The organism is Listeria immobilis (assembly GCF_014322845.1).
GTDB classification, from domain to species: domain Bacteria; phylum Bacillota; class Bacilli; order Lactobacillales; family Listeriaceae; genus Listeria; species Listeria immobilis.
The window spans coordinates 1-57,671 of the sequence record NZ_JAASUA010000005.1 but is presented as its reverse complement, the minus strand read 5'-3'; the positions used below and the strand labels follow the sequence as shown (position 1 = coordinate 57,671).

58 protein-coding genes, 1 rRNA gene, 1 pseudogene and 1 other annotated feature (1 of these 61 running past the window's edge) are annotated in these 57,671 nt (G+C 37.7%); of the genes and pseudogenes, 53 read left to right on the top strand and 7 right to left on the bottom strand.

Going from position 1 to position 57,671, the window contains the following annotated elements; translation table 11 throughout:
* The 10 genes and pseudogenes from pyrR to pyrE all read left to right on the top strand — a co-directional run.
* Positions 1-365 carry the 3' portion of a bifunctional pyr operon transcriptional regulator/uracil phosphoribosyltransferase PyrR gene (gene pyrR / locus HCJ45_RS08005; RefSeq protein ID WP_003720158.1) on the top strand. The gene continues 187 nt to the left of window position 1, outside the view, so only the last 365 of its 552 coding nucleotides appear in the window; its start codon lies beyond the left edge, outside the window; its stop codon occupies positions 363-365.
* A gap of 127 nt (positions 366-492) precedes the next feature.
* Positions 493-1,779 carry a solute carrier family 23 protein gene (locus HCJ45_RS08000; protein WP_038407555.1) on the top strand — a complete coding sequence of 429 codons (1,287 nt, stop codon included), beginning with the start codon at positions 493-495 and terminating at the stop codon, positions 1,777-1,779.
* Positions 1,780-1,862: 83 nt separating this feature from the next.
* Complete coding sequence (locus HCJ45_RS07995; RefSeq protein ID WP_187124456.1) at positions 1,863-2,774, top strand: aspartate carbamoyltransferase catalytic subunit; 912 nt, start codon at positions 1,863-1,865, stop codon at positions 2,772-2,774.
* Positions 2,762-4,042 (top strand): dihydroorotase, encoded by a 1,281-nt coding sequence (locus HCJ45_RS07990; RefSeq protein WP_187124455.1) that lies wholly within the window; start codon positions 2,762-2,764, stop codon positions 4,040-4,042. The genes HCJ45_RS07995 and HCJ45_RS07990 overlap by 13 nt, the downstream gene beginning before the upstream one ends.
* The gene (locus HCJ45_RS07985; RefSeq protein WP_038407554.1) at positions 4,039-5,130 is read left to right on the top strand and encodes a carbamoyl phosphate synthase small subunit; all 1,092 of its coding nucleotides are present in this window, start codon (positions 4,039-4,041) and stop codon (positions 5,128-5,130) included. Before HCJ45_RS07990 ends, HCJ45_RS07985 begins: the two co-directional genes overlap by 4 nt.
* Positions 5,123-8,335, top strand: a complete 3,213-nt coding sequence (gene carB, locus HCJ45_RS07980) for a carbamoyl-phosphate synthase large subunit (protein WP_187124454.1) — start codon at positions 5,123-5,125, stop codon at positions 8,333-8,335. The genes HCJ45_RS07985 and carB overlap by 8 nt, the downstream gene beginning before the upstream one ends.
* A 20-nt stretch (positions 8,336-8,355) precedes the next feature.
* Positions 8,356-9,123 (top strand): annotated as a pseudogene (locus tag HCJ45_RS07975) (dihydroorotate dehydrogenase electron transfer subunit); the annotation flags it as partial.
* Complete coding sequence (locus HCJ45_RS07970) at positions 9,120-10,034, top strand: dihydroorotate dehydrogenase (protein ID WP_185345107.1); 915 nt, start codon at positions 9,120-9,122, stop codon at positions 10,032-10,034. The pseudogene HCJ45_RS07975 and the gene HCJ45_RS07970, both read left to right, overlap by 4 nt.
* Positions 10,031-10,732 (top strand): orotidine-5'-phosphate decarboxylase, encoded by a 702-nt coding sequence (pyrF, locus tag HCJ45_RS07965; protein WP_187124453.1) that lies wholly within the window; start codon positions 10,031-10,033, stop codon positions 10,730-10,732. The genes HCJ45_RS07970 and pyrF overlap by 4 nt, the downstream gene beginning before the upstream one ends.
* On the top strand, positions 10,729-11,358 hold the full coding sequence (gene pyrE, locus HCJ45_RS07960; protein ID WP_185345103.1) for an orotate phosphoribosyltransferase: 630 nt from the start codon (positions 10,729-10,731) through the stop codon (positions 11,356-11,358). The genes pyrF and pyrE overlap by 4 nt, the downstream gene beginning before the upstream one ends.
* A 41-nt stretch (positions 11,359-11,399) precedes the next feature.
* Here pyrE and HCJ45_RS07955 read toward each other — a convergent pair whose 3' ends face one another.
* Complete coding sequence (locus tag HCJ45_RS07955; protein ID WP_187124452.1) at positions 11,400-11,999, bottom strand: short chain dehydrogenase; 600 nt, start codon at positions 11,997-11,999, stop codon at positions 11,400-11,402.
* A gap of 261 nt (positions 12,000-12,260) precedes the next feature.
* Positions 12,261-13,973: an Rqc2 family fibronectin-binding protein FbpA gene (gene fbpA, locus HCJ45_RS07950; RefSeq protein WP_187124451.1), complete on the bottom strand. Its 1,713-nt coding sequence runs from the start codon at positions 13,971-13,973 to the stop codon at positions 12,261-12,263.
* A gap of 156 nt (positions 13,974-14,129) precedes the next feature.
* Here fbpA and HCJ45_RS07945 point away from each other — a divergent pair, with 156 nt between their 5' ends.
* From HCJ45_RS07945 to HCJ45_RS07890, 12 genes are all read left to right on the top strand, one after another.
* Positions 14,130-15,005: a YicC/YloC family endoribonuclease gene (locus tag HCJ45_RS07945; RefSeq protein WP_187124450.1), complete on the top strand. Its 876-nt coding sequence runs from the start codon at positions 14,130-14,132 to the stop codon at positions 15,003-15,005.
* A gap of 18 nt (positions 15,006-15,023) precedes the next feature.
* Positions 15,024-15,641, top strand: coding sequence for a guanylate kinase (gene gmk / locus HCJ45_RS07940; protein ID WP_012985969.1), 618 nt, complete (start codon positions 15,024-15,026; stop codon positions 15,639-15,641).
* Positions 15,641-15,844, top strand: coding sequence for a DNA-directed RNA polymerase subunit omega (rpoZ, locus tag HCJ45_RS07935; protein WP_185345452.1), 204 nt, complete (start codon positions 15,641-15,643; stop codon positions 15,842-15,844). The genes gmk and rpoZ overlap by 1 nt, the downstream gene beginning before the upstream one ends.
* A gap of 145 nt (positions 15,845-15,989) precedes the next feature.
* Entirely contained in the window at positions 15,990-17,189 is a 1,200-nt protein-coding gene (gene coaBC, locus HCJ45_RS07930) for a bifunctional phosphopantothenoylcysteine decarboxylase/phosphopantothenate--cysteine ligase CoaBC (RefSeq protein WP_187124449.1), read from the top strand.
* Positions 17,190-17,193: 4 nt separating this feature from the next.
* The gene (gene priA / locus HCJ45_RS07925) at positions 17,194-19,587 is read left to right on the top strand and encodes a primosomal protein N' (RefSeq protein WP_187124448.1); all 2,394 of its coding nucleotides are present in this window, start codon (positions 17,194-17,196) and stop codon (positions 19,585-19,587) included.
* Positions 19,588-19,601: 14 nt separating this feature from the next.
* Positions 19,602-20,540 carry a methionyl-tRNA formyltransferase gene (gene fmt, locus HCJ45_RS07920; RefSeq protein ID WP_187124447.1) on the top strand — a complete coding sequence of 313 codons (939 nt, stop codon included), beginning with the start codon at positions 19,602-19,604 and terminating at the stop codon, positions 20,538-20,540.
* On the top strand, positions 20,541-21,881 hold the full coding sequence (rsmB, locus tag HCJ45_RS07915) for a 16S rRNA (cytosine(967)-C(5))-methyltransferase RsmB (protein WP_187124446.1): 1,341 nt from the start codon (positions 20,541-20,543) through the stop codon (positions 21,879-21,881).
* Between the two features lie 14 nt (positions 21,882-21,895).
* On the top strand, positions 21,896-22,654 hold the full coding sequence (locus HCJ45_RS07910; protein WP_187124445.1) for a Stp1/IreP family PP2C-type Ser/Thr phosphatase: 759 nt from the start codon (positions 21,896-21,898) through the stop codon (positions 22,652-22,654).
* The gene (gene pknB, locus HCJ45_RS07905; RefSeq protein WP_187124444.1) at positions 22,651-24,618 is read left to right on the top strand and encodes a Stk1 family PASTA domain-containing Ser/Thr kinase; all 1,968 of its coding nucleotides are present in this window, start codon (positions 22,651-22,653) and stop codon (positions 24,616-24,618) included. The genes HCJ45_RS07910 and pknB overlap by 4 nt, the downstream gene beginning before the upstream one ends.
* Before the next feature lie 19 nt (positions 24,619-24,637).
* Positions 24,638-25,513 (top strand): ribosome small subunit-dependent GTPase A, encoded by an 876-nt coding sequence (rsgA, locus tag HCJ45_RS07900; protein ID WP_185345081.1) that lies wholly within the window; start codon positions 24,638-24,640, stop codon positions 25,511-25,513.
* 2 nt (positions 25,514-25,515) lie between these two features.
* Positions 25,516-26,172, top strand: a complete 657-nt coding sequence (rpe, locus tag HCJ45_RS07895) for a ribulose-phosphate 3-epimerase (RefSeq protein WP_187124443.1) — start codon at positions 25,516-25,518, stop codon at positions 26,170-26,172.
* A 65-nt stretch (positions 26,173-26,237) separates the two neighbouring features.
* Complete coding sequence (locus HCJ45_RS07890; RefSeq protein WP_187124442.1) at positions 26,238-26,882, top strand: thiamine diphosphokinase; 645 nt, start codon at positions 26,238-26,240, stop codon at positions 26,880-26,882.
* An 87-nt stretch (positions 26,883-26,969) separates the two neighbouring features.
* Here HCJ45_RS07890 and rpmB read toward each other — a convergent pair whose 3' ends face one another.
* Positions 26,970-27,158: a 50S ribosomal protein L28 gene (rpmB, locus tag HCJ45_RS07885; protein WP_003720131.1), complete on the bottom strand. Its 189-nt coding sequence runs from the start codon at positions 27,156-27,158 to the stop codon at positions 26,970-26,972.
* A gap of 295 nt (positions 27,159-27,453) precedes the next feature.
* On the opposite strand from rpmB, the gene HCJ45_RS07880 reads away from it, so the two are divergent.
* The 23 genes from HCJ45_RS07880 to HCJ45_RS07770 all read left to right on the top strand — a co-directional run bounded on the left by HCJ45_RS07880 (position 27,454) and on the right by HCJ45_RS07770 (position 49,205).
* A complete protein-coding gene (locus HCJ45_RS07880; protein ID WP_185345076.1) occupies positions 27,454-27,819 on the top strand; it encodes an Asp23/Gls24 family envelope stress response protein in 366 nt (121 codons plus the stop codon).
* A gap of 14 nt (positions 27,820-27,833) precedes the next feature.
* The gene (locus HCJ45_RS07875) at positions 27,834-29,492 is read left to right on the top strand and encodes a DAK2 domain-containing protein (protein ID WP_187124441.1); all 1,659 of its coding nucleotides are present in this window, start codon (positions 27,834-27,836) and stop codon (positions 29,490-29,492) included.
* 40 nt (positions 29,493-29,532) lie between these two features.
* Positions 29,533-30,195 (top strand): L-serine ammonia-lyase, iron-sulfur-dependent subunit beta, encoded by a 663-nt coding sequence (sdaAB, locus tag HCJ45_RS07870; RefSeq protein WP_187124440.1) that lies wholly within the window; start codon positions 29,533-29,535, stop codon positions 30,193-30,195.
* A 149-nt stretch (positions 30,196-30,344) separates the two neighbouring features.
* Positions 30,345-31,235: an L-serine ammonia-lyase, iron-sulfur-dependent, subunit alpha gene (sdaAA, locus tag HCJ45_RS07865; RefSeq protein ID WP_187124545.1), complete on the top strand. Its 891-nt coding sequence runs from the start codon at positions 30,345-30,347 to the stop codon at positions 31,233-31,235.
* Complete coding sequence (gene recG / locus HCJ45_RS07860; RefSeq protein ID WP_187124439.1) at positions 31,228-33,276, top strand: ATP-dependent DNA helicase RecG; 2,049 nt, start codon at positions 31,228-31,230, stop codon at positions 33,274-33,276. Before sdaAA ends, recG begins: the two co-directional genes overlap by 8 nt.
* 179 nt (positions 33,277-33,455) lie before the next feature.
* Entirely contained in the window at positions 33,456-34,025 is a 570-nt protein-coding gene (gene fapR / locus HCJ45_RS07855) for a transcription factor FapR (protein ID WP_187124438.1), read from the top strand.
* A gap of 19 nt (positions 34,026-34,044) precedes the next feature.
* The gene (gene plsX / locus HCJ45_RS07850; RefSeq protein WP_185380757.1) at positions 34,045-35,058 is read left to right on the top strand and encodes a phosphate acyltransferase PlsX; all 1,014 of its coding nucleotides are present in this window, start codon (positions 34,045-34,047) and stop codon (positions 35,056-35,058) included.
* The gene (gene fabD, locus HCJ45_RS07845; RefSeq protein WP_187124437.1) at positions 35,051-35,992 is read left to right on the top strand and encodes an ACP S-malonyltransferase; all 942 of its coding nucleotides are present in this window, start codon (positions 35,051-35,053) and stop codon (positions 35,990-35,992) included. Before plsX ends, fabD begins: the two co-directional genes overlap by 8 nt.
* Positions 35,993-35,995: 3 nt before the next feature.
* Positions 35,996-36,739 carry a 3-oxoacyl-[acyl-carrier-protein] reductase gene (fabG, locus tag HCJ45_RS07840; protein WP_185345062.1) on the top strand — a complete coding sequence of 248 codons (744 nt, stop codon included), beginning with the start codon at positions 35,996-35,998 and terminating at the stop codon, positions 36,737-36,739.
* Between the two features lie 106 nt (positions 36,740-36,845).
* Positions 36,846-37,079 carry an acyl carrier protein gene (locus HCJ45_RS07835; protein ID WP_012985953.1) on the top strand — a complete coding sequence of 78 codons (234 nt, stop codon included), beginning with the start codon at positions 36,846-36,848 and terminating at the stop codon, positions 37,077-37,079.
* 192 nt (positions 37,080-37,271) lie between these two features.
* Positions 37,272-37,961, top strand: coding sequence for a ribonuclease III (gene rnc, locus HCJ45_RS07830; protein WP_187124436.1), 690 nt, complete (start codon positions 37,272-37,274; stop codon positions 37,959-37,961).
* 24 nt (positions 37,962-37,985) lie between these two features.
* On the top strand, positions 37,986-41,546 hold the full coding sequence (smc, locus tag HCJ45_RS07825; RefSeq protein WP_187124435.1) for a chromosome segregation protein SMC: 3,561 nt from the start codon (positions 37,986-37,988) through the stop codon (positions 41,544-41,546).
* 14 nt (positions 41,547-41,560) lie between these two features.
* Positions 41,561-42,547 (top strand): signal recognition particle-docking protein FtsY, encoded by a 987-nt coding sequence (gene ftsY / locus HCJ45_RS07820; protein WP_185345057.1) that lies wholly within the window; start codon positions 41,561-41,563, stop codon positions 42,545-42,547.
* Between the two features lie 110 nt (positions 42,548-42,657).
* Positions 42,658-42,990: a putative DNA-binding protein gene (locus HCJ45_RS07815; RefSeq protein ID WP_003720117.1), complete on the top strand. Its 333-nt coding sequence runs from the start codon at positions 42,658-42,660 to the stop codon at positions 42,988-42,990.
* 12 nt (positions 42,991-43,002) lie between these two features.
* On the top strand, positions 43,003-44,358 hold the full coding sequence (gene ffh, locus HCJ45_RS07810) for a signal recognition particle protein (RefSeq protein ID WP_187124434.1): 1,356 nt from the start codon (positions 43,003-43,005) through the stop codon (positions 44,356-44,358).
* Between the two features lie 149 nt (positions 44,359-44,507).
* Positions 44,508-45,404, top strand: a complete 897-nt coding sequence (gene lipA / locus HCJ45_RS07805; RefSeq protein ID WP_187124433.1) for a tyrosine/lipid phosphatase LipA — start codon at positions 44,508-44,510, stop codon at positions 45,402-45,404.
* Between the two features lie 350 nt (positions 45,405-45,754).
* Positions 45,755-46,027 carry a 30S ribosomal protein S16 gene (gene rpsP, locus HCJ45_RS07800; RefSeq protein ID WP_003720111.1) on the top strand — a complete coding sequence of 91 codons (273 nt, stop codon included), beginning with the start codon at positions 45,755-45,757 and terminating at the stop codon, positions 46,025-46,027.
* Positions 46,028-46,043: 16 nt separating this feature from the next.
* On the top strand, positions 46,044-46,274 hold the full coding sequence (locus HCJ45_RS07795; protein ID WP_003728421.1) for a KH domain-containing protein: 231 nt from the start codon (positions 46,044-46,046) through the stop codon (positions 46,272-46,274).
* Between the two features lie 109 nt (positions 46,275-46,383).
* Positions 46,384-47,118 carry a gamma-glutamyl-gamma-aminobutyrate hydrolase family protein gene (locus HCJ45_RS07790; protein ID WP_185345051.1) on the top strand — a complete coding sequence of 245 codons (735 nt, stop codon included), beginning with the start codon at positions 46,384-46,386 and terminating at the stop codon, positions 47,116-47,118.
* A 28-nt stretch (positions 47,119-47,146) separates the two neighbouring features.
* Positions 47,147-47,533: a YlqD family protein gene (locus tag HCJ45_RS07785; RefSeq protein WP_187124432.1), complete on the top strand. Its 387-nt coding sequence runs from the start codon at positions 47,147-47,149 to the stop codon at positions 47,531-47,533.
* 9 nt (positions 47,534-47,542) lie between these two features.
* Positions 47,543-48,061 (top strand): ribosome maturation factor RimM, encoded by a 519-nt coding sequence (rimM, locus tag HCJ45_RS07780; RefSeq protein ID WP_185345047.1) that lies wholly within the window; start codon positions 47,543-47,545, stop codon positions 48,059-48,061.
* Complete coding sequence (trmD, locus tag HCJ45_RS07775) at positions 48,061-48,798, top strand: tRNA (guanosine(37)-N1)-methyltransferase TrmD (protein ID WP_187124431.1); 738 nt, start codon at positions 48,061-48,063, stop codon at positions 48,796-48,798. The genes rimM and trmD overlap by 1 nt, the downstream gene beginning before the upstream one ends.
* A 17-nt stretch (positions 48,799-48,815) precedes the next feature.
* Entirely contained in the window at positions 48,816-49,205 is a 390-nt protein-coding gene (locus HCJ45_RS07770) for a hypothetical protein (protein ID WP_003720105.1), read from the top strand.
* 31 nt (positions 49,206-49,236) lie between these two features.
* Here HCJ45_RS07770 and HCJ45_RS07765 read toward each other — a convergent pair whose 3' ends face one another.
* Positions 49,237-49,944, bottom strand: a complete 708-nt coding sequence (locus HCJ45_RS07765; protein ID WP_187124430.1) for an MBL fold metallo-hydrolase — start codon at positions 49,942-49,944, stop codon at positions 49,237-49,239.
* 273 nt (positions 49,945-50,217) lie between these two features.
* Between HCJ45_RS07765 and rplS the strand changes: the two genes are divergently transcribed.
* The 4 genes from rplS (at position 50,218) to rplT (ending at position 52,272) form a co-directional block, all read left to right on the top strand.
* Positions 50,218-50,562: a 50S ribosomal protein L19 gene (gene rplS / locus HCJ45_RS07760; protein WP_014093140.1), complete on the top strand. Its 345-nt coding sequence runs from the start codon at positions 50,218-50,220 to the stop codon at positions 50,560-50,562.
* Positions 50,563-50,913: 351 nt separating this feature from the next.
* Positions 50,914-51,052, top strand: a sequence feature (ribosomal protein L20 leader region).
* Positions 51,053-51,134: 82 nt separating this feature from the next.
* A complete protein-coding gene (gene infC / locus HCJ45_RS07755; protein WP_010958948.1) occupies positions 51,135-51,650 on the top strand; it encodes a translation initiation factor IF-3 in 516 nt (171 codons plus the stop codon).
* A 21-nt stretch (positions 51,651-51,671) separates the two neighbouring features.
* A complete protein-coding gene (rpmI, locus tag HCJ45_RS07750) occupies positions 51,672-51,872 on the top strand; it encodes a 50S ribosomal protein L35 (protein ID WP_003720098.1) in 201 nt (66 codons plus the stop codon).
* A 40-nt stretch (positions 51,873-51,912) separates the two neighbouring features.
* A complete protein-coding gene (gene rplT / locus HCJ45_RS07745) occupies positions 51,913-52,272 on the top strand; it encodes a 50S ribosomal protein L20 (RefSeq protein WP_003720097.1) in 360 nt (119 codons plus the stop codon).
* Between the two features lie 31 nt (positions 52,273-52,303).
* On the opposite strand, the gene HCJ45_RS07740 is transcribed toward rplT, so the two are convergent.
* Positions 52,304-53,059 carry an exodeoxyribonuclease III gene (locus HCJ45_RS07740; RefSeq protein ID WP_187124429.1) on the bottom strand — a complete coding sequence of 252 codons (756 nt, stop codon included), beginning with the start codon at positions 53,057-53,059 and terminating at the stop codon, positions 52,304-52,306.
* Between the two features lie 86 nt (positions 53,060-53,145).
* Here HCJ45_RS07740 and HCJ45_RS07735 point away from each other — a divergent pair, with 86 nt between their 5' ends.
* Both HCJ45_RS07735 and pepT read left to right on the top strand, forming a co-directional pair.
* Positions 53,146-53,685 carry a DUF1697 domain-containing protein gene (locus tag HCJ45_RS07735; RefSeq protein ID WP_187124428.1) on the top strand — a complete coding sequence of 180 codons (540 nt, stop codon included), beginning with the start codon at positions 53,146-53,148 and terminating at the stop codon, positions 53,683-53,685.
* A 57-nt stretch (positions 53,686-53,742) separates the two neighbouring features.
* Entirely contained in the window at positions 53,743-54,975 is a 1,233-nt protein-coding gene (gene pepT, locus HCJ45_RS07730) for a peptidase T (RefSeq protein WP_187124427.1), read from the top strand.
* Positions 54,976-54,995: 20 nt separating this feature from the next.
* On the opposite strand, the gene HCJ45_RS07725 is transcribed toward pepT, so the two are convergent.
* Together HCJ45_RS07725 and HCJ45_RS07720 are read right to left on the bottom strand one after the other, a co-directional pair.
* Positions 54,996-55,358 (bottom strand): hypothetical protein, encoded by a 363-nt coding sequence (locus HCJ45_RS07725; protein WP_187124426.1) that lies wholly within the window; start codon positions 55,356-55,358, stop codon positions 54,996-54,998.
* A 48-nt stretch (positions 55,359-55,406) separates the two neighbouring features.
* Complete coding sequence (locus HCJ45_RS07720; protein WP_187124544.1) at positions 55,407-56,180, bottom strand: ABC transporter ATP-binding protein; 774 nt, start codon at positions 56,178-56,180, stop codon at positions 55,407-55,409.
* A 64-nt stretch (positions 56,181-56,244) separates the two neighbouring features.
* Here HCJ45_RS07720 and HCJ45_RS07715 point away from each other — a divergent pair, with 64 nt between their 5' ends.
* Together HCJ45_RS07715 and HCJ45_RS07710 are read left to right on the top strand one after the other, a co-directional pair.
* Positions 56,245-56,850, top strand: coding sequence for an HD domain-containing protein (locus HCJ45_RS07715; RefSeq protein ID WP_187124425.1), 606 nt, complete (start codon positions 56,245-56,247; stop codon positions 56,848-56,850).
* Positions 56,851-57,190: 340 nt separating this feature from the next.
* A 16S ribosomal RNA gene (locus HCJ45_RS07710) occupies positions 57,191-57,671 on the top strand; the annotation flags it as partial.

Here is a 57,671-nt window from a genome sequence, read left to right as displayed (position 1 = left end):
CAGTTGGCGATATTGATATTACCCTTTACCGAGATGATTTATCTTTCAAAGATGATGCCACTCGAGAACCCGCTGTCCATGGTACGAATATTCCTTTTGATATCAATGGAAAGAAAGTAGTACTTGTCGATGATGTGCTTTATACCGGTCGAACAGTGCGTGCCGCAATGGACGCGCTAATGGATGTGGGTAGACCAGCACAAATTCATTTAGCTGTTCTTGCAGATCGTGGTCATAGAGAACTGCCAATCAGAGCAGATTATGTTGGGAAAAATATACCAACGTCTGGGAATGAACGAGTGGAAGTTCGGCTAACGGATGTAGATCATGCAGAAGATGCAGTAATTATTAACAAAAACGAATAAATGTAACACTTTTTTAAAAGCAGTCCTGTGAGGCTGACAAAGAGTGATTAATTTCTATAGGGGATTATTCTATACTCTTTGTCCATTGCAGACAAGGGGTATTTTTTATGAGAAGAGAGGGAAAAAAATGACAGAAACAATCGAAAATACAACAAAACCAGTTCTTGACATCCATGAAAAACCAAGTCTAAATAAATGGATTATCCTTAGTATTCAACACCTGTTTACCATGTTTGGTTCCACTATTTTTGTACCAAGTGTGACAGGTTTAAGTCCGGGAGTTGCGCTTGTATCTAGCGGACTCGGGACGCTTGCATATTTAGTAATTACTCGTGGGAAGATTCCTGCATATCTAGGCTCCTCGTTTGCGTTTATTGCACCAATTACTGCTCTTTTGACAGCAAAATCCGGTGGAGGTCCTGGTGCGGTAATGGTTGGAACCTTTTCAGTCGGAGTAGTTTATGCGATTGTTTCGCTAATTGTTTACTACGCAGGGGTTGACTGGATTCATAAAGTGTTACCGCCAATTGTAGTTGGACCAGTTATTATGGTTATCGGTTTATCACTTGCTCCAAGTGCCGCAGCGATGGCAATGGGGACAAACAATGGGTCTTATGATTTAAAAACACTTGGAGTTGCGTTAATCACGTTACTTGCAACGATTATTGCTATGATGTTTTTCAAAGGTTTTATGGGCTTGATTCCGATTCTTTTCGGTTTTACAGTGGGTTACTTAGCAAGTATGGCTTTTGGAATGGTCGACTATACATTAATTAAAAATGCTTCCTTCTTCCAAATTCCCGATTTCACTATTCCATTTGTGAATGTTGATCCAGTTGTTACGATTTCGGTTGTTCTAAGTATGGCGCCACTTGCTTTTGTCACAATGGCTGAACATATGGGACATCAATTATTACTAAACAGAATTACAAATAAAAACTTCTTTAAAGATCCAGGACTTCACCGTTCGCTTCTTGGGGATGGTACTGCTTCGATTATCGCATCGCTAGTCGGCGGACCACCAGTAACTACTTACGGCGAAAACATTGGTGTCTTGGCAATTACAAAAGTATATAGTGTGTTTGTTATCGGGGGAGCGGCAGTATTCGCCATCCTGTTTGGCTTTATTGGCTACATTAATGCCGTAATTACTTCTGTTCCATCAGCAGTTCTAGGTGGAATTTCTCTGCTACTTTTCGGAGTTATTGCAACAAGTGGACTTCGAATGATGATTGAAAACCAAATTGATTTAAGTATCAATCGAAATATGATTATCGCTTCGGTTGTGCTTGTTGTTGGAATTGGTGGTTTATTCATTAAAGCTGGAACTTTTGAGCTTTCTGGTATGGCTCTTGCAGCAGTAATTGGGATTATCTTAAATCTAGTTTTACCAGCCAAACATAAATCAGCATAACTTACACATAACAAAAAACCTCTGCAGAAAGTACGATTCAGAGGTTTTTGTATAAAAAGAAACGGAAAAGGTGGCGCTCAAGGATGAAAAATTTAGTATCAATGGAAGCTTTATCTATCGCTGAAATCGAGCAGTTATTAGAACAGGCGGCACTGTTTAAACAAGGAAAAAAAGCAACTTTTAATGAACAAGCCTTTGCAGTTAATATGTTTTTTGAACCGAGCACAAGAACGCTTACTAGTTTTGAAGTAGCAGAGAAAAAACTAGGTGTGGAAGTGGTTTCCTTCGATGCAGCAAGTTCTAGCATGACTAAAGGAGAAACATTGTACGATACACTTCTTACGATGCAGGCGGTTGGCGTGAATGTGGCAGTTATTCGACATTCAGAAGAAAATTACTATGAGGAACTTAGGGATTTAGACATCGCGCTTGTAAATGGTGGAGATGGCTGCGGTGAACATCCTAGTCAGTCTTTACTTGATTTATTCACGATAAAAGAACAGTTTGGGACTTTTCAAGGGTTGAAAGTCGCGATTGCTGGAGATATTCGACATAGTAGAGTAGCCAACTCCAATATGAAAGTTTTAAAACGTCTTGGTGCAGAGCTATTCTTTTCAGGACCAAGAGAATGGTTTGATGAAAGCTACTTAAAATTTGGAACTTACTTACCAGTAGATGAAATTGTTGAAAAAGTAGATGTTATGATGCTTTTAAGGGTACAACATGAGCGACATAGTGGAACAGAACAATTTACAAAAGAAAGTTATCATACTAAATTTGGACTAACAACGGAACGGGCAGAAAAATTAAAAACAAATGCGATTATTATGCATCCAAGTCCTGTAAACCGTGACGTCGAAATTGCAGATAGCTTAGTGGAATGCGAAAAATCACGCATTGTTACGCAAATGACAAATGGCGTTTTTATAAGAATGGCGATATTAGAATCGATTTTAAAAGAACAGGAAATGAGGGCGAAAACATGTACGTATTAAAAAATGGACAAATTCTAAATGAAGCAGGCGAACTAGAAAGTAAAGACATACTGATTCAAAATGGAAAAGTGAACTTAATTGCTGATTCAATTGATGTAACTAGTGGAGAAGTATTTGATGCATCTGAAAAAGTAATTGCACCAGGCTTTATCGATGTTCATGTACATCTTCGTGAACCAGGCGGAGAACATAAAGAAACCATTTTGACTGGAACAGAAGCGGCCGCACGTGGTGGTTATACAACTATTTGTTCCATGCCAAATACGAAACCTGTCCCTGATTCCAAAGCAAGAATGGAAAGTTTACAAGCGTTAATCCAAGAAACAGCTAAAGTTCGTGTTTTACCTTACGCTTCGATTACAACAAGTCTTGGAACAGATGAATTAGTTGATATGGAAGCTTTAACACAAGCGGGAGCCTTTGCTTTTACAGATGACGGTGTTGGTGTACAACTTGCGGGTACAATGTATGAAGCAATGAAGCAAGCTGCAAAACTGAATAAGGCGATTGTGGCTCACTGTGAAGATAATTCGCTTATTTACGGCGGTGTTGTACATGATGGTGCTTTTGCTAAAAAAGAAGGACTAAAGGGAATACCAAATATTGCTGAATCCGTTCAAATTGCTCGGGATGTGTTACTTGCAGAAGCAGCTGGTTGTCATTACCATGTCTGCCATATTTCCACTAAAGAATCTGTTCGTGTTGTTCGAGATGCTAAACGAGCTGGAATTCGCGTAACTGCAGAAGTTTCACCGCATCACTTAATTTTGGATGAAGAAGATATTCCAGGTAATGATGGAAATTGGAAAATGAATCCACCACTAAGAAGTAAGGAAGATCGTGCGGCACTGTTAGCTGGTTTACTAGATGGAACGATTGATTTTATTGCTACAGACCACGCACCACATGCAGCAGAAGAGAAAAATGTACCGATGGAGAAAGCAGCATTTGGTATTGTTGGTTTAGAGACAGCTTTCCCACTGCTTTATACTCATTTTGTAAAAACAAAGGAATGGACATTAAAACAGTTGATTGACTGGATGACCGTGAAACCTGCGGAGTGTTTTCAACTTCCTTATGGCAAATTAGAAGAAGGCGCAGTAGCAGATATTGTTGTCCTTGACTTAGCAAAAGAAAGCAAAATTGATCCAACAACATTTTATTCAAAAGGTCGAAATACACCATTTACAGGAGAAACTTGTTTTGGCTGGCCGGTAGCAACTTTTGCAGAAGGAAAATTGGTTTATAATGAGGGGGAAATAAAATGAAAAAGCGGATTTTAATGCTAGAAGATGGCAATTACTTTATTGGTGATGCGATTGGTAGTGAAAAAGAAACAATCGGTGAAGTGGTGTTCAATACAGGGATGACAGGTTATCAAGAAACAATCACCGACCCTTCTTATTATGGTCAAATTATTACATTTACCTATCCACTCGTTGGAAATTATGGCGTAAACCGCGATGATTTTGAATCGATTAATCCAGCAGTGAAAGGTGTTGTAGTTAGAGAAGCAGCAGAATATCCATCCAACTGGCGCAACCAACTTACTTTAAATGAATTTTTGAAAGAAAAAGGTATTCCGGGAATTGCTGGAATTGATACGCGTAAGTTAACCAAATTGATTCGTAAAGAAGGCACGCTAAAAGGAATTCTAGCTGCTGAAACAGCTAATAAAGAAGAATTATTACATCATTTACGCTCGGTGCGCTTACCAATTGATCAAGTACATGAAGTTTCCTCTGCAAAAGCGTTCGCAAGCCCTGGAGATGGCAAACGGGTTGTATTAGTAGATTATGGCGTGAAAAGTTCGATTTTACGAGAGTTAAATAAACGTAATTGTTATGTGACAGTAGTTCCTTATAATACAACGGCAGAAGAAATTTTATCCATGCATCCAGATGGCGTGATGCTTTCAAACGGACCAGGAGACCCGAAAGATGTTCCGGAAGCACTAGAAATGATTCGCGGGATTCAAGGTAAGTTACCACTGTTTGGAATTTGCTTAGGACATCAATTATTTGCCCTAGCGAATGGCGCGGATACTTTTAAACTGAAATTTGGCCATCGCGGCGCAAATCACCCAGTAAAAGAACTAGCAACAGGACGGGTTGATTTTACAGCTCAAAATCATGGTTATGCGGTCGACAAAGATTCTCTACTAGATACTGATTTAAAAATAACACATATTGAAATAAATGATGACACTGTGGAAGGGCTTGCTCATAAAGAATTCCAAGCATACACAGTGCAATACCATCCAGAAGCAAATCCAGGACCTAGTGATGTTAATTATTTGTTTGATGAATTTATGGAAATGATGAATGTAAAAGAGGAGGGTGAACTACATGCCTAGACGTGACGATATAAAAACGATTTTAGTTATCGGTTCTGGTCCAATTGTAATTGGTCAAGCTGCCGAATTTGATTACGCTGGAACGCAAGCTTGTCTAAGTTTAAGAGAAGAAGGTTACCGAGTGGTATTAGTTAACTCTAATCCGGCAACTATTATGACCGATGCAGAAATGGCTGATAAAGTCTATATCGAGCCAATTACACTTGACTTTGTATCACGTATTATTCGTAAAGAACGTCCAGATGCGATTTTACCAACACTTGGTGGACAAACAGGATTAAATATGGCAATGGAACTTTCCGAAGCTGGAATTTTGGCAGAATGTAATGTTGAAGTACTTGGAACAGATTTAACAGCTATTAAAAAAGCAGAAGACCGGGAAGCATTTCGTGATTTAATGAATGAACTAGGAGAACCAGTACCAGAAAGTGATATTATCCATAATTTGGACGAAGCTTATAATTTTGTAGAAAGAATTGGTTATCCAGTAATTGTTCGTCCAGCATATACGCTTGGTGGTTCTGGCGGTGGGATTTGCCATAATGAACAAGAACTAATTGAAACAGTAACGAGTGGTTTAAAACTCAGTCCAGTGACGCAATGTTTACTTGAAAAAAGTATTGCTGGTTTTAAAGAAGTGGAATATGAAGTGATGCGAGATGCAAATAATAATGCGATGGTTGTTTGTAACATGGAAAATATTGATCCAGTCGGCATCCACACTGGTGATTCTATTGTTGTGGCACCTAGTCAAACCTTAGCTGATCGTGAATACCAACTACTTCGCGATGTATCACTAAAAATTATCCGTGCTTTAGAAATTGAAGGTGGTTGTAATGTACAACTTGCGCTCGATCCAGATAGCTACAATTACTATGTTATTGAAGTAAATCCACGTGTGAGCCGTTCATCTGCTCTAGCATCGAAAGCAACAGGTTATCCAATTGCCAAACTAGCAGCGAAAATTGCGGTTGGATTAACGCTTGATGAAGTGAAAAACCCTGTAACAGGAACTACTTTTGCTCATTTTGAACCTGCACTTGATTATGTGGTTGCTAAGATTCCACGGTTTGCTTTTGATAAATTTGAACAAGCAGATCGTCGTTTAGGAACACAAATGAAAGCAACTGGGGAAGTAATGGCAATTGGTCGCTCATGGGAAGAAGCACTTTTAAAAGCTGTTCGCTCGTTAGAAGTTGGCGCTAATCACCTTTTATTAGAAGAAGCAGAGAATGCGGATGCCGAAACATTGGAACGTAAAATTTGTTTCCCAGAAGATGACCGTCTGTTTTTCCTAGCAGCAGCACTTCGTCGTGGGCAAACAATCGAACAACTTCATGAAAAGACAAAAATTGATTTATTCTTCCTTTATAAATTAAGCAAAACAATTGAATTAGAAACACGTATTAAAGAAAATCCAAACAATTTAGAAGTGTTAACAGAAGCCAAACGAGCAGGATTTTCTGATGCATTCTTAGCGACTTGTTGGAACATATCTGAACAAGAAATTTATGACATTCGTAAAAAACAAAATATTTTCCCTGTTTATAAAATGGTTGATACTTGTGCAGCAGAATTTGAATCAACTACACCATATTTTTATAGTACTTATGAAGAAGAAAATGAGTCTACACGCTCTGCCAAAGAAAGTGTCATTGTACTTGGATCAGGTCCAATCCGAATTGGGCAAGGGGTTGAATTCGACTATGCAACAGTGCATTCAGTATGGGCAATTCAACAAGCTGGTTATGAAGCAATTATCATTAATAATAACCCAGAAACGGTTTCAACAGACTTTAGTATTTCTGATAAGCTTTATTTTGAACCATTAACACTTGAAGATGTTATGCACGTGATTGAAATCGAACAACCAATTGGCGTTGTCGTTCAATTCGGTGGTCAAACTGCCATTAATTTAGCAGACGGATTATCCAAACGTGGCGTAAAAATTCTGGGAACAAGCTTAGAAGATACAGATCGTGCCGAAAACCGAGATGCTTTTGAAAAAGCACTAGAAATTTTACAAATCCCGCAACCAGCTGGAAAAACAGCCACTTCTGTAGAGGAAGCAATTAAAGTAGCAACAAATATCGGTTATCCAGTGCTAGTTCGTCCATCTTATGTACTTGGCGGTCGAGCAATGGAAATCGTGGAATCAGAAGAAGCATTGAAACATTATATGACAAACGCTGTAAAAGTAAATCCTAAACACCCAGTTTTAGTAGATCGTTATGTTAGCGGACAAGAAGTAGAAGTGGATGCCATTAGTGATGGAGAAAACGTTCTTATCCCTGGAATTATGGAACATATTGAACGTGCAGGCGTCCATTCAGGAGACTCCATTGCTGTTTATCCAGCGCAACGTCTTAGTGAAAATGTGAAAAACACAATTGTTGATTATACAACTAGACTTGCCACCGGATTAAATATTATCGGGATGCTTAATATCCAATATGTGGTGGACGGTGAAGAGGTTTTCGTTATCGAAGTGAATCCACGTTCCAGCCGAACCGCGCCATTTTTAAGTAAAATTACTGAAATTCCAATGGCTAATGTGGCAACTAAAGTCATTCTTGGAGAAAAACTAACTGAGCTTGGATACACACCAGGGCTTGCACCAGAAAAACAAGAAATTTTCGTGAAAGTACCCGTGTTTTCTTTTGCGAAACTACGTAGTGTAGATACTTCATTAGGACCTGAAATGAAATCAACAGGGGAAGTTATGGGGAAAGATGTCACACTGGAAAAAGCTCTTTATAAAGGTTTTGTTGCAAGTGGAACAACCATGCATGATTATGGAACAGTACTTTTAACAGTAGCTGATCGTGATAAAGAAGAAGCAGTAGAGCTGGCAAAACGCTTTAACCAAATTGGCTTTACAATCATGGCAACTAAAGGAACTGCAAGCACTTTGGATGAAGCGAAGATCCCAGTTTCACAAGTGAAAAAAATCGGTGAAAATCAAGAGACGCTCATTGATTACATTCGTTGTGGTCAGGTAACACTTGTAGTGAACACCTTAACAACAGGTAAACGTCCTGAGCGAGATGGTTTCCAAATTCGCCGTGAGTCCGTTGAAAATGGGATTCCAGTTTGTACTTCGCTAGATACCGCAGAAGCAATCTTACGTGTATTAGAATCACGCTCTTTTGAACTTGAAGCGATGAATACAAGTGTCGTAAAACAACCAAAAGCATATATTTAATATAGAAGAAACGGGGTGGAACCGTGTTACAGACGGAAATGAAAGTCATTCAGCAAACAGAAATTGCCGATAAGGTATATGAATTAATTTTAACAGGAGAATGTGTGGCAGATATGTCACCAGGTCAGTTTTTAATGCTTAAGCCAAGTCGTACTGATTTGCTTATGAGACGACCAATTAGTATTTGTTCGTACGATAAAACAGCAAAAACCTGCATTCTGTTATACCGAGTGGAAGGTGACGGGACGAGAGATTTTAGCGAATTAGTCGAAGGAGATACAGTTGATGTTTTAGGTCCCCTTGGTAAAGGATTTGACATTAATGCGGCTCCAACTGCAAAAACAGCCCTTTTAATTGGGGGTGGCATCGGTGTTCCTCCAATGTATCAACTTGGGAAAGAATTAGCTGAAAAAGGCATACAAGTAACGTTTGTAAACGGGTTCCAATCTGCGAAAGACTGTTTTTATCAAAAGGAAATGTTGGAATACGGAAAAGTGCATATTGCGACCGTGGACGGAACAGCCGGAACACAAGGTTTTGTCACAGATATTACCAAGAAATTCAAGGCAGAACCAGATGTGATTTTTAGCTGTGGACCAAAAGCAATGTTGCAAGCAGTGAAAGCCAGTTTTCCAGAAACGAAAACCTATCTTTCTTTAGAAGAACGAATGGCTTGTGGGATTGGTGCGTGTTATGCATGTGTTTGTTCCAAAGCAAAAGTAGCAGAGGAACAATTTAAAGTATGTGTGGATGGCCCAGTATTTCGTGCGGATGAGGTGACATTATGAATCGATTAGCGGTAGAAATCCCTGGTTTATCACTGAAAAATCCGATTATGCCTGCTTCAGGTTGCTTTGGCTTTGGACAAGAATACAGTAACTATTATGATTTAAACGAACTAGGAGCCATTATGGCAAAAGCAGTTACACCAGAGCCAAGACAAGGGAATTTAACCCCTCGAGTAGCAGAAACAGCTAGTGGGATGTTAAATGCAATCGGCTTGCAAAATCCTGGTTTAGAACACGTTTTAGCTCATGAATTACCATTTTTAGAGCAATTTGATACACCAATTATTGCTAATGTCGCAGGGGCAACAGAAGAAGATTACGTTCAGGTTTGTGCACGAATTGGCGAATCCAAAGCGGTTAAGGCAATTGAATTAAATATTTCCTGTCCCAATGTAAAGCACGGTGGGATTGCATTTGGAACAGATCCTGAAGTAGCCCATCGTTTAACCAAAGCAGTTAAAGCGGTAGCGAGTGTTCCAGTTTATGTTAAATTATCTCCAAATGTGGCAGATATTGTTTCCATCGCCCAAGCAATTGAAGCAGCTGGTGCGGATGGCCTAACGATGATAAACACCTTACTTGGCATGAGAATTGATTTAAAAACAAGAAAACCAATCATTGCCAATGGAACCGGCGGGCTTTCTGGTCCAGCGATAAAACCAGTAGCGATACGAATGATCCACCAAGTACGAGCGGTAAGTAATATTCCAATTATTGGGATGGGCGGCGTGCAAACGGTAGATGATGTATTAGAATTCTTGATTGCAGGGGCAGATGCAGTAGCCGTTGGAACAATGAATTTTACAGACCCATTTATTTGTCCAAAATTAATTACTGAATTACCCAAGCGTATGGATGAACTGAACATTTCTTCCTTAAAACAACTCAAAAAGGAGCGAGAAAATCAATGAATAAACCAATTATCGCACTGGATTTTCAAACAACCCAAGAAGTAGATGACTTTTTAGCTAAATTTTCCGGAGAATCTTTATCAGTAAAAGTGGGAATGGAACTTTTTTATGGTAATGGTCCGGCGATTGTTGAAAAGATCAAACAACAAAATCACCAAATTTTTCTAGATTTAAAGCTCCACGATATTCCTAACACTGTCAAAAGTGCGATGACTTCTTTGGCGGAAATAGGAGTAGATATGGTTAATGTTCATGCGGCAGGTGGAAAAAAAATGATGGAAGCTGCACGTGAAGGACTAGAAATGGGTACCAAAAGTGGTAAACGTCCATTACTGATTGCTGTGACCCAACTTACAAGCACAAGTGAAGCAGATATGCATACGGAACAATTAATAAAGGCAAGTTTGCTAGAATCAGTCATTCATTACAGTGACATAACGAAACAAGCCGGCTTAGATGGAGTTGTTTGCTCGGCGCTTGAAGCAGAAGAAATCAAATTAAGAAATGGTGCAGACTTTTTACGTGTTACACCAGGAATTCGACTTGCAAGTGATGCAGCAGATGATCAAATCCGTGTGGTAACCCCTGAAAAAGCCCGTTTAATTGGTTCTTCTCATATCGTTGTTGGTCGTTCGATTACTCGAGCAGCGGACCCGGTAGCCGCATATAAGCAAGTATTAAAGGAGTGGAATGCATGAGTTCAGAAAAGCAAGTAGCAGAACAATTATTAGAAATAAAGGCAGTATTTTTAAAACCAAATGATCCATTTACTTGGGCATCAGGAATTAAGTCACCGATTTATTGCGATAACCGTCTAACACTTGGTTTCCCAAAAGTTCGTCAGTTTATTGCGGCAGCTCTTGCAGAAAAAATAAAAGAAAATTTTGGGGATGTAGATGTAATCGCTGGAACTGCAACAGCTGGAATTCCTCACGCTGCTTGGGTTAGTGATTTGTTAGATTTACCAATGGTCTATGTTCGTTCTAAAGCGAAAGAACACGGCAAAGGCAACCAAATTGAAGGACCGATTGCAAAAGGGCAAAAAGTCGTAGTAATTGAAGATTTAATTTCTACAGGAGGCAGCTCACTAAAAGCAGTTGAAGCGCTAGAAGAAGCAGGAACTGAAGTGCTTGGGATTGCAGCCATCTTTACATATGGTTTAGACAAAGGCAAGAAATTACTGGCAGAAGCGGATACAAAACTAGTTACGCTTACGAATTATGATGAATTAATTGAAGTCGCGCTTACAAAAAATTATGTATCTAAAGAAGATATGCAAACCCTAAAAGAATGGAAACAAAATCCAGAAACTTGGGGTAAATAAAACAAAGGGAAACATGAAATTATCGTGTTTCCCTTTTTGTATTAATAAATCCGGTAACTTTCACCTGTTTGTGCTCCAAAAACACTTTTCTCAAAAGCACGAGCAACTCGTTTTGCTGGAACTGGCTCAAAACCTTGGAAAAAAGGTTCCAGTCTCTCCCAAGATTCTTCTAGTACATTCGGACTTACCGTATTAATACGAATTCCACGTGGCATTTCAATCGCGGCAGATTTAGCAAAAGCAGTAACCGCACCATTTGCCATCGCAGCCGAAGCTCCTTGGACAATGGGATCTTCCATCATAATTCCTGTAGTTAAAGTAAAACTACCATTATCATTTAGCGAGTCAATTCCAAGTAAAACCAAATTAATTTGACCACCTAATTTACTACTAATTGTTACCGCATTTTTTTCAGGTGTTAATTCAGTCAATGGGGAAAAAGTGGCGCTACCAGTCGCAGAAACAATCGCATCCACTTTACCAACTTGCGTATACATATTTTTAATACTATCGACACTTGTAATATCAACCGTTACATCACCACTATGTCTTCCAGCAGTTATCACATCAGCTTTTTTCTCCAAGCGTTCTTTCACCGCAGAACCGAGTGTACCAGAAGCACCAATTAATAAAATTTTCATATCACAATCATCCTCCCTAGTTCAAAGTAAAGTCAATAGTATATTTACCCTAAAGAGCGTAAGAAAAAACGGTATTTTAATTTTGTAAAGTTACATGTTTTTTTCCGCAATGGACAATAGTGGAACTAGGCGAGCTGTATGGTTGTGCTAAAAAAAGATAACAATCCGTTATATTTGAAGGCAGCAATGAATTAGTAATGTGGAGTCTTATCAACATAAAAACAGATACCATATAACTTAAGGTATCTGTTTTTTAGATAATTAATTTTTTAAAGATAAAACCAATTTTTCATCAGGTGTTACAAAATAAGTTGTTTGGTTATCATAAATCACATAACCTGGTTTTGCACCATTTGGTTTTTTTACATATTTAACTAGTGTACCATCGACCGGGACTGTTGCTGATAGTCTCGCTTTGGAATAATAAGCGGCAATCATCGCAGCTTCCGTAATTGAGGTTTCGTCAGGATTATTTGATTGAATTACAACATGTGAACCAGGTAAATCCTTCACATGGAACCAAAGATCATTATTTCGCGCTAATTTATTCGTTAAATAATCATTTTGCTTATTATTCTTTCCAACTAAAATGGATAATCCAGTTGAAGAAGTATATTTTTCGGGTGTTGGCAAGGTGACTTTTTTGCGATTCCCTTTTTTCTGTTTATAACGAAGATAGCCTTGTTCAGCAAGTTCTTGACGAATTTCTTCCACATCTTGCGGACCAGACGTTTCCAGCTGTGATTCGACTGATTCTAGATAAGTGATTTCCTCTTTAGTCAGCAAAATTTGCTCTTTTACAACTTCGACAGCATTTCGCAATTTTTGATAGCGACTGAAATAACTTTGTGCATTGGCAGACGGCGTTTTCCGTGAATTAAGCGAAATCGTTATTTTTTTCATATCATCATAAAAATTTTCTACAGAGATTTCTTCCATACCACGTTCCATTAAATGCAGATTGGCTGTTAAAAGTTCACCTTGGATGCGGTAAATATCAGCTTTTTCTGTTTCAAGTAAGGTATTTTCTAATTTTTCGATTTTGAGTCTACTTCTAGCCAGTTCATTAGATAATAGTTTTTCCAAATCATGGGCGAATTGATGCACACGATCACGTCGAGCTTTTCCAATATAAAAATTATCTAGCAACGTGCTTAACTGAGCGAATTCAGTAAGGTCTGCATCCACATGTCGAAGCGGGAAGAAATAATAATCTTCCTTATTTTGAATATGCCATTTGTTAGGAACAGCAGCTCTTCCTAAATGTTCATTTACGAGTTTAATCACTTCATAAAAGGCAGAAACAAGCGAGTCAGCTGTTAAATTTCCTGCACGAAAAACAATTTCACGGGCAAGCAAAGGACTAAATCCTGCAAAATTTTGGACAAGCTGTTTATCGATTCGCCCTGCCGGAAAATCAAGACGATTTAAAATTTGCTCGGAAGTAACCTCGAATGGATTTAATTTATCGGTTGTTGGCGGTAAAATATAAGTCGCTCCTGGAAGTAGGGTTCTATAACTATTTTGTGCAGGAGAAATATGTTTAATGCAATCAACAATCACATTTTTGGCGCGATCAACCAGCGTGATATTACTATGACGTCCCATAATTTCGACAAATAAATCACAAAATCGATTTTCGCCAATGTCATCTTTGCCACGAATACTAAATTGCAAAATTCGTTCCCCTGGAAGTTGCGTGATCGATTCAATAATTGCCCCTTCTAAATACTTCCTAAGCAACATGCAAAACATAGGTGGTGTGGCAGGGTTTTCTGGAATATCATCCGTCCACTGAATTCTTGCGTAACTAGGATGTGAAGAAATTAGTAAACGTTTATTTTCACGGTTTTTTCGAATATATAAAACAAGTTCATGCGAAAACGGTTGGTGAATTTTCATAATACGTCCACTTTCACCGTGTTCGGCAAGTTCTTCGGTCATTGCTTTTAAAAACATTGCATCAAACGCCATTAGTTAATCATTCCTTTGTGAGTTAGTTATTATCTATTTTAACATACATTCCGAAAATGTATTGTATGCATGAAGTAGCTTTGGTATAATAAGAAGTCAGAACAAATTTCAAGTGAACTGATGAAGGACTTGAAGCAATGAGAGGTGTCTTGCCAAATGGTGAAAAGCATGACGGGATTTGGACGTGCAACGAAAGAATCAGAGGCGTTCAAAGTAACCATTGAATTAAAAGCAGTCAACCATCGCTATTCCGAATATCTTTTTCGGATGCCAAAACAACTTGCCTACTTAGAAGGAAAACTAAAAAAAATAGTTAATAAGCAAATAAAACGCGGTCGAATAGAATGTTTCTTTTCCATTACCGGAGAAGAACTTGCGAAACGTGAATTACATATTGATTGGGACCTTGCAGATAGCTATTACCGTTTTATTAAACAAGCAAGCACTAGATATGAATTAGCAGATTTACCTAAAATGAGTGATTTACTACATGAGCAAGCATTTCTTTCTATTGAAGAAGCACCAGAAGCAAGTAGTGAATTAGAAGGCATAGTCTTAGAAACGCTCACACGTGCAACTAAGCGATTAGATGAGATGAGAAGTATGGAAGGTGCGGAATTGCTGCTTTACTTCAGACAACACCTTGCGACGCTTGAAAACAGTCTAAACATTATTCAGGACGAAATTCCCGCTTTAGAAAAATACTACCAAGAAAAAATCGAAAACCGCCTTCAATCTATTGTTGGCGAAAATTTTGATCAAAATATAGTTCTTACAGAGGTAGCTCTTTTAGTAGAAAAAGCAGATATCAATGAAGAAGTAGAACGAACTAAGAGTCATTTGAAACAGTTTTATGGTATTATTTTATTGGACGAGCCAATAGGTCGGAAATTAGATTTTCTTATCCAGGAAATGAACCGTGAAATTAATACTATAGGATCCAAAGCTAGTTCACTCCGAATTACCGAGCAAGTTGTGGAAATGAAAACAACGCTAGAAAAAATTCGCGAACAAGTGCAAAATGTGGAATAATATCGAGGAGGGGAAAGAATGACAGAAAGAGGTCTGTTAATTGTGCTATCAGGTCCATCTGGAGTGGGTAAAGGAACTGTTCGGGAAGCTGTTTTTAAAGACCCAGAAACAAGTTTTGATTACTCCATCTCGATGACAACACGTCTTCCTCGTGAAGGCGAACAAGACGGGGTTGATTATTATTTTCGTTCACGGGAAGTGTTCGAACAAGCTATTTCAGACGGAAAAATGTTAGAATATGCAGAGTATGTCGGTAATTATTATGGCACTCCGCTTGAATATGTCGAGGAAAAGTTACAAGCAGGAATAGATATTTTTCTCGAAATTGAAGTGCAAGGAGCTATGCAAGTTCGAAAAGCGATGCCAGAAGGGATTTTCATTTTCTTAACACCGCCAGACTTATCCGAATTAAAAAACCGGATTATTGGTCGGGGAACAGAATCAATGGATGTGGTGGAAGAACGTATGGAAACCGCAAAAAAAGAAATCGAAATGATGGCATCGTATGATTACGCTGTAGTAAATGATGTAGTTGACAAAGCTGTTCAAAAAATCAAAGGCATCGTCGAAACAGAACACTTAAAAACTGAGCGAGTAATTCATCGCTACAAAAAAATGTTGGAGGGATTACAATGATGTTATATCCATCAATTGATAATTTATTGTTAAAAATCGACTCAAAATACTCGCTAGTTACAGTGGCCGCTAAACGTGCACGCTATATGCAACTAGAAAATGATAAGGGTGTACTTCCAGGCTATCAGTCCGACAAATTTGTTGGGAAAGCACTTGAAGAAATTCATGCTGGAAAACTAGTTTTACAAAATGACGACAAATAAGATTAACTGCTCCGCTTCATTGCGGGGCTTTTTTCTTAAGGTGCGTAAAAGTAAGTGTAATTCGAACTTCTTGATAGTTTTGTCAGACCTTAATTTAAGGTATAATAGAGTGAATGGTTTTTATATAAAAATGAGGTGACTTAATATGCAAGGAAAAAATATCTTACTCGCAGTGTCTGGTGGCATTGCTGTTTATAAAGCAGTCGCACTTACAAGTAAATTAACACAAGCTGGTGCAAATGTGAAAGTAATGATGACAAATCATGCACAAGAATTTGTACCACCGCTTTCATTTCAAGTATTATCAAAAAACGATGTATATACAGATACCTTTGATGAAAAAAAATCAAGCGTTGTTGCCCATATTGATTTGGCAGATTGGGCCGATTTAGTAATTGTCGCACCCGCAACGGCGAATCTAATTGGCAAAATGGCAAACGGAATTGCAGACGATATGGTTACTACAACCATTCTTGCAACAGAAGCACCAATCTGGGTTGCTCCTGCGATGAACGTCCATATGATTCAGCACCCAGCAGTTGTTCGAAATATTAATCGTCTTTATCAAGATGGTGTTCGTTTTATAGAACCAGAAGAAGGCTACTTGGCATGCGGTTATGTTGGCCGAGGTCGTTTAGAAGAACCGGAAAAAATCGTTTTGCGAATAGCAGAATTTTTTCAAGAAGATAAATCCTTACTACAAGGTGAAAATATTCTAATTACAGCTGGTGCAACACAAGAAAAATTGGATCCAGTGCGTTATTTTACGAATCATTCTACAGGAAAGATGGGTTTTGCGATTGCGGAAGTAGCAGCAAGACAAGGAGCTAACGTTACATTAGTCACATCAAGCAAAACACTACCAGTTCCGCCTCATGTAGAAGTAGAATATGTGGAATCAGCAGAAGAAATGTATCAAGCGGTGAAAAAAAAGCAAGCGAACCAATCTGTTTTTGTAATGACTGCTGCTGTTGCTGACTATACGCCAGCCAAATTTTCCAAGCAAAAAATAAAAAAACAACCCGGAGATTTTCAAATTGAAATGAAACGGACGAAAGATATTTTACTGGAAATTGGTCAAAATAAAACCGCACAGCAAGTCGTTATCGGTTTTGCCGCAGAAACAGAAAATTTAGCAGAAAATGCACAAAAAAAATTAACTACTAAAAATGCAGATTTAATCGTTGCAAATAATATTAGTCAAGCAGGTGCAGGATTTTCTGCAGATACTAATATTGTAACCTTTTACCGAAAAGATGGGACAAGTGAAGCTTTACCATTGTTAGATAAAAGAAAAGTTGCCGAACATATTATACAAGAAGCCGCTAACCTTTTAAGGAAGTGAACCAATGATTAACATAGCAAAAGTGATTGTGGACGTTCCAGCCATGCAAGTGGACCGTCCATTTGATTATTTTATTCCCGAAGATTTAGAAGAGCTTATCCGACCAGGAATGCGAGTTAGTGTCCCATTTGGAAACCGTAAAATACAAGGATTTGTTACCGAACTTAGTGAAACAGAAGAAAACCCCAAGTTAAAAGGTATTGAAGGCGTGATGGATTTAATTCCAGTATTAAATGAGGAACTAATGGAACTAGGCGATTGGTTAGCTGAGGATACACTTAGTTTTCGAGTATCAGCCTACCAAGCAATGCTGCCAGCTGCTCTACGGGCGAAATACGAAAAATATTTTCTGCGATTAGATGAGGAAAATACAGAATTAGAACATTTATTTGAAGGTTACGAGACACTTGACTGGAAAGTAGCCGAAGCAAGGAATTTACTGAAACCACTTGGTAAATGGGTTAGAGACGGTAGTGTCGAAGTAGTGTATCAAGTTAAAAATAAAATTACAAATAAAAAAGTGCGTGTAATTAATTGCCTTAAAACACCTCTTCAATTGGCTGAAATAATAGAAGATATGCCTAAGAATGCCAAAGCGCAGTCACGTGTTTTAGCATTTTTCCAAATGTTTCAAGGTACAGAAATCCCTGCCACAGAGTTAAAAAAACAAGCAGAAACATCCGAAGCAACTATCAAAAAACTAGCTGAACAAGGCATTATTACGATTTCTGAAAAGGTCGTTTCACGTGATCCTTATGAAAATCACCAATTTGAAAAAAGTGAAGCATTAACCCTTTTACCAGACCAACAAATTGCATGCGAAAAAATTAGTAGCGCTACCGAGCAAGAAACTTTTTTAATTCACGGAGTTACTGGGAGCGGAAAGACGGAAATCTACTTGCAAACAATTGAAGCCAAACTAAAAGAAGGCAAAGAAGCAATTGTTTTAGTTCCAGAAATTTCTCTTACACCGCAAATGGTAGAACGATTTAAAAGCCGTTTTGGAAGTGAAGTAGCAGTCCTTCATAGCGCGCTCTCTTCCGGAGAAAAATATGATGAATGGCGTAAAATTGAACGAAAAGAAGCTCGTGTGGTAGTTGGAGCCCGTTCAGCTGTTTTTGCCCCATTTGAAAACTTAGGAATTATTATTATTGATGAAGAACACGAAGCAAGTTATAAACAAGAAGATAATCCACGCTATCATGCACGTGATGTTGCGATTTGGCGCGCGAATAAATATCAATGCCCAGTAGTATTAGGAAGCGCTACACCATCCCTCGAGTCTTTTGCAAGAGCGAAAAAAGGGGTATATACGCTGATAGAATTACCAAGCCGCGTGAACGATAGGGCAATGCCAGAAGTAAGCGTAGTAGATATGCGAGAAGAGCTAAGAAAAGAAAATCGCACAGAATTTTCTACGGAATTACTAGAAAAAATCAAAGAACGCATCGCCAAAAAAGAACAAACCGTACTGATGCTTAATCGTCGTGGCTATTCTTCATTTGTAATGTGTCGCGACTGTGGTTACGTGGTAGAATGCCCTAATTGTGATATTTCAGAAACCTACCACCAAGCCAGCAATAAGATGAAATGTCATTACTGTGGACATGAAGAAGCCGTTCCGCAAAAATGTCCAAGTTGTGAAGGAGAGCATATTCGTTACTTTGGAACTGGTACTCAAAAAGTAGAAGAAAGCTTGACGAAATTGATTCCAGAAGCTCGCGTAATTCGAATGGATGTCGATACTACAAGAACAAAAGGAGCTCACGAAAAATTACTTCGAAGCTTTCGAAATCATGAAGCAGATATTTTACTTGGAACGCAAATGATTGCCAAAGGATTAGATTTTCCAGATATTACACTTGTAGGAGTTCTAAATGCAGATACGATGCTTTATTTACCAGATTTCCGAGCATCTGAACGAACTTTCCAATTGCTAACACAAGTAAGCGGAAGAGCAGGTAGACACGAACGAACTGGGGAAGTTGTCGTTCAAAGCTATAATCCAGAACACTACAGTATAGAATTTGCCAAAAAGCATGATTTTATTGGCTTTTATCATCATGAAATGCAACTTAGAAAAATGGGTGCATATCCTCCGTTTTATTATTTAACCATGATTAACGTCAGTGATGAAAACGAAATGAAAGCAATTCGAACTATCCAAGAAATGGCCAACTTTTTACGTGGAAAACTAGGGCCAGATGCCATTATTCTGGGTCCAGTTCCAAGTACTATTACACGCATCAAAAATAAATATCGCTACCAATGTATTATAAAATATAAAATAGAACCAAATTTAAAAAGCGAATTAAAAACCTTAATAACTCACTATCAAAAAGATCAACAAAAAGGTTTAACGATTAATATTGATGTACAGCCTTACGTATTAATGTGAAAAGGAGTAGACGAATGACAAAAATTATTTTTATGGGGACGCCGACATTTTCTGTTCCGGTTTTAGAACAATTAGCCAAAGCCTATGATGTCATTGCAGTAGTAACACAACCAGATCGACCAGTTGGACGTAAACGAGTGTTGACACCACCACCTGTGAAGAAAACCGCGCTAGAGCTTGGAATTCCTGTCTACCAACCAGAAAAATTACGAACTTCAAGCGAATTAGATGAATTAATTGGACTTCAAGCAGACTTACTTGTAACGGCTGCCTACGGACAAATATTACCCAATACGTTATTAGAATCTCCAAAACACGGCGCAATCAATGTCCATGCTTCTTTATTGCCAGAATATCGTGGCGGTGCACCAGTTCATTACGCACTGCTGGATGGGAAGACTGAAACAGGAGTAACGATTATGTATATGGTTGAAAAACTAGATGCAGGAGATATGATTAGTCAACGCAAAATCCCAATAACTGATGAAGATAATACAGGAACAATGTTTGATAAGCTAAGTCAATTAGGTGCAGAATTGTTAATGGATACTTTGCCAGATTTTATAGCAGGAAATATCACTGCTATAGCACAAGATCCAAACAAAGTTACTTTTGCACGAAATATTTCTCGAGAACAAGAAAAAATTGATTGGAAGCGTTCTGGTCGAGAAATTTTTAATCAAGTTCGTGGACTTTCTCCGTGGCCGGTTGCCTATACGACACTGGAAGGAAAGCCTTTTAAAATTTGGGAAGCTACACATGATGAAACAAAAGTGGACGGAGAAGTCGGTGCAATCCTTACAGATAAAACAGCGCTTAAAATTATAACAGGTGACGGCACGCTTCTTGTCCCAACTGTGATTCAACCAGCTGGAAAACCAAAAATGGATATACATTCATTCATGGCTGGTGCTGGCAGAAATTTAAGTAAGACGACAAGGTTTGGTGAGTAAATGAAAAAACAAAAAACAGTTCGTGCAATTGCCTTAGAACTCATTATTAAAATTGAAAATAATCAATCTTACAGTCATTTATTAATTAATGATGCCCTAAAAAAACAAAAACTAAATCCACTTGATAAAGGTCTTTTAACAGAATTAGTATACGGTACGACACAACGCAAAATCACATTAGATTACTATTTAGCGCCATTTTTAAATAAAGAACCAGACAATTGGGTAAAAAATTTACTACGAATGTCCGTCTATCAACTAATCTTTTTAGATAAAATACCTGAACATGCTATTTTAAACGAAGCAGGCGATATTGCGAAAGAATTAGGTCATCAAGGTGTAACTAAATTTGTGAATGGCGTTCTTAGAAATGTTATCCGTAAAGGTGTCCCAAGTATAGATTTAATTCAAGATCCTATCGAAAAAATCGCTATAGAAACAAGTTTGCCAGTGTGGCTAGCAAGACGCTGGGCAAAACAATATGGGATAGAACAACTACGTGCAATTGGTATGGCGTTTCTTGTCGCTCCTCATCAAAGCATTCGCGTAAACCAAACAGAACTTCGAACAGAACAATTAGTGAAAGAATTAAATGATCAAGGTATTACGGTTACGCAGAATAAGTTTATCGAAGAAGCCTTACTTGTTGAAAAAGGCTCTGTCGCTGAAACAAAAGCATACAAAGATGGCAAATGTAGTATACAGGATGAAAGCTCCATGCTTGCGGCCTACGCACTTCAACTAGAAGATAATTTAACTGTATTAGATGCCTGTGCTGCACCTGGTGGGAAAACTACACATATTGCCGAAAAAATGCACGGTACAGGAATGGTACACGCCCTTGATATTCATGAAAAGAAAACAAAATTAATTGATCAGGCAGCAAAACGATTACAACTTTTAAATATTCGTACCGCTCATTTAGATGCAAGAACAGCAAGTACTATGTTTGAACCAGATACTTTTGACCGAATTTTAGTAGATGCGCCTTGCTCTGGCTTTGGTGTCCTTCGTAGAAAACCAGATATTAAATACACGAAAACAGAAAAAGATATCCATAAACTAGCAGAAATACAATTAGCAATTTTAGATGACGTTAGCCAATTAGTAAAAGAAAATGGTATATTAGTTTATAGTACATGTACTATTGATAAGGAAGAAAATGAAACGGTCTTGCGTGCCTTCTTGGAAAAACACCCGGAATTTATGCTTGAACCAGTAGCACTTCCTGAAAAATTGGCACATATCAAAAAGGACGATTTTGTTCAAATATTACCTACAGACATTGGAAGCGATGGTTTCTTTGTTTCCAGTTTAAGAAAAGTGAGTCCTGAAAAATAGTGAGGTGCGTATAAATGCATGCAGAGTTTAGAACGGATAGAGGCAGAATAAGAAATCATAATGAAGATAACGGTGGCGTATTTGAAAATCAAGATAAGCAGCCGATTGTAATTGTAGCAGATGGGATGGGCGGACACCGAGCAGGCGATGTAGCAAGTGAAATGGCTGTACGTTTACTTAGTGATGCATGGAAAAAAACAACCACACTCTTAACTGCGGAAGAAATTGAAACATGGTTAAGTCAAGCAATTCAAGAAGTAAATAAACAAATTGTTCTTTATGCTGAAAGTGAAATGGATTTAAAAGGTATGGGGACCACGCTTGTTACAGCTATTATGGGACAATCTCAAGTAGTTATAGCAAATGTTGGTGATAGTCGCGGATATTTAATGCAAAACAATACAATGCGACAATTAACTGAAGATCATTCATTAGTACACGAATTACTAAAAACCGGTGAAATCAGTAAAGAAGATGCGATGAATCATCCTCGGAAAAACATTTTATTACGTGCACTTGGCGTTGAAGGTAAGGTCGAAGTAGATACTTTTGTCGTTCCATTCCAAACAAGTGACACTTTAATGCTTTGTTCCGATGGTTTAACCAATATGGTACCAGAAGATGAAATGGAAGAAATATTGAAAAGTAAACGAACTTTATCGGAAAAAGCAGATGTATTTATTACAAAAGCTAATTCTTATGGGGGAGAGGATAATATTACGGTATTATTAGTGGAACGAAATCTTAAGCAGAAAGGGAGGAACGCTTCATGATGATTGGTAAACGTCTAAACGACCGATATAAGATTTTACATGCCATTGGCGGTGGCGGAATGGCCAATGTATATCTTGCTCATGATATTATTCTAGATCGCGATGTTGCTGTTAAGATTTTGCGAATTGATTTAGCAGATGAAAGTAATCTTATACGCCGATTTCAACGAGAAGCGCAATCTGCTACAAGTTTAGTCCACCCAAATATTGTTAGTGTTTATGATGTTGGCGAAGAAAACGATTTGCATTATATCGTTATGGAGCATGTAGATGGCATGGACTTAAAACAATACATCCATGAAAACCATCCAATTAGCTACGAAAAAGCAGTCGATATTATGCTTCAAATCGTTTCAGCAGTCGTAGTTGCGCATCAACACCATATTATTCACCGTGACTTAAAACCGCAAAATATCTTAATTGATCATGATGGTGTCGTGAAGATTACTGATTTTGGGATTGCGATGGCTCTATCTGAAACATCAATAACTCAAACAAATTCTCTACTCGGCTCTGTCCATTACTTATCACCAGAACAAGCTCGTGGTGGAATGGCAACACAAAAATCAGATATTTATTCACTTGGAATCGTTTTATATGAATTACTTACTGGGAAAGTGCCATTTGATGGAGAATCAGCTGTTTCTATCGCAATTAAACACTTACAAGCTGAGATTCCTTCTGCAAGAGCCCAAAACCCAGAAATCCCCCAAAGTCTAGAAAATATAATTATTAAAGCAACCGCAAAAGATCCTTTCTTACGTTATCAAAATGCAGAAGAAATGGAAAAAGACTTGCAAACATGCTTAAATAAAGAACGATTAAATGAACCCAAATACGTTTTTCCAACGGATGATGGTGATACAAAAACAATTCCAATCATTGCTACAAAAGAAGCAATGCAAAATTTAGATAAAACCATTGTACCAGAAGGAAAAGTTGCAGCCGAAGAAGCAGTACCAGATGATAAAAAAGGAAAGAAAAAGAAAAAAATGAGCAAGAAAAAGAAAATTGCATGGATTGTTTTTTCTGTAATTATCGTATTCATTATCGCTATCTTATTGCTTTGGTTACTTGGTAAAGGACCTGAAGAAATCGCAGTACCAGATGTTGAAGGTAAAACAGAAGATCAAGCCATCGCCCTACTACAAAAAGATGGTTTTGTTATTGGGAAAACGGCCGAAAAAAATAGTGATGCTGTAGAAGAAGGCAAAGTGATTAATACAGATCCCGAAGCTGGTGAAATGAAAGAAAAAGGTACAAAAATAAATCTATTTATAAGCATTGGCTCCAAAAAAATCACGATGGATGATTACACTGGCAGAAGTTATGATGATACAAAGACATTATTAGAAGAGCAAGGGTTTAAAAATATTTCTTATGAAGAGGCCTATAGTTCAGAAATTGACGAAGGAATGATCATTAGTCAAACACCTTCCGCAGGGACGAACGTTGTAGCGAAGTCAACAGATGTCAAATTTGTCGTTAGTAAAGGCACCGAGCCAGTTACATTAAAAGATCTTCGCGGTTATACCAAAACCGCAGTGGAAGATTATGCTTCACCACTTGGACTTAAAGTATCTAGCACGGAAGAAAATTCAAATACAGTTGAAAAAGGTCAAGTTATATCTCAATCACCATCCTCTGGCACAACAATGAATCCAGGAGATACAATTGAGATCGTCCTTTCTGCTGGACCAAAAGAAAAAGCAGTGAAAGAAGTAACTAAAACTTTTAATATAAGCTATACACCGGTAGATGAAGAAAATCCAGAGCCGCAACATATTCAAATCTACATTGAAGATAAAGAGCATAGCATGACTAGTGCTTATCGTGAAATGGATATTAGCCAAAACACGTCTATAGAAGTCACTTTCCAAATTGAAGAAAGTACTAGCGGAGGCTATAAAATCATCAGTGACGATAAAGTCATCGATGAAGGTACGGTTCCATATCCAAACTAATTAAGAGAACGGAGGGAATGTGCTGGAAGGACAAATTATCAAAGCATTAAGCGGATTTTACTATGTATACGCAGAAGGAACAGTATACCAATGCCGAGCAAGAGGGAATTTTAGAAAGCGAAATATTTCACCGCTTGTTGGTGATGATGTAGAATTTCAAATAGAAAATAAAACAGATGGCTATATTTTAAATGTAATGTCACGGGAAAATGCTCTCGTCAGACCACCCGTAGCTAATATTGATGTCGCGATTTTAGTCTTTTCTGCAGTAGAGCCAGACTTTTCTACAAATTTAGCAGATCGATTCCTTGTAGCAATCGAAAAAGAAGATATCCAACCGGTCATTTGCATTAGTAAAATGGATTTGGCAACGGAATCAGAAAAAGAACAAATTGCTATTTATAAAGAAATTTATGAAACAATTGGTTACGAAGTTTTTGAAACAAATCAAGAGCCAGACAAAGAAGCAATAAAAGATTATATTAGTGGGAAAACGGCTGTTATAGCAGGACAATCAGGTGTTGGGAAATCTACTTTATTAAATAGTTTAAATAGTAACCTAACCCTAAAAACAGCCGAAATTTCCACCTCACTTGGTCGCGGGAAACACACCACCAGACACGTGGAACTTATGCCAATTGGCGACGGATTTGTGGCTGATACACCAGGTTTTAGTTCCATTGAATGGGATGACTTACAACCAGAAACCTTACAATTTTGCTTTCCAGAAATAGAAGATAGACGGAGCGGTTGTAAATTTCGCGGTTGCCTACACGACAATGAACCTAACTGTGCCGTGAAAACAGCCGTTGAAGCAAACGAAATAGCAGATTTTCGTTACCAACACTATATCCAAATTTTACAAGAATTAAAAAACAGAAAGCCGAGGTATTAAAAATGGGAAAAATAGCTCCTTCGATTTTAAGCGCAGACTTTGCAAATCTTGCAAGAGATATTAAAGAAGTAGAAAATTGCGGCGCGGATTATATCCATATTGATGTCATGGATGGACATTTTGTTCCTAACATCACATTTGGTCCAGCTGTCGTTAAAGCAATTCGACCACAAACAAAACTACCACTTGACGTTCACTTAATGATTGAAAATCCGGATATGTATATTCCTGAATTCGCAAAAGCTGGTGCAGATTATATTACCGTCCATGTGGAAGCATGTACGCACCTTCACCGAACACTACAATTAATTCGTTCTTACGGGGTAAAAGCAGGCGCTGTTCTTAATCCTGCTACACCCATTGATGTTTTACAACACGTTTTAAATGAACTAGATATGGTTTTATTTATGACAGTAAACCCAGGATTTGGCGGCCAAAAATTTATACCCGAAGTTCTAGAAAAAATAGCTACTTTCAAAAAAATCATCGACGAAAAAGGATTAGATATTGAAATAGAAGTGGACGGCGGAGTAGATCATGAAACAGCAAAACTTTGCCGCGATGCTGGAGCAAATGTTTTTGTTGCTGGCAGTTATATTTACGGAAATAAAAACCGTCAAAGTCCAATTGATAAATTACGTGCGATTGTAGGAGAATAAAAGTGGGGCTGGGACTTAGTAACAAATGTTCCAGCTCTATTTATTAGGAAAGAAGAGGGGCATAAATGAAAAGTATAAATATCATGGTTGGTGGGCCTGCTTCAGAACTACCCGATTTAGAACCATATACAAATAGTGAGATTGAGTGGATTGGTGTTGATCGTGGGGCAAAACGTTTATTAGATAGAGGCATTACACCAACCATTGCGATGGGAGATTTTGATTCTCTTAGTAAAGAAGAGTTAGCCGATTTAAAAACCAAGGTTAAAAATGTGCTTGAGTTTCCCGCAGAAAAAGATGAAACAGACACGGAAATTGGCTTGAGCTGGGCAATGAAGCAAAATCCAGATAAAATACGTATTTTTGGAGCTACTGGTGGTCGGTTAGATCATTTACTTGCTAATTTGATGATGCTTACGAAACCACGCTTTCAAACCGCTGTACCTGTTGTAGAAATGATTGATCGTTATAACTTTATTAAAATGTATACACCAGGCACTTACACCATTGAGAAACTACCCGATAAAAAATATGTAGCTTTTACAACGATGAAAGATGTTACAGGTCTTACATTAAAGGGATTTATATATCCACTTGAAAATGCGACATATCCTGTTGGTTCTGCGCTTTCTAGTAACGAATTTATAGGTCAAGTAGGAGAATTCTCTTTTGCAAGCGGTATGATTTTACTTACACAAAGCAATGACTAATAAAAATCTAGGCGGTTATCGTCTGGATTTTTTTATAAAGAAAAAATGCACCGACATGATTGTCGCTGCACTTGATTTCTCCTTCAATTAAACGCGTTCCACTTTACCAGATTTAAGCGCACGAGCAGATACCCAAACTTTTTTAGGTTTGCCGTTAACCAGAATCCGTACTTTTTGCAAATTAGCTTTCCAAGTACGTTTGCTGGAGTTCATTGCATGGGAACGTTTGTTACCGGAACGTGATTTGCGGCCTGTAATAACACATTCTTTAGCCATAGTTTACCCCTCCTTACAGAGCTCTTCGGATAATTTATTTAATATAATCTATCCATTTGTTTTTCATACACTAGAATAATTTATCATAAACAACTACACTTTGCAAGAGGATAAGCGAAAATAGTGCAAAGAATTTTTACTTGACAGTATAAAGTTAGCTTTCACCAGTCAAATTTGTGATATGCTTTCCAAAGCGCTGTGATTATAGTAAAATAGGTAAGGAATACGTAATTGACAAACAAAACAATAATAAAAATAATTGAATGAAAATATAATCCGCAGGGAGGAATAAGGAATGGCAATCGAAATCGACACAAAGCTTGGCAAAATTGATATTACTAGTGATGTAATTGCAACGATAGCTGGCGGCGCTGCTGAAGAAAATTTTGGCATAGTTGGAATGGCAAGCAGACATCAGATTCGTGATGGTTTAACAGATATACTCAGAAGAGAAAACTATACAAAAGGTGTTATTGTAAGACAAGAAGAAGCAGGTATTCATATCGATATGTATATCATTGTTAGCTTTGGAACTAAAATTTCTGAAGTAGCTCATAACGTACAAGAGCGCGTGAAATACACATTAGAAAAAACGCTCGGTATTACAGTGGAATCAGTGAATATTTATGTTCAAGGTGTCCGAGTAATCAAGGAATCATAAGGAGGATTATGTAAGTGAGTATATATCAGTTAGACTCAGAGAAATTTGCAGCAATGATAGCGCTTGGAGCAGAGAATTTAGCGAAAAATGCTGATTTTGTCGATTCATTAAACGTTTTCCCGGTTCCAGATGGTGACACGGGAACAAATATGAATTTATCCATGACAAGCGGTGCAGAAGAAGTCGCAAAAAATGACAAAGAAACAATAAGTGCAGTTGGTGCTAATCTTGCAAAAGGATTGCTAATGGGTGCAAGAGGGAATTCTGGAGTTATTTTATCGCAACTTTTCCGAGGCTTTTCAAAAGCAATTGAAAATAAAGAAACGCTCAATGCAGAAGAATTCGCAGCAGCCTTTGTAAGAGGGGTTGAAACAGCCTATAAAGCAGTTATGAAACCAGTAGAAGGAACAATTCTAACGGTTGCTCGTGAAGCCGCTAAAGCAGGAGTACAAGCTGCTAGTGAACATCAAGACATCGAATTAGTAATGGAAGCCATTTTAAAACAAGGAAAAGTAGCCTTAGCAAAAACACCTGACTTACTGCCTGTTTTAAAAGAAGTTGGCGTAGTTGATAGTGGAGGCCAAGGTCTAATCATTATTTATGAAGGATTTTATGGTGTTTTAACTGGCAAAATGGCTGAAGCACCAGATTATATGGCATCAATGGGAGAATTAATCAACGCTGAACATCACCGTCACGTACAAGATTTTATGTCTACGGAAGATATTCATTTTGGTTATTGTACAGAAATCATTGTAAAAATTAATGAAAATAAACCAGGATTAAAACCTTTTGATGAAGAACAATTTCGTCAAGATTTAAGTGAACTAGGAGATTCATTACTAGTTGCTGCTGATGATGAAGTTGTGAAAGTTCATGTCCACGTTGAACATCCAGGAGAAGTATTGAATTATGGTCAACAATACGGCAGCCTGCTCAAAATGAAAGTAGAAAATATGCGTGAACAACATAGCGAAATTATTAGTGATGAAAAAGAAGTCACAAAAGAAAAAGCGCCTTATGGTATTGTAACGGTTTCAGCTGGCGAAGGAATGAAAAAACTTTTTGAAAGCATGGGAGTTTCCGTTGTCCTTTCTGGTGGTCAAACAATGAATCCTAGTACAGAAGATATTGTTAAAGCAATTGAATTAGCAAATGCTGAGCAAGTTTTTGTACTTCCAAATAATAAAAACATCCAAATGGCAGCTGAACAGGCATCGCAGCTTTTAGGCGAAAGCATCGTACAAATCATCCCAACTAAAACGATTCCGCAAGGGTTAACTGCAGTACTGACATTCCAACCGGAGCAAGATTTTACGACCAACGCTAATGCAATGAAAGCCGCAATAGAAGAAGTTGCTAGCGGTCAAGTAACAACCGCAGTACGTGATACAACAGTCGAAGGTATCGAAATTAAAAAAGACAGCTTTATTGGTATGGTTGAAGGTAAAATAAAAGTGAGCTGTGAAACATTAGATGAAGCAGCATACAAAACATTAGAGAAATTGCTAGATGACGACAGTGAGATTGTAACTATTATCTTTGGTGAAGATACTGATTTAGCTGCTACAGAGAAACTAACTGACAAAATAACAGAAGCATATCCCGATTTAGAAGTAGAAATTCATGAGGGAAATCAACCAGTTTATCCATATATCTTCGCAGTAGAATAGTTCCAAGTGCGTTAGATGAATAGCAGAAAGGATGATTTTAGTGAAATTTAATAGCGTGTTTGATATTATTGGTCCAGTGATGATCGGTCCGTCAAGCTCTCATACTGCTGGAGCTAGCAGGATTGGCGCCATTGCACGAGCTGTTTTTAATGAACAACCATCCCAAGTAGATATTCATTTATATGGTTCTTTTGCCAAAACATATAAAGGTCACGGAACAGATGTGGCGCTTATTGGAGGCCTTCTTGGTTTTGAACCAGATGATCCGCGTATGAAAGAATCACCTGAAATTGCAGAAGAATGGGGAATACGCATTCAGTTTATTGAAGAAGTGGAAGAGCCCCCTCATCCAAACACAGTCAAATTAGTCCTAAAACATGGTATGCAACAAATGACTTTAATTGGAGCATCAATTGGTGGAGGAAAAGTAGAAATTATCCGCTTAAATGAATTTGAATTAGAATTTACTGGAACTTCTCCAGCTATCCTAATTTTACATCAAGACAAATTTGGGGCAATTGCTGCAGTATCTTCTGTCATTGCAGATCATAAAATTAATATTGGACAGATGAAAGTATCACGTAAAATCAAAGGCGACGAAGCTTTAATGGTAATCGAGGTAGATCAGCAAGTGGAGCAAGATTTAATTACAAAAATTGCTGAATTACCTGGGATTTACCAAGTGGCAAGTGTCATGATTTAATACGCTTAATCGTATCCAAAGTAAATCGGTGGCTTTCACCAGATTTGTGTAAGCCAAATGTACGTCGACAAAAACGTGCATTTGGCTTTATTTTGAGTTGTAAATCAGGTATGTTGGTAATGAGTAAAGAAAGTGAGTGTGTAGAGACTATGTTTAGAACAGTTGCAGAACTAGTAGATATTGCTGAACGCGAGAATCTAACTATTGCTGAAATAATGATTAAACGTGAAATGAATATTTCGGGTTTGCCGCAGGAGGAAATTATTGCTGCAATGGAACGAAATTTAGATATTATGGAAGAGGCAATCAAAGAAGGAGAAGCAGGTGTGACTTCAACTACTGGCCTAACTGGTGGAGATGCAGTTTTAATGCAGGATTATATCAAAAAAGGTAACTTCTTATCTGGGGAAGTTTTACTAGATTCTGTTGCTAAAGCTATTGCAACCAATGAAGTAAATGCTTCAATGGGAGTAATTTGTGCGACACCAACTGCAGGAAGCGCTGGAGTCGTACCCGGTGTGTTATTTTCTTTAAAAGATAGACTACAAATGACACGACAAGATATGGTTAATTTTTTATTTACGGCTGGCGCTTTCGGCTATGTTGTTGCGAATAATGCTTTTATTAGTGGGGCAGCAGGTGGTTGTCAGGCAGAAATAGGCTCAGCAAGTGCAATGGCATCTGCCGCAATTGTAGCAGCTGCAGGAGGCACTCCAGAAGAATCAGCTCATGCTATGGCAATGACCATGAAAAATATGCTTGGACTCGTATGTGATCCGGTAGCAGGACTTGTCGAAGTACCCTGCGTAAAACGAAATGCACTTGGATCTTCGCAAGCGATAATTTCTGCAGATATGGCATTAGCAGGAATAAAAAGTCGCATTCCCTGTGATGAAGTCATTGAAGCAATGCACCGTGTAGGTCTACAAATGCCAAGCTCATTAAGAGAAACGGCAGAAGGAGGATTGGCGGCTACACCGACTGGACGTGCGATTCAGCGGAAAATATTTGGCTTGTCGCCAGAAGATACGAGTGAGTGAACTTAAAAGAATTCCAACAACTGAAATCAAAGGTATTGGCGAAGAAACAGCTAAAACATTAAAAGAATTAGGTTTATCAACAGTTCATGATTTGTTATGGAATTTTCCTTATCGCTATGAGGACTACCGGTTGCGGGATTTATCACTTGTAGCCCACGAAGAACGGATTACTATTCAAGGAGAAGTGCTAACAGAAGCTACAGTCGCATTCTACGGTCGAAAAAAATCCAAACTTTCTTTTCGTGTGTCTACAGAAGGGCAAGTTATTAAAATTGATTTTTTTAATCAGCCCTATTTAAAAAATAAAATTAACGTTGGCGAAACAGTCACAATTTCAGGCAAATGGGATAAAGGCAGGGCGCAAATCACCGCAAGCAAAGTGAAAATAGGTGTCGCTGAAAAAGAAGAAGAATTAGAAGGAATATATAGGCTAAAAGGGACACTGCGAAACAAAACAATGCAAAAATACACCCGTGCGGCATTTGATACTTATAGCAGCTCGGTTGAAGAAGTTATCCCAGCCAATCTGCTAGAAAAGTATCAATTAATGGACCGACTAGAAGCAGTTCGTGTATTACACTTTCCAAAAAATAATGACGAACTAAAACAAGCTCGGCGCCGAATGGTTTACGAGGAATTCTTGCTATTTCAATTAAAGATGCAATTTTTCCGGAAAATAGAACGTGAAAAATCAGGTGGAATTTCGATTAACTATGATGTAGAAGATTTGCGTCATTACATTGATTCACTGCCTTTTGCCCTGACCCAAGCACAAAAACGAGTTGTCAATGAAATCTGCGGAGACATGTTATCCCATTTTCATATGAACCGTTTGCTTCAAGGAGATGTTGGTTCGGGTAAAACCGTTGTTGCATCAATTGCCATGTATGCTGCAGCAAAAAGTGGTTTTCAAAGTGCCTTAATGGTGCCAACTGAAATTTTAGCAGAACAACATGCCAATTCTTTAGTAGAACTTTTACAACCATTTGATGTAACAGTAGGCTTACTTACAAGTAGTGTCAAAGGGAAACGACGTAAAGAGTTACTTGCAATGCTTGAAAATGGCTCAGTAGATGTTTTAATTGGCACCCATGCCCTAATTCAAGATGAAGTTATTTATCATCGACTAGGATTAGTTATTACTGATGAACAGCATCGATTTGGTGTAGCGCAGCGTCGTATTCTGCGGGAAAAAGGGGAATATCCAGATGTGCTATTTATGACTGCAACTCCAATACCGAGAACACTTGCAATCACAGCCTTTGGAGAAATGGATGTATCAATTATTGATGAGCTTCCAGCAGGGCGAAAAGAAATCGAAACCTATTGGGTCAAACATCAAATGTTAGAGCGCGTTATCGGTTTTATGGAAAAAGAAATTGATAAAGGTCATCAAGTCTATATCATCTGTCCACTAATTGAAGAATCTGAAAAGCTTGATGTGCAAAATGCGATAGATGTTTTTAATATTCTCCAAAATAAGTGGGGAACGAAATATCGACCAGGTTTAATGCACGGGAAATTACTTCCAGCAGACAAAGAACAAATTATGCGTGACTTCAATGATAAAAAAATCGACTGTTTAGTTTCAACTACCGTTGTGGAAGTGGGAGTCAATGTGCCCAATGCGACAATGATGGTTATCTATGATGCGGATCGTTTTGGGTTAGCGCAGTTACATCAACTTCGCGGTAGAGTAGGGCGAGGCGCAGATCAATCATACTGTATCCTCATCGCAGATCCAAAAACAGAAGTTGGTAAAGAACGAATGATGATTATGTCAGAAACAAATGATGGTTTTGTTGTCAGTGAACGTGATTTAGAACTTCGCGGCCCAGGAGATTTCTTCGGTAGAAAACAAAGCGGTGTTCCCGAGTTTAAAGTAGCGGATATGGTTCACGATTATCGTGTACTCGAAATTGCTCGCCAAGACGCAGTTCATATGATTTTTGAAGAAAATATGCTGGAAAATAACTATTACGAAAAATTAGTGACCCTACTGGAAGAAGAAGGCGTCTTTACAGAGCAAAAACTAGATTAAACGGAAGTAATATCTTTTAAAAAGCTTGCAACTTCGCTTAATTTTTAATAACATATTAAAGTACCAATAAAATAACACGGAAGTTCTGAAGGTTATCCGGCAGAGGTAGCTTCCTTTTTTTAACCAGTGTTTAGTAGCTGGTATTAATACCTTTCACAAAAAAGAGATGAGGAACATGCATGAAAAAATATTCTAAAAAGGATAGACAACTAAAACTTCAAGTTGTAATTGAGGAGAATCCGTTTATTACCGATGAGCAACTTGCTGAAAAGTTTGGAGTCAGTGTGCAAACCATTCGACTAGACCGAGTTGCGCTTTCGATTCCAGAACTTAGGGAACGAATTAAACATGTTGCAAGTGTCAATTATGCCGATGCCGTTAAAAGTCTTCCTATCGATGAAGTGATTGGTGAAATTATTGATATTCAACTTAGCAAGAGTGCTATTTCTATTTTTGATGTGCGAAGTGAGCATGTTTTTAAACGAAATAAGATTGCTCGGGGCCATCACTTATTTGCCCAAGCTAATTCCTTGGCAACTGCAGTCATCCCAAATGATCTTGCTTTAACAACACAAGCCACCGTTCGTTTTGTTCGCTCTGTAAATGAAGGTGAACGCATCATTGCAAAAGCAAAAGTACGTCTCGCAACAGATAACAGACCGATTACTATAGTGGATGTAACCAGTTATGTTGGAGATGAAATTGTTCTAAAAGGTAAATTTGAAATGTATCATGCAACGCAAAAATGAAAAAAAGGACTGACGTATTATGAAAATTGCTGTAGATGCGATGGGTGGAGATCATGCACCAAAAGAAATTGTTTTAGGCGTTATGAAAGCTATTGCCCAATATAAAGATATCGAAATTCTTCTTTTTGGAGACGAAACTAAAATAAATGAATATTTAACAGATAAAACACGTATAAAAATTATACATACCGATGAAAAAATTGAAAGTGATGATGAACCAGTTCGCGCTGTAAAACGGAAGAAAAAAGCATCCATGGTTTTAGCAGCACAAGCCGTTAAAGACGGGGAAGCAGATGCATGTATCTCTGCTGGTAATACAGGTGCGCTAATGTCAACCGGATTATTCGTTATTGGACGAATTAAAGGAATTGATCGCCCAGCACTTGCGCCAACTTTACCTACAGTTACTGGAAAAGGATTTGTAATGTTAGATTTAGGCGCCAATGCAGAAGCAAAACCAGAACATTTACTGCAATTTGGCTTAATGGGTTCTGTTTATGCAGAAAAAGTCCGTAAAATTGATCGCCCACGTGTGGCACTTTTGAATATCGGAACAGAAGAAACAAAAGGAAACGACTTAACAAAAAAATCATTTGAGCTTATGAAAAACCAACAAGCATATGAATTTATTGGTAATATTGAAGCACGTGACTTATTAATGGACGTAGCAGATGTAGTCGTAACAGATGGCTTCACTGGTAATATGGTACTTAAATCTATTGAAGGAACAGGCGCGGCTTTCCTAAGCATGTTAAAAATGAGCTTGCTAAATGGCTTTAAAAATAAAGTAGCAGCAAGTTTTCTAAAAAAAGATTTAATGGAACTAAAAGCAAAAATGGACTACAGCGAGTATGGTGGCGCTTGTCTGTTTGGAGTGCAGGCACCTGTAGTAAAAGCACACGGTTCATCTAATGCAAATGGTATTTTTACAACCATTCGGCAAGTAAGAGAAATGGTAGAAAAACAAGTCGTTGAAACAATTAAAGCAGAAGTAGATAAAGGAAATTTAGGAGGACAAGAAGCAAATGACTAAAATCGCATTCGTATTTCCCGGTCAAGGAGCACAAAAAATTGGTATGGGGCAAGATGTAGCAGCAGCGTATCCCGAAGCAAAAAAAGTTTATGATGATGCAGATGCAAGACTTGGTTTTTCAATTACCAATGTTATCGCAGAAGGACCAATCGAATCATTAACGAAATCTGAAAATGCACAACCAGCCTTGGTTTCCACAAGTGTAGCGATTTTACGTGCGCTTGAAACATATGGTGTAAAAGCTGATTTTGTTGCTGGACACAGCCTTGGGGAGTATAGTGCACTAGTTGCTGGTGGGTTTTTAGAAGCAAGTGATGCTATTTACCTCGTTCGTAAACGCGGAGAATTAATGGAAGCAGCAGTACCAAACGGCAAAGGAGCAATGGCAGCCGTTCTTGGTGTTGATCGTGAAACATTAAAAGTAATCACGGATGAAGTAACTGCGGCAGGTGATGCGGTTCAATTAGCAAATCTAAACTGTCCAGGACAAATTGTTATTTCGGGAACAACAGAAGGCGTTGAAAAAGCTGGCGAAAAAGCAAAAGAAAATGGTGCGAAACGCGTGTTACCACTTGCAGTTAGTGGTCCTTTCCATTCAAGCTTAATGGAACCAGCTGCAGAAAATTTCCGTGAAGTTTTAACTGAAGTAGCCATTTCTGATGGAAAGATACCAGTTGTGAACAATGTGGACGCCAAACAAACAATCAATAAAGCTGAAATTAGCGAAAAACTAATTAAACAAATCTATTCTCCAGTATTATGGGAAGACATTGTGGAAGAATTAATTAAAAATGGTGTAGATACTTTTGTAGAGATTGGTTCTGGAAAAGTATTAGCAGGTTTAATCAAAAAAATTAATCGTGATGTAACAGTGCTGTCCGCTGGTGATGTGGAATCAGTGAAAAGTGTTGCCGCAACTTTGAAAGGAGAATGATTGATGACATTACAAGGAAAAGTAGCTGTAGTAACAGGTGGTTCGCGTGGAATCGGTCGCGATATCGCTATCAACCTTGCCAAAGAAGGAGCTAATATTTTCTTCAATTATAACGGTAGCCCAGAAGCTGCAGAAGAAACTGCTAAATTAGTTGCTGAACATGGTGTCGAAGTAGAAGCGATGAAAGCAAATGTAGCAATTGCAGAAGATGTAGACGCATTTTTTAAACAAGCTATTGAGCGCTTCGGTCGTGTAGACATTTTAGTGAATAATGCGGGGGTTACTCGTGATAATTTATTAATGCGCATGAAAGAAGATGAATGGGATGATGTGATTAATATTAACCTAAAAGGAACATTCCTATGTACTAAAGCAGTAACACGAACCATGATGAAACAACGTGCAGGTAAAATTATTAATATGGCATCAGTAGTAGGTTTAATTGGTAACGCGGGGCAAGCAAATTATGTAGCAAGTAAAGCAGGCGTTATTGGCTTAACAAAAACAACTGCTCGGGAATTAGCTCCACGTGGCATTAATGTCAATGCGATTGCACCTGGCTTTATTACCACTGAAATGACCGATAAATTAGATGAACAAACGAAAGAAACTATGCTAGCACAAATTCCACTTGGTCAGTACGGAACAACAGAAGACATTGCTAATGCAGTTATTTTCTTAGCAAGTGATGCCTCCAAGTATATTACCGGACAAACACTATCTGTTGATGGCGGAATGGTAATGTAAAATGGGATAAACCATGCGAAGAAACTATGCTCGCATGACTTTAAATATTTTTGTTTACGTAGGAGAAATAATCCTATATAATACTTGGAGGGAGGTGAAGTGAAAAATGGCAGAAGTATTAGAAAAAGTTACAAAAATCATCGTAGACCGTTTAGGCGTCGAGGAATCCAAAGTAACTTTAGAAGCTTCCTTCAAAGACGATCTAGGTGCAGACTCTCTAGATGTAGTTGAATTAGTAATGGAACTTGAAGACGAGTTCGGAGTTGAAATCTCTGATGACGACGCTGCGAACATTAACTCAGTTGGTGATGCAGTGAAGTACATAGAGGAAAACGCATAAAACTTTATGTGACCGGATAAATGAGGGTGCCCGTGTTACTTATCTTCGCTGTGGTAACTTCCGCAAGTGGGATAAGCAATATAGGCAGCCTCTTTTTCAAGGTTGTGCCATTCGTTGGTTCATTTTCTAAGCAGCTGTTTGTAAGTAGCTGTTTAGAAAATGAACTTGCTTATTAAGAAAGGAGCAAGTGAAATGAATAAATGGGAAGAATTACAAGAAAGTGTTGGCTTTGATTTTCAAAATTTGGAGTTATTAAAACAAGCATTCACACATTCCTCGTATGTAAATGAGCATCGCCGGGAAAATGTAAAAGATAATGAACGTTTAGAGTTTCTAGGAGATGCTGTCTTAGAACTAACTGTATCGAACTATCTATTTAATAAATATCCAGATATGGCGGAGGGGCATATGACGAAAATGCGTGCAGCCATCGTTTGTGAGCCTTCATTAGTTGAGTTTGCAGAAATCGTTCATTTTTCCAAATATATTCGTCTTGGTAAAGGAGAAGAAAAAGCAGGTGGTAGAACCAGACCAGCACTTTTAGCAGATGTATTTGAGTCTTTTATTGGCGCACTTTATTTAGATAATGGTATCGATAAAGTAGTGAAATTTCTAGAGCGAATTATTTTTCCGAAAATTGATTCAGGGGCATATTTGGAAACGGTGGATTATAAAACACAATTACAAGAAATTGTTCAACGTGACCGAGATGTTTTAATTGAATATGACATCCTCGGAGAAACAGGTCCAGCACATAGTAAAGCCTTTGATGCGCAAGTAATTGTTAATGGACAAGTGCTTGGTAAAGGCAGTGGCAGAACAAAAAAACAAGCAGAACAAAATGCGGCACAATTTGCGATAAATCAACTGACACACAGATAATAAACTAAATGGAGGTGTCCGGACATGTTATTAAAACGATTAGAAATGAATGGCTTTAAATCCTTTGCTGACAAAGTTGCGATAGATTTCGTGCCCGGCATGACTGCAGTTGTAGGGCCAAATGGCAGTGGTAAAAGTAATATTACCGAAGCGATTCGTTGGGTACTTGGTGAACAGTCTGCTAAGTCTTTACGTGGTGGTCGAATGGGCGACGTTATATTTGCTGGAAGTGATACTCGTAAGCCGATTAATTTTGCAGAAGTATCATTAATACTTGAAAACGAAGACCATTTTTTACCACTTGATTATAGTGAAGTTGCTGTTACACGAAGAATTTATCGTAATGGCGATAGCGAGTTTTTAATAAATAAAGAAAATTGTCGACTAAAAGATATTGTCGATTTATTTATGGATTCCGGACTTGGAAGGGAATCTTTCTCAATAATTTCACAAGGGAAAATTGATGAAATTCTAAATAGTAAACCAGAAGAACGCCGCTCGATTTTTGAAGAAGCTGCTGGCGTATTAAAATACAAACACCGTAAAAAACAAGCGGAAAATAAATTATTTGAAACCGAAGAAAATTTAAACCGGGTGCAGGATATTTTATATGAATTAGAAGGACAATTAGAGCCACTAGAAATGCAAGCTTCTATTGCAAAAGATTACTTATTTCAACAAGAAGAATTAGAAAAATACGAAGTGACATTGCTTGCAACAGAAATCCATTCGCTAACAGAAAAATTAGCAGGAGTCCGGAATGAATTCGGTGAAAACCAAACAATTTTAATCAAATTGCGGGAAGAGTTGCATAGTGAAGAGGCAATTATTGCACAAGAGAAGCAATCGCTAAGTGAAACAGATATTACACTAGAGGCTTTGCAAGAACAATTATTAGCAGAAACAGAAAAACTCGAGCAACTTGAGGGTGAACGTAATTTACATCTAGAACGTAAAAAGCATAGCTCTGAAAATGAACAAGTCTACGAAGAAACTTTAGCAGCCATCACAGAAAAAATTACCGCACTTGAAGAACAAAAAGAACTGCTAAGCAATACAAAACGAGAAAAAGAAACCGCATTAGAAATTGCCGTTAAAGCAAAAAAAGAATTGGAAGAAACGCTTGCTAAATATGATGATTTATCCGAAGAAGCAATTGAAAATCGGAAAAGTGATTATATTGAGTTGCGCCATACACAAACGACTATTAACAATGATTTAGGCTATATTGAGCGTCAAATCGCACAAATTACAAGCCGAATTGATAAATTAGATCTCGAAAATAGCCAGCACGTGGATGAAAGAAAAGATATGCTTGCCCAAATCGAATCATCTAAAAAACACTTGGCAAAAATGCAAGCTGAACTAACAGAACAAATGGAAATTTACCGAGAAGTTCAGCAAACCTTGGCCAAACAAGAAGCCGTTTTCCAGACGCAAGAACGCGGACTTTATAAGCACTACGAAACAGTACAACAAATGAAGTCACGAAAAGAAACATTGGAAGAACTAGCGGATGATTATGCGGGATTTTTTCAAGGCGTTCGTGAAGTATTAAAGGCGAAAAAAGAAATTCCAGGAATTCTTGGCGCCCTTGTTGAACTTGTTGAAATTCCAGCAAAGTATCAGCAAGCGATGGAAACAGCGCTTGGAGCAAGTGCACAGAATGTGGTCGTTGAAGATGATCGAGTTGCTAGAGAAGCAATTAGCTTTTTAAAGAAAAATAAAAGTGGTCGGGCAACTTTTTTACCACTATCAACGATTCAACCAAGAGAACTTCCAGCTGCGACTAAAAATGCATTAGTAAATCAGCCAGCATTTATTGCTCTTGCAAGCGAAGTGATTTCGTTTGATGAGAAAGTAACTCTAGTGATTTTAAATGCACTTGGAACAACGATTTTAGCAAAAGATCTAAAAGGTGCAAACACACTTGCTCGCTTAGTAAACTTTAGGTATCGAATTGTTACCCTTGATGGAGATGTTGTCAACGCTGGTGGTTCGATGACAGGTGGCGCTACCAAAGGCGGAAAATCGTCTATCCTAACAAGGAAACATGAACTAGGCCAGCTAGCTGAAAAAATTTCCGAATTAAATGAAGCAACAAGAGAAATGGAAAAAGCTGTTCAAGTAGCAAAAGATAGTATGACAAAAAAACGTGAAGAATTGGAAGAAACAAGAGTTATCGGTGAAAATTTACGTTTGCAAGAAAAAGAACTGCTTGGCAAACTTGACCGTGAAACCGAGAACCTAGAAAGATTTAATAAACAATTACAGTTATACGATATTGAAAAAGAAGACGGTAGTGATGAACTACAGAAATTGCTTTCAAGAAAAGAAGCCTTAATCAACGAACAAGGTGAAATCGCTAAACAGATTAAAACAACAGATGAAGAAATCCAAACAATGACTTCTTCCAGTAAAGCACTGGAAAGCAAACGTTCTGCTGATTTAGAAAGTTTATCTTCCTTAAAAGCACAAATTGCTGCTAAACGGGAACAATTACAATCAGCTATTGAAGCCGTAGAACGTGTGACAACAACACTACATGAAAACTACGAGCAAAAAGAAGCCGCAGAACAAAAGCTAACATCCTTAAAATCCAATCTTTCTAGTGTGCATACAAGCGAAGAAACAGTTGGTAAATCTATTGAAGAATTACGTAAAGAAAAAGCAGAGACAAATGAAAAATTACTAACAGCAAGACAAACTCGCGTAGAGCTTCAAGAAAAAATCGAAATACTTGAAGCTGCACTAACACAAAAAAATAATCAAATAAGCTTTTATGTAGAACAAAAAAATAATGCTGAAATTAGTATTGGACGTTTAGAAGTAGATATTACTAACCGGATTGAACGATTACAAGAAGCATATCTACTTACCCCTGAACAAGCTGAAGAGAAAATCTTACCAGATGTTGACACAGATAAAGCCCGTTCCAAAGTTCGGTTATTAAAACGTTCCATAGATGAACTTGGTGTTGTAAATATTGGGGCAATTGAAGAATTTGAACGTATTCAAGAACGCTTTGATTTTCTAACTGGTCAACAAGAAGACTTACTTGCTGCCAAAGAAACATTATTTAAAGTAATGGATGAAATGGATGAAGAAATGAAAATCCGTTTTAGCGAGAGCTTTGATGCTATAAAAACCGAATTTGCGATTGTTTTCCCTGAACTGTTTGGTGGAGGAAGCGCGGAATTAGTTTTACTTGATCCAGAAAATCTGTTAACAACCGGGATTGATATTGTTGTTCAACCCCCGGGCAAAAAATTGCAAAACCTATCGCTCCGTTCTGGTGGAGAGCGAGCCCTTACTGCGATTGCGTTATTATTTGCGATTATCCGTGTTCGTCCAGTACCATTTTGTATTCTCGATGAAGTAGAAGCAGCACTAGACGAAGCTAATGTTACTCGTTTTAGTCGTTATTTAAAACAATTTGAAGCGGATACCCAGTTTATTGTAATTACACATCGCAAAGGCACCATGGAAGAAGCAGATGTCCTTTATGGCGTTACCATGCAAGAATCCGGTGTATCCAAGTTAGTTTCTGTTCGTTTAGAAGAAACAGCAGAGTTAATTAAATAAAAGGAGTAGAAAAAATGACCTTTTTTAAAAAATTAAAAGATAAAATAACCCAGCAAACCGATTCTGTTTCTGGAAAATTTAAAGACGGCTTATCGAAAACACGTGGTAATTTTTCAGGGAAAATCAATGAAATGGTTGCTCGTTATCGTAAAGTAGACGAAGATTTTTTTGAAGAATTAGAAGAAATTTTAATCGGTGCAGATGTAGGCTTTGAAACTGTCATGGAACTTGTAGAAACTTTGCGCCGGGAAGTACAACTAAGAAATATTAGTGATCCAAAAGATGTTCAAGAAGTTATTGTCGAAAAATTAGTCGACATTTATCAAGGGGAAGAAGAGGAAAAAGAAACGCTTCATATCGAAAAAGATGGTTTGACTGTCATTTTATTCGTCGGTGTAAACGGTGTTGGGAAAACAACCTCGATTGGAAAAATGGCACATAAGTTTAAACAAGAAGGTAAAAAAGTGATGCTTGCTGCTGGAGATACATTCCGTGCTGGAGCCATTGAACAACTTGAAGTTTGGGGCGAGCGCACGGGCGTAGATGTCATCAAACAAGCAGAAGGAAGCGACCCGGCAGCTGTTATGTTTGATGCCGTTCAAGCAGCCAAAGCAAGAAAAGCCGATATCTTACTATGTGACACAGCTGGTCGCCTGCAAAACAAGGTCAACCTAATGAATGAACTAGAAAAAGTTAAACGCGTAATTACTCGTGAAATTCCAAATGCGCCACATGAAGTATTACTTGTACTTGACGCAACGACTGGTCAAAATGCTTTTGTTCAAGCAAAACAATTTAAAGAAACAACCGATGTTACGGGTATCATCTTAACAAAACTTGACGGAACAGCAAAAGGCGGTATCGTTATTGCTATCCGTAATGAACTTCATATTCCAGTGAAGTTTGTTGGACTCGGAGAACAAATGGATGATTTGCAAGCCTTTGATGCAAATGAATATGTTTATGGCTTATTTGCTGATATGGTTGATAATGAAAAATAATCAGAAAAGCCGAATGATAGTTGTCATTCCGGCTTTTTTTCTCTTTTTTCTAACGCCTTGACATTCCCGTGATTTCCCCGTATCCTTTAAAAGGAGAGAGGTGAAATGCCTTGTTTGAGAAGACAAACCGAATGAATTTGCTATTTGATTTTTATCAAGAACTACTAACAACCAAACAAAAAGCCTATGTTTCTTTTTATTATTTGGATGATTACTCGCTTGGTGAAATCGCCGAAGAATTTGAAGTGAGTAGACAAGCCATTTATGATAATATTAAAAGAACCGAAGAAAGCCTAGAAAAATATGAAGAAAAACTAGGAATGCTAAAAAAATATCAACAACGAGAAAAACTCTTCGGTGAGTTAGAAGCACAATTAAAAGCGAAGAACTATCTGGATGAGCATATAACTAAAACGCTCGAACAGCTTAAAAATATCGATTAGGAGGCCTGAATCATGGCATTTGAAGGACTAGCTGGAAGACTCCAAGAAACAATGAACAAAATTCGCGGCAAAGGGAAAGTAAACGAAGCCGATGTAAAAGAAATGATGCGTGAAGTACGCCTTGCTTTACTTGAAGCAGACGTTAATTTTAAAGTTGTTAAACAATTTATCAAAACTGTCAGCGAAAGAGCTGTTGGCGCTGATGTAATGAAGAGTTTAACACCAGGTCAACAAGTAATTAAAATCGTTCAAGAAGAATTAACTACTTTGATGGGCGGCGAAGAAAGCAAAATCGGTACTGCCGATCGCCCGCCAACCGTTATTATGATGGTCGGTTTACAAGGGGCTGGTAAAACAACCACTTCCGGTAAACTAGCCAATTTATTACGTAAAAAATATAATCGTAAACCATTACTTGTTGCGGCAGATATATACCGTCCGGCAGCAATTAAACAATTAGAAACACTGGGGAAACAACTGGACATGCCCGTTTTCTCTTTAGGAGACCAAGTTAGCCCAGTAGAAATTGCCAAACAAGCAATTGAAAAAGCCAAAGAAGAGCATTTAGACTATGTTATCATTGATACTGCGGGACGTTTGCATATTGATGAAACGCTAATGGATGAGCTAAAACAAGTAAAAGAGATGGCTAATCCAACCGAAATTTTACTGGTAGTTGACTCGATGACAGGGCAAGATGCTGTTAATGTTGCTGAAAGTTTTAACGAACAATTAGAAATTACAGGTGTTGTATTAACTAAGCTAGACGGTGATACTCGTGGTGGGGCAGCACTTTCCATCCGTTCTGTAACTGGCAAACCAATTAAATTTATCGCAACTGGAGAAAAAATGGAAGCCCTCGAAACCTTCCACCCAGACCGCATGGCATCTAGAATTCTCGGCATGGGCGACGTGCTTTCTCTTATTGAAAAAGCACAAACCGATGTAGATACAGAGAAAATGAAAGCCATGGAGCAAAAAATGAAAGACAACAGCATGACGCTGGATGACTTTTTAGATCAATTACAACAAGTGAAACAAATGGGACCATTAGACGAACTGCTTAAAATGATGCCGGGCGCTGGAAAAATGAAAGGTCTCGACAACATGCAAGTAGATGATAAACAACTTGGTCACATTGAAGCCATTATTAAATCAATGACAAAGAATGAAAAAGACAATCCTGATATTATTAACGCTAGCAGAAGAAAACGGATTGCTCGCGGAAGTGGTCGTCCAATTCAAGAAATCAACCGCCTCTTAAAACAATTTACAGAAATGAAAAAAATGATGAAACAAATGACTGGCGGCGGAGGAAAAGGTAAAAAAGGTAAAAATCCATTCGGTAACTTCAAAATGCCATTTTAAAAACAGTCCATCATCCAATTCGGATGGTGGATTTTTTAGTCATTAATCATTTAGATAACAACTCCCAATCATTTCTTTACAAATCCTTCATTTAACAAATAAATTCCATTGCTATAATGAATCATGAGTTAGATAAAGGAGGAGAAAAGATGAAAAATTGGTTAAAAGTTACAGGAACAGGTGTTATAGCTGCAACATTATTACTTGGGGGATGTGGAAGTCAGCCAGAAGAAAAAGCAGAAGCAAATAGTAAAACAGCAAAAACACCTCAGCCAGGGAGCCAAATCAAATTAGAAGGAGCAGTTAATGTTCGTGATTTAGGTGGATATAAAACAACGGATGGCTTAACGATCAAACCTCAGAAACTAATCCGAAGTGCAGAACTTGCCACAATAACGGATTCTGATAAAAAGAAACTGGCGAGTACATACAAACTTTCACATATTGTTGATTTTAGAACCAATTCGGAAGTAACCGCAAAACCTGATCCTACAATGGAGAATGTCGCTTATACTCATGATTCCGTTATGAAAGACAATGGTTCCTCGACTAGTACAGAAGATTTAACCGCAAGTCTTGCCACAATGGATAATCCAGAAACTTTTTTAATTGAAGCCAATAAAAGCTTTGTGACAGATGAGACTTCTATTCAAGCATATAAAAAGTTTTTTGAAGTTTTATTAGCGAATCAAGAAGGTTCAGTTCTTTGGCACTGCACTGCTGGTAAGGATCGTGCTGGGTTTGGAACTGCCTTAGTATTATCTGCCCTTGGAGTGGATAAAGATACGGTAATTGATGATTATATGTTATCAAATAAATACCGAGCTGATGAAAATAAAAAAGCAATTGCAGCAGTTGCAGCAAAAACAGATAATCAAAAAGTGATTGATGGAATGACCGCGGTAATGGAAGTTCGTGAGTTATATATAAATGCCGCCTTTGATGAAATTGATGCTAAATATGGTTCAATGGAGCAATTTCTAACAGATGAATTAGGACTAACTGATGCCAAACAAACACAACTGAAAAAAATGTATCTTTACTAAATTAAAAAGCATGATTACACCAAAAGAAGCTAGTTATTTTGCTAGAATTATTGGAAGAACATCTTATAAATGAATTAAAATAGGTATGTTTACCTGAATTTGGCGATGTATTAAAAAATCCTATCAGAATAAAAGGAGACTGCTTTATTCGCCACGAGATATTCCAAGTTTAGATTAATAGTTTGGCGCATAATATTTTGTGACTTTAACATGGGAAAATCAGTAACAAAGCGGAAATAATCTGCTAAAAAGAAAAAAATATCCTCTGTAAAGAAAAAACACTTTACAAACAAATCCTTTACTGGTAATATATATACTTGTGTAAGACTTTATGGAGGTGTAATTAAACTATGGCAGTTAAAATTCGTTTAAAACGTATTGGTTCTAAAAAGAAACCTTTCTACCGTATTGTAGTAGCTGATTCTCGTTTCCCACGTGACGGCCGTTCAATCGAAACTATTGGTACTTATAATCCATTACTTGATCCGGTTGAAGTGAAAATCGACGAAGAAGCAACTTTGAAATGGATGCATAATGGTGCGAAACCATCTGATACAGTTCGCAATCTTCTTAGCCGCGAAGGTATCATGGAAAAATTCCATAACCAAAAATTAGGTAAATAAGGAGGTCTTGGCGCGAATGGAAGAACTTATTCTCTCAATCGTGAAACCCCTTGTTGACCACCCGGAAGACGTTGTTATCACGCCAGAAGAGACGGATACATCGTTAACCTACAAATTGTCTGTCAGTAAAGAAGACATGGGACGCGTGATTGGTAAACAAGGTCGTATTGCAAAAGCGATTCGTACTCTTGTCTATGCAGTTGGCTCCAAAAACGATAAGAAGATTCGTCTTGAAATTATCGAATAACAAAAACTCGTCATATTGGCGGGTTTTTTTATCGCCATTTTTCATAATCCTAAGAGAAGCAATTACCTCACAAAATGTTGTAAAATAGAATAGAAATGGAGGAATTGTAATGAAGCCAGTTATTGGAATTACCGGAAATAGATTAGTAAAAGGAGTGGACGTGTTTTACGGCCACCGTGTAACCTATACACAACAACGCTATGTAGATGCTATCCAAAAAGTTGGTGGGTTTCCAGTAGCATTGCCAATAGATAATCCCTCAGCTGCCGAACAAGCAATTTCTCTAGTGGATGGCTTACTGCTTACAGGTGGACAAGACATCACACCACAACTTTACTTAGAAGAACCCTCGCAAGAAATTGGCGCTTATTTTCCGCCTCGGGACAGTTATGAGATAGCATTAGTACATGCTGCATTAGCGGCAAAAAAACCTATTTTTGCTATTTGTCGTGGAATGCAATTAGTGAATGTTGCACTTGGTGGTACGCTTATTCAAGATATCAGCCAGGTGGAAACAAAAGCTTTGCAACATTTACAACAAGTAGATGAGCAATTAGGTTCACATACAATTGACATTGAACCAACTAGCGAACTCGCGAAATATCATCCTAATAAAAAACTAGTTAATTCACTACACCATCAATTTATAAAAAAAACAGCGCCTAATTTTAAAGTAACAGCACGGACAATGGACGGTATGATTGAAGCAGTAGAAGGGGATAATTTAGCAAGCTGGTATTTAGGCGTACAGTGGCACCCAGAATTAATGTATCAAACCGATCCAGAAAGTGAACGCTTATTTCAAGCTTTAGTAGATGAATCCAAAAAAACTATGGTAAAATAAGGACAATAATTGCTAGTGGAGGTGTCCTGTGGAAATCATCCAAAAAGTTGTTGTCAAGCAAGTATTAACGGAAGCAAGTAAACAAGAATTAATCGAATATTATCAAGAACAAAAACAACAAATCGAACAAGAATGCGATCAGCTCCATTTCGAACAAAAGAAAATGGAACGAAAAAGCAAATTTCAACCAGAACGTGTCGCTGATTATTTTGCCCATGAATTAGAGGTTCGTCGGGAAAAGAAAAAGCTTATCCAGTTTCAAATGGAACAATTAGAAATTCTTGAACTTGGCAGTGAGATTCGCGAACGAGAGTTAGAAACCATCATTGACGTTCAAGTTGGAGACAAGTGGGACAGCTCTATTTTTGAAAAAACGATTGTTGTAAAGAACGGAATCATAGTAGAAATACGCTAGAGGTGACTTATGGAGAAAATGTACAATGTAGGAAAGATTGTGAATACCCATGGCTTAATCGGTGAAATCCGCGTTATCGCAACAACTGATTTTGCTGACGAACGTTTCCAAGTAGGAAATGCTGTTTACTTATTTGAAAAAAATAGCAAAAAACCTGAGAAATTAATCATTCGTTCGCACCGTAAACATAAGAACTTTGATTTACTTATGTTCGAAGGCTTTACAGGAATTCATCAAGTGGAGCGAATGAAAGAAGGTACACTTAAAATTAGCGAAAAACAACTAACCGATCTAGAAGAGAATGAATTTTATTTTCATGAAATTATCGGTTGCTCGGTCGTAACAACAGATGGGGAAGAACTTGGTGAAATTACCGAGATTTTAACACCAGGGGCAAATGATGTCTGGGTCGTTAAAGGCAGCGATAAAAAAGAAAAACTAATTCCTTACATTGCAGATGTAGTAAAAGAAATCAATATTTCAGATAAAAAAATTACGATTGAAGTAATGGAAGGGCTGCTAGATTAATGAAAATCGATATTTTATCTATTTTTCCAGCTATGTTTTCCGGTGTAACAGGTAATTCGATTATCAAAAAAGCAATTGAAAATGAGCATGTAGCGGTTGAAGTCACTGATTTTCGGGAATATGCAGAAGGAAAGCATCATATTGTAGATGATTATCCTTATGGTGGCGGTGCAGGGATGCTACTTAAAGCACAGCCAATATTTGATGCCGTAGCTGCAGTGAAAGAAAACCAACCAGAAACCAAACCAAGAGTCATTTTATTAGATCCAGCTGGCAAATGTTTTAATCAAAAGATGGCCGAAGAATTTGCGGAGGAAGACCACCTTATTTTTATTTGTGGGCATTACGAAGGATACGATGAGCGAATTCGTGAACATCTTGTAACGGATGAAGTTTCGATTGGAGATTATATTCTAACTGGCGGCGAAATCGGTGCAATGATTGTGATGGACAGTGTTATTAGACTACTTCCAGGTGTGCTTGGCAATAAAGATTCTGCTGTAACAGATTCTTTTTCGACAGGATTACTCGAACACCCGCATTACACAAGACCAGCTGATTTCAGAGGAATGAAAGTACCAGATATTTTACTAAGCGGAAATCATGCATGGATAGAAGAATGGCGCGACAAAGAATCACTTAAAAGAACTTACGAACGCCGCCCAGATTTACTTAAAAATTACCCCTTAACAGACAAGCAAAAGTCTTGGCTAAAAGAATGGTCAAAAAGTAAATAAAAAGGACGTGTTGTAAAATGGCAATCTTTGGAACTCCAGATGAAAAAGAAAGCAGAAAATCCGAACGTCAAAAAGAACGAGAAGCCTATGTGCAAGAAGAAAATGATCAAAAACGAATCGGTCAAAAATGGCAAGACGTACAAGTTTCAACAGGACCAATAAATGTTAATCACGATATTTTAACGGTTGTTTTTGCCAAAAGCGTCCGTCCAAGAATCAAAAGTGATCCTGAAGCATACTTAGAGACAGTTGGCTTTGAAAACTTACTACAAGAGTTACAAAAGAAAGCCTTAGATGCAGGAGGAAACGGCCTGATTCATTGCTCTTTCACGGAACATTTTGTAGATGATCTTGTTTATCAATTAGCCTACGGAACAGCGGTAAATATAAAAATAACTAGATTCTAAAAAAAGACTAGAAAGCCATTTTGCTGGTTTTCTAGTCTTTTCTATTTTTTTGAGCTCTTGCAATAACTGCTTGTAAGTCAAAATCACCTATCGATTTAACTGCCCCATGACCACAAGCAATCTCTGTCACTTCCATTGATTGGATTTCTTTTGCAGAAGCAATACTTGTAGCCAAATCCCACGTTGCCATTGCAGGAAAAGGAAAAAATAATCGAGTATCCCCGCAAATAGCTGCACCACCACGTGTTTGAAATAAATCTCCTGCAAACAAATGACCATTACGTTCGTCAAAAAATGATATAGAGCCCGGCGTATGTCCTGGTGTATCAATAACCAAGAGCGAACCGACCATATCTCCAGTTTTTAATGTCTGTTTGATTTTCACAGGAAGCTCATCAGGATAGCTACCTTTGAGTGGACTTTGAGCTTCAAAAGCATAAACTTCCTTTTTTTCAACAAGTAAATTTTCTCTATTTCCTAACATCACAAGTGCATCGGGAAAAGCATTTTTTAAAGCGAGTAAACCACCAATATGATCCCCATGTGCATGAGTTAAGAGAATTCGTGTCAATGGCAAATGTAATGTTTCTATTAGCGCAATAATTCCTTTTGCATGCGCTAAAACCCCAGTGTCAATGAGTGTTAAACTATCCTTTTCTAAAACTAAATAACAATTGACTGGAAATAGGGCGGGAAAGGTCGTAACTTGCCAATATTGATGCTTTGCAGTAACTTTCATTAAAAGCCCTTCTTTCTAATTCCTTATTTACTAAGTGATAGTATTTATATACGATACCCGTTTTTTAGCGAAGTAGCTAGAAAAATCAAATTTTTATGAAAATGTAATCTATTATTAAAATAAAATCGCAAAGAAAGTAAAAATGTAAGAAAAAAACTTTACAGTGAATCTAGTTTATGGTAACCTAAATAAGGTGACTGGAGAGACCAGTCTGATAACGATATTCCGCTTCATTAATATATGAATGAATGTTTGTTGGAAGGAGAGAAAAACATGAACAAATTGATTGATGAAATCACAAAAAGTCAACTAAACCCAGATGTTCCAAGTTTCCGTCCGGGTGATACTGTACGTGTACATGCGAAAGTAGTCGAAGGTACTCGCGAACGTATCCAATTATTCGAAGGCGTAGTAATCAAACGTCGCGGAGCTGGAATCAGCGAAACTTTCACTGTTCGTAAAATTTCTAACAGTGTTGGTGTGGAACGTACTTTCCCAGTACATACTCCACGTATCGCAAAATTAGAAGTAATCCGTCGTGGTAAAGTACGTCGTGCGAAACTTTACTACCTACGTAACCTACGTGGTAAAGCGGCTCGTATTAAAGAAATTCGTTAATCATTTAACGGCTGAAACCCTTGAGAAATCAAGGGTTTTTGTTTTGCTCGAAATTATTTTACTAAACAAAACTTCTCACTAGATGTGGGGATAGTGCAAAAAACCGGGAAACAATATTTTTCTAGCAATAAAAGAATTTAGCATTCAATATGTCCAATCAGAAAGCTTTTTGGAAAATAACTGTTTTATACAGTAACATAGAAATGTATCATTTTCCTCAAGTTCTCGTTAATTGCACTTAAGAATTTATATTTAAAACTATTACTGCTAAATAACATAAAAGAATAGTAATTTAAAAGATACCAGGTTGACACCAATTCCCCGATATGATATAGTAATTAAGGTTATCAAACAAGAAAGAAGAAGCAACCCGCTTCTCGCCTCGTTAACATGGACGTTTTCAGGCAAAAAATTCAAACTTTCGTTGCGTTACTTGCGCGACTTTGAATGTGCGGGATTGCTGAAAAGCAGCCCGTTTTTTTATGGCCTCTGAACGAACGAGTTAGCAGGCCGCAGATTGGAATAGCTATTTTCTATCTTGTTGTAACAAAATTAAGTGGAGGTGGCTCACCATTAGCAAAGACATGTTGGTAAACGATGGGATTCGTGCACGTGAAGTAAGATTGATCGACCAAGACGGTGAACAATTAGGCGTGAAGAGTAAAATCGATGCGCTTCAAATTGCTGAAAAGGCTAATCTTGATCTAGTGCTTGTTGCTCCAACAGCGAAACCGCCAGTAGCTCGTATCATGGACTACGGTAAATTCCGTTTTGAACAACAGAAGAAAGATAAAGAAGCCCGTAAGAACCAAAAAGTCATCGTAATGAAGGAAGTTCGTTTAAGTCCAACGATTGACGAACACGATTTTGATACGAAGCTACGTAATGCACGTAAATTCCTAGAAAAAGGCGATAAAGTAAAATGCTCTATCCGTTTTAAAGGACGTGCAATTACACATAAAGAAATCGGTCAGAAGGTGCTTGACCGTTTTGCGAAAGCGTGCGAAGACCTTTGTACAATTGAGCAAAGACCAAAAATGGACGGACGTTCGATGTTTCTAGTCCTAGCACCGCTTCATGAAAAGTAAAGTTTTGAGGAGGAAATATTCATGCCAAAAATGAAAACCCACCGCGGTTCCGCTAAACGTTTCAAGAGAACAGGATCTGGAAAATTAAAACGCAGACACGGCTTCACTAGCCATATGTTCGCTAACAAATCCCAAAAACAAAAACGTAAATTGCGTAAATCAGCAATGGTATCAGCTGGCGATTTCAAACGTATTCGTCAAATGGTCGCTAAAATGAAGTAAAAGCAACACTATTTTTGTAAATTCTAGGAGGTAGACAAATATGCCACGCGTAAAAGGCGGAACAGTAACACGCAAACGTCGTAAAAAGATAGTTAAATTAGCCAAAGGGTATTACGGCTCTAAACATTTATTATTCAAAGTAGCTAACCAAGCAGTAATGAAATCTTATCAATATGCTTACAGAGATCGTCGTCAAAAGAAACGTGATTTCCGTAGATTATGGATTGCACGTATCAACGCGGCTGCTCGTATGCAAGATCTTTCATACAGCAAATTAATGCACGGCTTAAAATTAGCTGGAATTGACATTAACCGTAAAATGCTAGCAGACTTAGCAGTAAATGATATCGCATCATTTAACACACTAGCTGACTCAGCAAAAAAAGCATTAGCTAAATAATTAAAAAAGAACCCAAACGTGGGTTCTTTTTTTATAGGTTAATTTCTAGTTCCACCGGACAATGATCAGAACCAAGCACATCAGAATGAATTTTCGCATCTACCAAGTTGTCTTTGAGTCGCTCTGAAACAACAAAATAATCAATCCGCCAACCAGTATTACGAGCTCTGGCATTCATACGATAGGACCACCAAGAATAAGCTTCTTCCAAATTAGGATAAAAATACCGAAAACTATCAATAAAACCAGCTTCTAAAAAAGTTGTGAATTTTGCGCGTTCTTCGTCAGAGAAACCAGCGTTTTTGCGATTTGTCTTGGGATTTTTTAAATCAATTTCTTTATGCGCCACATTTAAATCTCCACAAAGAATCACTGGTTTGGTTGTATCTAATTGCTTTACATAGGCCAATATCGCATCTTCAAAAGTCATTCGATAATCTAGACGTTTCAACTCAGCTTGAGAATTAGGTGTATAAACCGTCACCATAAAAAATGTTTCAAATTCAAGCGTAATAACTCGTCCTTCTGTATCATGTTCCGCTATTCCCAGTCCATATTGTACGGATAGAGGTTCTTTTTTTGTGAAAATGGCTGTACCAGAATAGCCTTTTTTAACCGCATAATTCCAATAATCTTTATACGCAGTCAAGTTTAGATCAATTTGTCCTTCTTGTAATTTCGTTTCTTGTAAACAAAAAATATCTGCATCCACACTTTCAAAATATTCTAGGAAGCCTTTTTTTACCGAAGCCCGAAGACCGTTAACATTCCAGGAAATTAATTTCATCTATTATCACAACCTCCATTCACTAATGAACTTATTATAACGTAATTTGCGTGCTATAATGAACTTAAAAGATTGGTGGAGATAACATGGGAAATTACGTCGCATTACTGAGGGCTGTAAATGTTGCAGGTAAAAATAAATTAAAGATGAATGAACTGAAATTGGCAATGCAAAATGCAGGATTTACCAATGTGAAAACGTATATTCAAAGTGGCAATATCGTATTTAGCTCAGACATACAAAGTGAAGCATGTGTTGCAGAAGAAATAACAAAAACTATTCAAAATAGCTTTCAATTAACACTAGATGTTTTTGTCTATAAAGAAGATAGTTATAAGGAGATTATCCAAAACAACCCATTTCCACCAGAAACAATGGATAAAGATGAGCGTTTGATAGCTATTTTTTACAAAGAAAATATTAATATTCCTAGACAAAAAAATGAGCAAGCAGAGGTGATTGGAATCGGTCGTGTTCTGTATATACATGTTTTTGCGGACCAAATTCATACATTAAAGCTTGCCGTGTTTCTTGGTGAATATAAAAAAACAATATCTACCACGAGAAATTGGCGAACGACCCACCATTTGCAAATATTTTTACAAGCATTAAACATTCCAGAATAGAATTTTTAGAAAATCAAGTTTATAATGAAGGAGAATGAATTTAAGGGAGTGACGAAGATGAAAGAAGAACTATTAAACCGCTTTACTAAATATGTAAAAGTTGATACACAATCTAATGAAGATAGCACTGTTTGCCCAACAACCCCGGGTCAAATGGAACTAGCAAACATTCTTGTGGCGGAATTAAAAGAAATTGGAATGGAAGATGTAACGGTGGATGAATTTGGCTATGTAATGGCAACGCTCCCTTCCAATACCACAAAAGAAGTTCCTGTAATCGGCTTTTTAGCACATTTAGATACTGCAACCGATTTAACAGGTAAAAATGTCCGTCCCGAAGTACACGAAAATTATGACGGTAAGGATATTGTATTAAATCAAGACTTAAATGTGGTGCTTTCTCCAAAACAATTTCCTGAACTAGTTGACTATAAAGGACAAACGCTTATTACAACAGATGGTACAACTTTACTAGGAGCAGATGATAAAGCAGGTATCACCGAAATTATGGTAGCAATGAACCATTTAATCAATCATCCAGAAATTAAGCATGGTAAAATTCGTGTTGCATTTACACCAGATGAAGAAATTGGACGTGGCCCGGAACGCTTTGATGTAGAAGCATTTGGCGCTAAGTATGCGTATACGATGGATGGTGGTCCACTTGGCGAACTAGAGTATGAAAGTTTTAATGCTGCAGGTGCTAAAATCACTTTTAAAGGAAATAGTGTTCATCCAGGTACTGCGAAAAATAAAATGGTCAACGCCGTAAAAATGGCAATAGAGTTTCAATCGCATATCCCAAGTCAAGAGGCACCAGAATTTACAGAGGGGTATGAAGGTTTCTATCACTTGATTTCTTTAAATGGTGACGTGGAAGAAGCAAAAGCCTATTATATTATTCGCGATTTTGATCATCTGAAATTTGTGGAACGTAAGACGCATGTTGCTACAATCGCCAAAGAACTAGAAGAAAAATATGGCGAAGGAACAGTCGAACTAACATTAAAAGATCAATACTACAATATGAAAGAAAAGATTGAACCAGTAAAAGAAATTGTCGATATTGTAAGTGCGGCAATGCGAAATTTAGATATTGAACCAAAAATAAGCCCCATCCGTGGCGGTACAGACGGTGCACAACTTTCTTATAAAGGACTACCAACACCAAATATTTTTGGCGGGGGAGAAAACTTCCACGGTAAATTCGAGTATGTTGCACTTGAAAGCATGGTAAAAGCAACAGAAGTAATAATTGAAGTAGCTCGTTTGTTTGAAGAAAAAGCATAAAAAGGAAAGTGAGCCTAGAATTATCCTAGACTCACTTTTTGTATACGCTTGTTTACACAGTCAGCAAATCCTTTTGCCTCCCCATGTGCAACAAGAAGCGTATAATTTTCTTTATTTTTTAATCGTAAAATTAATTTTTTTGTCATGGAGATAATACTTACTTTATGTTCTAATTTATGCATATCTACATAAGCAATTTTCGTCATTAAGTAAACATCATCGTTTTCTAAGTAAAAAATAAGGGCATCTTCATTTGAAATCCAAAGCCCATCTAAATCCATTGACTCGCCTTCTATATGATAAGTAAATGAACCATAAACCAAATGGCTATCTATCCCAAGTAACGCATGGGAAGTGGCTTTGGCAATCATTGTTTCATACAAGATACTTCGCTCCTTATAAAAACATTTTTCTTCACTTCACTATACCATTTACTTTGGATAAACTGCAATGGAGCCATCTTTTATTTGAATAAGCTCAACTGGCTTTTTATAAAATGATTGAAGAACCGGTTCTGTTAAAAGTTTTTCTGTTTTACCACAATGAGTTATTTCTCCATCACGTAGTAAAATGATATTATCAAAGCAAGGCAAAATTTCTTCAGTATGATGTGTCACAAAAAGCATTGTTGGCGATTCGGGATGTTCAGCAATCTTTTTAATACGTTCGAGTAAACCCTCCTTAGCAAATAAATCAAGTCCATTACAAGGTTCATCAAGAATAAGCAATTTAGGACGAGCCATCAGGGCACGAGCGATTAAGACTATTTGACGCTCTCCTTGTGATAAAACACTGTAAGCTTTTCCAATCAGTGCTGCACCCCCGCAATCAGTAAGGAGTTGTTTGGCATCCGCAATTTCTCTCTCAGTAACCGCTACATATATACCAATACTTGCAAATTTGCCACTTAGAACAATTTTCTCACTAAGGTCATATTCTTTCAGTTGATGATCTAAAGCATTACTGACCCAGCCAATAGATTTGCGCAATTCAGGTAAAGAAGTCTGTCCAAAAACATGTCCTAACACTTGTAATTTCCCGCTACTAGGCCAAAGATAGCCATTTAACAATTTTAGTAAAGTAGTTTTACCAGAGCCATTTAAGCCGAGTATTGCCCAATTCTCTTTATCATTCACCACCCAATTAATATTCGACAAGATAGTCTTATTGTCTCGCTTTAAGAAAACATGTTCAAACACAAACATCGAATACCCCATTTCCATTTTCTACTATTGTACATGAAAGAAGATTAAAAAAGGAGCTAAAACTATGAATAAAGATGAAATTATTATTGCCGCCGAAAAATGGATGCAAACACATTTTAAAAACGAGACAACAGGACATGACTGGGCACACATTAGCCGAGTCCATAGTCTTAGTAAAAAAATCCAATCAATGGAAGGAGGAGATTTATTTACGATTGAATTAGCAGCACTTTTTCACGACTACACAGATGCCAAACTAACCAGCAATCAAGCTGAAGCAAAAGAAGCATTAATCATTTGGATGAAACAACATAAAATACCAGCTCATTTAATTACCCAGATTATTCGAATTATCGAGTCCGTATCTTTTAAACAAGGAAATAATCCTATCCAAGCACAAACAATAGAAGAAAAAATTGTACAAGATGCAGATCGGCTAGATGCAATTGGAGCAATCGGTATCGCTAGGACATTTACATATGGAGGGGCGCACAATCGAGCAATAGCCAACCCCAATAATCCTAAAGATACGACGATGCAACACTTTTATGATAAGTTATTACTAATTAAAGATAATTTAAAAACCCAATCCGCAAAAAAGATAGCAAAGAAAAAACAAGAAATTATGCAGGATTTTATACATGCTTTAGAAGAAGAGTTGAAAATATAAGATGAAATGCTTGTAATTAACAACAAGATATTATATAATAATAAAGCTGAATTAATACAAGATAATTTTTCCGAAAATTATTTTTAAAATTAGTTGTTGACGTGAATAAATCTTTATGGTAAGATTTAAAAGTTGCGTTAACAAAGCAACTGACCTTTGAAAACTGAACAAAGAAGAAGACGAAAAGCAATGAGACGTAAAGTCTCACTGGTAATCGCAGGGCAGAAAACAGAAAGCTGTTTTCAAAAAAACAAACTAGTAATTTAATTGCTAGCGAAGTCAATTTGACGCAAGGAATCTTATTCACGGTGTTGAATAAGTATTCAAATTCAATTTATATTTTAAAGAGAGTTTGATCCTGGCTCAGGACGAACGCTGGCGGCGTGCCTAATACATGCAAGTCGAACGAACGGAGGAAGAGCTTGCTCTTCCAAAGTTAGTGGCGGACGGGTGAGTAACACGTGGGCAACCTGCCTGTAAGTTGGGGATAACTCCGGGAAACCGGGGCTAATACCGAATGATAAGTAGTGACGCATGTCATCACTTTGAAAGATGGTTTCGGCTATCGCTTACAGATGGGCCCGCGGTGCATTAGCTAGTTGGTAGGGTAAAGGCCTACCAAGGCAACGATGCATAGCCGACCTGAGAGGGTGATCGGCCACACTGGGACTGAGACACGGCCCAGACTCCTACGGGAGGCAGCAGTAGGGAATCTTCCGCAATGGACGAAAGTCTGACGGAGCAACGCCGCGTGTATGAAGAAGGTTTTCGGATCGTAAAGTACTGTTGTTAGAGAAGAATAAGGATAAGAGTAACTGCTT

Bases quoted from the DNA above. Each gene is read 5' to 3' on its own strand.
- HCJ45_RS07880 (WP_185345076.1), top strand. From the start codon at position 27,454: ATGGCAATCGAAATCGACACAAAGCTTGGCAAAATTGATATTACTAGT.
- HCJ45_RS07765 (WP_187124430.1), bottom strand. From the start codon at position 49,944: ATGAAAGTTACTGCAAAGCATCAATATTGGCAAGTTACGACCTTTCCC.
- priA (WP_187124448.1), top strand. From the start codon at position 17,194: ATGATTAACATAGCAAAAGTGATTGTGGACGTTCCAGCCATGCAAGTG.
- HCJ45_RS07995 (WP_187124456.1), top strand. From the start codon at position 1,863: ATGAAAAATTTAGTATCAATGGAAGCTTTATCTATCGCTGAAATCGAG.
- rpoZ (WP_185345452.1), top strand. From the start codon at position 15,641: ATGTTATATCCATCAATTGATAATTTATTGTTAAAAATCGACTCAAAA.
- smc (WP_187124435.1), top strand. From the start codon at position 37,986: ATGTTATTAAAACGATTAGAAATGAATGGCTTTAAATCCTTTGCTGAC.
- pyrF (WP_187124453.1), top strand. From the start codon at position 10,031: ATGAATAAACCAATTATCGCACTGGATTTTCAAACAACCCAAGAAGTA.
- coaBC (WP_187124449.1), top strand. From the start codon at position 15,990: ATGCAAGGAAAAAATATCTTACTCGCAGTGTCTGGTGGCATTGCTGTT.
- HCJ45_RS07985 (WP_038407554.1), top strand. From the start codon at position 4,039: ATGAAAAAGCGGATTTTAATGCTAGAAGATGGCAATTACTTTATTGGT.
- rpe (WP_187124443.1), top strand. From the start codon at position 25,516: ATGGGAAAAATAGCTCCTTCGATTTTAAGCGCAGACTTTGCAAATCTT.
- ffh (WP_187124434.1), top strand. From the start codon at position 43,003: ATGGCATTTGAAGGACTAGCTGGAAGACTCCAAGAAACAATGAACAAA.
- HCJ45_RS08000 (WP_038407555.1), top strand. From the start codon at position 493: ATGACAGAAACAATCGAAAATACAACAAAACCAGTTCTTGACATCCAT.
- HCJ45_RS07835 (WP_012985953.1), top strand. From the start codon at position 36,846: ATGGCAGAAGTATTAGAAAAAGTTACAAAAATCATCGTAGACCGTTTA.
- fmt (WP_187124447.1), top strand. From the start codon at position 19,602: ATGACAAAAATTATTTTTATGGGGACGCCGACATTTTCTGTTCCGGTT.
- rpsP (WP_003720111.1), top strand. From the start codon at position 45,755: ATGGCAGTTAAAATTCGTTTAAAACGTATTGGTTCTAAAAAGAAACCT.
- HCJ45_RS07795 (WP_003728421.1), top strand. From the start codon at position 46,044: ATGGAAGAACTTATTCTCTCAATCGTGAAACCCCTTGTTGACCACCCG.
- HCJ45_RS07955 (WP_187124452.1), bottom strand. From the start codon at position 11,999: ATGAAAATTTTATTAATTGGTGCTTCTGGTACACTCGGTTCTGCGGTG.
- fabD (WP_187124437.1), top strand. From the start codon at position 35,051: ATGACTAAAATCGCATTCGTATTTCCCGGTCAAGGAGCACAAAAAATT.
- rimM (WP_185345047.1), top strand. From the start codon at position 47,543: ATGGAGAAAATGTACAATGTAGGAAAGATTGTGAATACCCATGGCTTA.
- rpmB (WP_003720131.1), bottom strand. From the start codon at position 27,158: ATGGCTAAAGAATGTGTTATTACAGGCCGCAAATCACGTTCCGGTAAC.
- fapR (WP_187124438.1), top strand. From the start codon at position 33,456: ATGAAAAAATATTCTAAAAAGGATAGACAACTAAAACTTCAAGTTGTA.
- HCJ45_RS07945 (WP_187124450.1), top strand. From the start codon at position 14,130: ATGGTGAAAAGCATGACGGGATTTGGACGTGCAACGAAAGAATCAGAG.
- HCJ45_RS07910 (WP_187124445.1), top strand. From the start codon at position 21,896: ATGCATGCAGAGTTTAGAACGGATAGAGGCAGAATAAGAAATCATAAT.
- fabG (WP_185345062.1), top strand. From the start codon at position 35,996: ATGACATTACAAGGAAAAGTAGCTGTAGTAACAGGTGGTTCGCGTGGA.
- rplS (WP_014093140.1), top strand. From the start codon at position 50,218: ATGAACAAATTGATTGATGAAATCACAAAAAGTCAACTAAACCCAGAT.
- rsmB (WP_187124446.1), top strand. From the start codon at position 20,541: ATGAAAAAACAAAAAACAGTTCGTGCAATTGCCTTAGAACTCATTATT.
- rplT (WP_003720097.1), top strand. From the start codon at position 51,913: ATGCCACGCGTAAAAGGCGGAACAGTAACACGCAAACGTCGTAAAAAG.
- pknB (WP_187124444.1), top strand. From the start codon at position 22,651: ATGATGATTGGTAAACGTCTAAACGACCGATATAAGATTTTACATGCC.
- HCJ45_RS07740 (WP_187124429.1), bottom strand. From the start codon at position 53,059: ATGAAATTAATTTCCTGGAATGTTAACGGTCTTCGGGCTTCGGTAAAA.
- ftsY (WP_185345057.1), top strand. From the start codon at position 41,561: ATGACCTTTTTTAAAAAATTAAAAGATAAAATAACCCAGCAAACCGAT.
- HCJ45_RS07970 (WP_185345107.1), top strand. From the start codon at position 9,120: ATGAATCGATTAGCGGTAGAAATCCCTGGTTTATCACTGAAAAATCCG.
- HCJ45_RS07715 (WP_187124425.1), top strand. From the start codon at position 56,245: ATGAATAAAGATGAAATTATTATTGCCGCCGAAAAATGGATGCAAACA.
- fbpA (WP_187124451.1), bottom strand. From the start codon at position 13,973: ATGGCGTTTGATGCAATGTTTTTAAAAGCAATGACCGAAGAACTTGCC.
- trmD (WP_187124431.1), top strand. From the start codon at position 48,061: ATGAAAATCGATATTTTATCTATTTTTCCAGCTATGTTTTCCGGTGTA.
- HCJ45_RS07890 (WP_187124442.1), top strand. From the start codon at position 26,238: ATGAAAAGTATAAATATCATGGTTGGTGGGCCTGCTTCAGAACTACCC.
- HCJ45_RS07735 (WP_187124428.1), top strand. From the start codon at position 53,146: ATGGGAAATTACGTCGCATTACTGAGGGCTGTAAATGTTGCAGGTAAA.
- plsX (WP_185380757.1), top strand. From the start codon at position 34,045: ATGAAAATTGCTGTAGATGCGATGGGTGGAGATCATGCACCAAAAGAA.
- gmk (WP_012985969.1), top strand. From the start codon at position 15,024: ATGACAGAAAGAGGTCTGTTAATTGTGCTATCAGGTCCATCTGGAGTG.
- lipA (WP_187124433.1), top strand. From the start codon at position 44,508: ATGAAAAATTGGTTAAAAGTTACAGGAACAGGTGTTATAGCTGCAACA.
- sdaAA (WP_187124545.1), top strand. From the start codon at position 30,345: ATGTTTAGAACAGTTGCAGAACTAGTAGATATTGCTGAACGCGAGAAT.
- HCJ45_RS07990 (WP_187124455.1), top strand. From the start codon at position 2,762: ATGTACGTATTAAAAAATGGACAAATTCTAAATGAAGCAGGCGAACTA.
- HCJ45_RS07720 (WP_187124544.1), bottom strand. From the start codon at position 56,180: ATGTTTGTGTTTGAACATGTTTTCTTAAAGCGAGACAATAAGACTATC.
- pyrE (WP_185345103.1), top strand. From the start codon at position 10,729: ATGAGTTCAGAAAAGCAAGTAGCAGAACAATTATTAGAAATAAAGGCA.
- HCJ45_RS07790 (WP_185345051.1), top strand. From the start codon at position 46,384: ATGAAGCCAGTTATTGGAATTACCGGAAATAGATTAGTAAAAGGAGTG.
- pepT (WP_187124427.1), top strand. From the start codon at position 53,743: ATGAAAGAAGAACTATTAAACCGCTTTACTAAATATGTAAAAGTTGAT.
- rnc (WP_187124436.1), top strand. From the start codon at position 37,272: ATGAATAAATGGGAAGAATTACAAGAAAGTGTTGGCTTTGATTTTCAA.
- rpmI (WP_003720098.1), top strand. From the start codon at position 51,672: ATGCCAAAAATGAAAACCCACCGCGGTTCCGCTAAACGTTTCAAGAGA.
- carB (WP_187124454.1), top strand. From the start codon at position 5,123: ATGCCTAGACGTGACGATATAAAAACGATTTTAGTTATCGGTTCTGGT.
- HCJ45_RS07770 (WP_003720105.1), top strand. From the start codon at position 48,816: ATGGCAATCTTTGGAACTCCAGATGAAAAAGAAAGCAGAAAATCCGAA.